Genomic DNA, 57,671 nt, shown 5'->3' with positions numbered 1-57,671 from the left:
ATCGATATTTGTCACCGAATGTCTGCTGTTCCCATTCAGCATCGGTCACAAGACAGTCCGAAAGGCGCGCGCGCAGTCGCTGTTCGAGACCCGATGTTTCGTGCTCGCAACTGTTGCCATCGGTGGAGGTGTGCTCAGTCTCCCTACCGCCGTCGTCGAACCCCGTCCCAATGAAGACGAGCTCTGTCTGCCGGTCACCAACCTCGTCGTCCCACTCGAGTGCCGGTCGGTTGGAACGGTAGAGGTCGCGCTCGAGATCGGGGAGGTCTGCGATCCAGGGGCCGGTTGCGGTGAGGCGACTCGAGGGGCCGGCCTGGGAGAGGGTGAGTTGCATCTCGCTGGGTGTGACCCAGGCAGTGCCCTTGGAGCGGACGACGGATTCTGGCAGTGTGTGGAGGAAGTCGGCGAATCGTTCGGGGTGGAAGGGACGGCGTGCGCGGTAGACGAAGGAGTCGACGCCGTAGACGTCGTCTGGGTGGCGGTGATGGTGGTTGTCGTGTTGGTGGTCCTGGTGCTGTCCGTCTTGCTGGTGGTCCTGGTGCTGTCTGTCTTGTTGGTGTTGGTGCTGTTCGTGCTGGTGGTCCCGGTGCTGTTCTTGTTCGTGCTGTTCGTGCTGGTGATGCTGGTCGTGACGTTGATCTTGGTGCTGATCGTGGCCATCATCGGCCGCCGCAGCCACACGGTCTAAACTCTCGCGTTCGTCAAGTTGGGCCGGATCGAATAGGTCCACGCCGAGTAACTGGTCCAGATCGACCGCGCTAAACTCGGTCTGAATCGTCCTCACGTCGGGCTGAAGCGCTTCGACGAGTGCCGTCGCCTCCGCGATCTCGGCCGGCACACAGCGGTCTACCTTGTTACAGAGCACGATATCGGCAACCTCCAGCTGTTCGATCAACAGATCCGAGAGCGGACGGTCTGCCTCTGCGGCAGGATCGGTTTCACGCTCCGGCACGTCCTCTCCGCCGAAGGTGTCGATGAACAGCCGTGTATCCAGCACCGTAACGATCGAATCGACCTCGTAGCGGGCGGCCACGCGCGATGTCGTCGTAAAGAGGCGAGCGACCGGTGCCGGCTCGGAGATGCCGGAGGATTCGACGATGAGGTGGTCAAACTCCCGGTTGCGAGCCAGCCGGACGACAGCAGTCTCGAGGTCGTCCTGCAGTTCACAGCAGAGACAGCCGTTCGAGAGTTCTGCAATGCCGTCGTCGACGTCGAGAGCGGAACCCTCGGCGACGAGTTCGGCGTCGACGTTCACCTCACCCATATCGTTGATGAGAACGGCGAGATCACGCTCACCGGCGTTCTGCAACAGGTGATTGAGTAGCGTCGTCTTTCCCGCACCCAGACTGCCGGCGAGAATCGTCACGGGAATCGTCGTGGACATATAGAGAGTCATTGTATTGCATGGATTAAGGCCCGTCGCCTCGTCAGTGAGTTCGACCACTGGCCGGCTATGAGAAGTGCTGATTCCATCGGTGACCTCGTTGTCCCATCGGGACGTATTGACAGGGTATAAAGTAATGATAATCTACTTGTGTCGTCAGAATTAAAGTAATGCTGTATGCAACAGTGTCCCCGCCGTTCGGTCCTCGGTGGCATCGGTGCGACCATGGCTGCTGCCCTCGCTGGCACGTCTGTCGCCGCGACGGACGAGCGCGCCGATACCACCTCCACGACGACCGACACGACGTTCGACGACCTGCTCGCGTATCTCCCCTCCAAGGTCGCACAGGACTCGATGGTCCTGACAGCGACGAACTACGACCGATTGCTCGAGGCCGACCAGCCCCGCGATCCGTTCCCCAACGTTGGCACACTCGACCTCGAAGCCGAGGCGATTTCGAAGAGCGTCCTCGTCACCTCTTACACCGAGGAGTTCACACATCCACTCAAGGTCCTCGCAGGGATCGAACTCGAGATAGACACGGAATCCCGTGAAACAGACAGTGGACTCGAGTACGAGTTTGCAGATCTTGATGATGATGACGCAGTCGCCGGCACCGACGGCGATGTTGTCATCATCGCCGCGGATGCCGAGACAATCGACGCGGCCATCGATGCCAATGCGGGTGAAAAAGACCGTCTCCTCGAGGACGAATCGACGCTCGAGGCGGGTCTCTCGGCCTTCGACGGCAGCGATATGCGCATGGTGCGAGTCAGTGATGAACAGCTGATGACGCCGGGCGAGACGGACGCCGTGCCGACGTATTTCACCCACGCTCAGACCGTCATCGACGCGGATACGATGGAACAGTCGATCGGATTCGAGTTCGAGGACGAGTCGGACATCACCGACGAACTGATCGAATCGCTCGAAGCGGAGTTTGCCTACAATGCGACGGCCGACGAGCCGACTGTCGATGTCGACGGAACGTTCATCAGCACGACCATCGAACGCGACCTTGCCGCCGAACGCGCCGTCCGTGAGCACGACAGTCCCGGCTTCCTCCGGGTCGATCGAGAAATAGATCTCGACGATGACTTCCTCGAGATCGAACTCGGCCGCGGTGATCCGACACCGATCGAGGACCTCACTTTCGAGGTCGGCGGCGAGGAGTACGACCGCGACATCTGGGCGGATGGCCACGGCAAACTCGAGGAGGGCGATACGATCGTAATGGACATGGACGACGTCGAGCCGAACCTGTCCGTCAGGCTGCGCCACGACCACGAGCTCGGTAGCTCAAGCAGCGGCACGACTGTGCTCTCGAACTTCGGGTTCAGCGGGGATTTCGACGTCGATACCGGCGAGTTTACCGTCAGATACGCAGACGACTTCCCACTCGACGGTGACCGGCTTCATCTCGCTGCCTACGACGAGCGTCCGTACTATCGACCGACCAAGGACGCACCCGAGCCGAAGGCGTCCGCACAGCCGTGGACGGGAGAAACCCTCTCGAAAGGGACAACGGCGACGCTCGAGGGCGTCGACCCTGGCGACCGGGTTCTGGTCGGCTGGGACGGCATCGAAAACAGCGACAGCATCAGATCACTTCAGGCCCAGCCGCCAGGCTCCGTGAGCTTCGAGTACGACTACGAGAGCGAGACAGCCGAGGCGACGATCGAGTTCGGTGACCGCCGGCGGTATGCGGCGGCAAATACGGCAGTGGCGGAAGAAACAGCTGCGGATACGGACGACGAAACCGACACCGACAACACCGAACGCTCGGCAGACGAATACGAGTTGCTCGTTGACGGCGACCGAGCGACGACCCAGTGGACCGACGAGTACGACACCGTCACCTCCGGGACGACGATCGACATCGACGGCGTCGACGTCGGCACCGAGATCGAAGTCGTCTGGGCTGGCACGGACGCCCGCATTGGTTGGACGCGAGCGCGGCCATCGGTCGAACTCGAGTACGACGACGGAACGGTCGAACACGTCGGTGGCGAGGCACTCCCGGCATCTGAACTCACTGCGGATGTGTGGACGGATGGAGACCGGTTCGAGATCGAACTGGCTGACGAGATCGATGGCGAGTTTGTGGAAGGCGAGACGTTCGCCGTCGATGCCGATGCGGTTAGCGAGGATGAGGCTGCGGACGAAGACGACCGCGAGTTCGGGACGGTCCGGGAAGTCTCGCTTCGGTACGATACCCACCGTATCGGGTTTGCGCTCCCCGACCGGTAAGCGACGGTCACTGTCGGGTTCGAACGTGCACTCAGCTTCAGGCGACTGTTTTTCGGCCCGGTTGGGATCGGTTTCAGGGGTCGTCTGTCGTAGTTGTACAACGGCACAATTTCGGACAGGTCACAGGTGTATGGGGTCGGACTTGTAGTCCGTGAGTCCGCGAGTCCGCGGGTTTGTGAGGGCGATACATTTTAGTCACCAGCACCGAGCATGACCGACGATGACACTTGCCGATCGCATCGAGTCATTCCGGACGACGCTCGAAGAGTGGCTTCGGGGACTCTACCACGGGCTGTTCACCCATCCAGCCTACGAGAAAATCGAGCAGGAAGCTGAGGATACCGAGGACGCGTTCATGCTCGCGTGCTTCCCCGACGCCTTCGGCATTCCGAGTCCGGTTTCGTACTACACCGCCGAACTGCTGCCCTACCTCGAAGACGAGTTCAGCGCCTGGGTACGGCGCATGTGGGATCGCCAATCGGTCGTCGAACGCAAGGGCCACCAGTACCACTTCTGACTGCTGATGACCGATTTTGTCTTCTTCGGCGGCAAGGGAGGTGTCGGCAAGACAACCGTCTCCAGCGCGTACGCACTCGAGTGCGCCGCGGCGAGCGAGGAGACGCTCATTGTGTCGACAGATCCGGCTCACAGCACGACGGACGTGTTCGGCCAGCAGTTTAGCGACGAGCCCCAGTCGGTCGAGGGGTACGAGGGGCTCTCTGCGATGGAAATTGACCCCGAGCAGGAAGTGCAGGACCACCTGTTGGACCTCAAGCGACAGTTGAACTCACAGCTGTCGGCAGCGATGGTCAACGAGGTGGACATCCAACTCGAGATGGCCCACCAGACGCCGGGGGCGTATGAGGCGGCGCTGTTTGATCGGTTCGTCGACGTGATGCAGAACACCGAGACGTACGACAGGGTGGTGTTCGACACGTCGCCGACCGGGTCGACGCTGCGATTGCTTGCGCTGCCGGAACTCCTAGAGCAGTGGATCGACCGGTTGATGGCGAAGCGCCGACGCAGTATCGACCTCTATGAGAAAGCTGCGATCGGCAATCAGGAGCCCCGTCGTGTGATGGACGGTGATCCGGTGCTCGCGCGATTACAGGGACGCAAGGAGCGCTTCGAGTACGCCGGTGACGTGCTTCGTCAGGACGCCGCCTTCTACCTCGTATTGAACCCGGACGAACTGTCGATCCGCGAAACCCGCCGCTCGGTCGAGACGCTCACGGGGGCCGAGTTACCCGTTCGCGGCCTCGTCGTCAATCGTTTGACTCCTGAACCCGACCCGGACGAGGAGGGACGTGGTGCACGCTACCTTCGTGACCGTGTTGCAACGGAACGCGACCGTCTAGAACACATCGATGACGAGTTCGACGTGCCGGTCGTGGCGACGATCGAAACGCGTGTCCAAGAAGTTCGCGGCAGTATCTTAGACGGTGTCGCGGCTGAACTCGAGATTGGTGGTCCGAGCTCGGGTTCGCCAACTGAGAAGTTATAGTCTGCTAGAGTGTGGCGTTCTCACTCCAAATACGGACCACATCTGTCGGTTCGTTGTTGAGCTATTGTAAATATCTCCAATTATCGCGAAGAAGAAGCGCTTCACTCGTTGGATTGGAGGACCCAAATGAATTATATTTATAGTGTTGCCGTTCAACAGTTGACGCGGGAGTCAATAACATGGCAGGTGTGATCTGGATCGTTGCGCTGATACTGACGACGTTTACCGTCGCGTACATCACGTACGGTCGGTATCTCTCGCAGTTCGTCAACTTAGACGACAGCCGTGAGACACCGGCGCACAAGTATCAGGACGGTCAGGAGTACGTACCGGCGAAAAAGCCGGTCCTACTGGGGCATCACTATTCGAGTATCGCGGGCGGCGCACCGGTCGTCGGACCGATTACGGCGGCGTTGATCTGGGGCTGGGTGCCTGCCGTACTGTGGGTTGCGATCGGGAACCCACTCATTGGTGCGGTTCATGACTTCGTTTCACTGTCGAGCAGTCTTCGACACGAGGGGAAGTCGATCGGGTACATCATCGGCGAGTACGTGGGTGAACGCGGCAAGAACATGCTGCTGTGGTTCGCGTTCTTGTTGACGATTCTGGTCGTGGCGGTGTTCGCACTCGTCATCGGGGTCGTCCTGGACGCGTATCCGCAGGCAGCAACGGCGAGCCTGATTTACATCACGCTTGCGCTCCTGTTCGGAGTCTGGCTCTACCAGCTTGGCCTGCCGTTTTCCGTCGGAACAATCGTCTTCGTGGGCGGTGTGTTCGGCTCGGTCTGGGCTGGTATCCAGTACCCACTCGCGCTCGTTCCTGGCGACTATCCGGAGGGAACGATCGTGTTGCTGGAGTCGACGCCGTTCTTTATTCCGGAGTTACTCCAGAGTGTCAACATCGGTGCATGGGTGCTCGTTATCCTCGTCTACGGGGCGCTGGCGAGCATTTTGCCGGTGTGGATGCTGTTGCAGCCGCGTGACTACCTCTCGTCATTCCTGCTGTACACGGGTGTCGGTGGGGGGCTGCTCGCAGTCATCGTCGGCACGTTCATCACTGGAATGGGAAGCGATGCGGTCCACCCAGAGACCGGGAGCCAATTGAGCTTCGAAATCGCGACTGGTGCCTGGTACGGCTTCTTCGGCCAAGGCGGGCCGCTCGCGGAACTCATTCCGCTGATGCCGTTGTTCCCGCTGTTGTTCGTCACCATCGCCTGCGGGACCGTCAGTGGGTTCCATTCCCTTGTCTCGTCGGGGACGACAGCGAAGCAACTGGACAAGGAGACTGATGCCAAGCTGATCGGCTACGGCGGCATGCTCGCAGAGGGACTGCTCGCTGCAGTCGCGCTGGTCACCGTGACGATTATCGCGATTCCCGCTGCTGACGGCGGCATCGGGCTTGCACTACCGAACTTCGCAACCGGTGGCGGTGCGATCCTCACAGCGTTCGGCATTCCGGTAGAGTACGGTGCGCCGTTCATGGCGCTCGTCCTCGCAAGCTTCCTGCTGACGAGTATGGACACGGCCGTCCGTCTCGGACGGTACATGCTTGAGGAACTCGTCGGCACGCCCGAGACCGAGGTCGAGGCGTACGCGGCCAACCGCTACGTCAACACGTCCGTGATCGCCATCATGGCGTTCTTCCTGCTCGGCAGCGGTCGCTGGGAGGATCTCTGGACGCTATTCGGCGGCGCAAACCAGCTGCTGGCGTCGCTTGCGCTCCTGTCGGCAACCGTCTGGCTGGCCAACTGGAGCAAGACGAAGCAGCTCATCTCGACCGGTGGGCCGATGATCCTGATGGCGATCATCACGACCTTCGGCCTGATATGGGTCGGTGGCTACCAGATCATTGGCGGTCGCCTCCTCGGGATTACCGCGGAGGCCGAGACCGGCATCATCGGCATCGGCTCGGCGATTGCCCAGGTCCTGATCATCGCGACGCTGCTGTACCTGGCACTGTCGTTGTTCAAGATCGGCTACGACAACATGCAGACAGTCCGCGACAGCGGAACGGGTGTTGCAGCCGACGTAAGTCAGGACGACGACTAACCGAAACCGCACTCACGGTTCGTCGTGCGAATTCATTTTTCGCGCTGGAGAACGAGCGAGACGCCAGTCTGGACCCGACTACAACTGGAGTCGGCGTGAGAGCATCCCGAGCAGCCCTGGCTCCTCGTGTTCGATCGGTTCCCAGAGCCGAAACGCCGTTGCAACGTCTGTGTTATCGCTTGCAACCAGCTCCGATTTGTCCGGTGCGACAACGACGAAGTTCGTCTCGTAGTGGCCGTGATAGCCGTACTTCAACAGCGTCCGTCCGTCGTAGGAGACGACGCGGCTCCGGACGGTGTCGGGAATACGCTCGGTGATGAGCACGAACGTAAACTCCGTACAGAAGTGTTCCTCTGTCGCCTCGATCCACTCCTCTGCGAGGTCGTCGCCCAGAGCGGCAAACCGATCGAGTGTGTCGTCGTCGACACGGTCAACGCGACTGACGAACAGGTGCTCGTTCGACTCGTGTTCAGCAAACGAGAGCGCAGGATGAAGGAAGTGTTTCTGACTCACCAACGAGAGTTCGCCGTAGAGCGTGAACGACTCATCCTCAACCTGATATTCTTTCTCCAGGTCGTAGTTGTGCATGAGCCGATCGCTCACTCTGTCGACGTACTCGTCGTCCCAGTCTGGGACATCCGCGAGGTCACCGTCGGCCGGCGAGCCGTCGTTTTGGGGACTCACACCCGTTTCGGTGTGGCCGTCCGCGGTTCGTTCCATGTGGGTGAATGCCACGAGGGCACCAAAAAGCCGTCGGGACGACCTGTGTGTTTACATACCATAGCGCCCAATGTCAAGTCGAACCGAGACCGTTCCATATGGCACGAAAACGAGAGGCGTGTGGCCGCTGCTCGATGTCCGTCGCGGTCGAAGCCGCACAGTGTGAGCAGTCTGACCGTGACCGGGCGGACCGAAACCCCTACGATGAAGCCCGAATCGAAGTTGAGGAATCAGCGATTCGCCGTCTCTCCCCGGACGGCTGGCTTTCAGGACTTACCACTCGAGTAAGTGAGCGCGTTCGTCGCCTTACGTGGGGAAACTGAGGTCCTGAGCACTGGGCGCTCGGCGCTGAACACTGAGAAAGAAGAGAACCAGCGAAACGAAAACCGCTCAGTTCGTCGTGATAATCTCGATAACGTCCCGCGGCTCGACCTCGTAGTTCTTCCCGAGCTGGCGGTTCGACCGACAGTCGATCGCGTGGAGGAAGCCGTCACCGATGTCCGAGTGGAGACTGTAGGCGAAGTCCTCCGCGGTCGAGTTTGGTGGAATCAGATAGCAGTCGGGCAACACCTCGCCGCGCTCGTTGCCGAGGCCGTTTGCGCCGCCGGGGAACACCGGTGTCACGCCGAGTACATCGAACAGTGCGGTTTCCAGGGCTGCCTGGACGCCGGTTGCGCCGTACTCATGGAGGAAGTCCCGGATCTGCTCCAGACCCTGCTCTTGGCCACCCGAGACGTCATCCGTGATCTCGAAGCCGTCGTCTCCCGGTCGGTAGTCGACGACGCCGGCCTTGTCCGCCGACTTGAGGGCCTTCTCGGCGTGTGCGCTGCAGGGAACGATCGTCAGGTGCTCGTACTCAGGATCGGACGTGATCTCCTCGTAGTTCGCCTGCGCTTCCGGCGTGTCCATCTTGTTCGCCGCGATGACCATCGGTTTGGTCTCCTTGCGGATTTCGCGGGCCAACTCGAGTCTGTCCTCGTCTTCCCACTCGTCGGGGTCGAAGCCGATGTCGGTGCGGCGGATCAGGCGTTTGATCTCGTCCTCGTTGGTTTTGAACGCGCTCATCTGCTCGGCGAGTTCTTCCTCGATAGCGTCGTCCTCGGTGGTGTAGCCCGATTCGTATCTGTTGATGCCCTTCTCGAGGATGTTGAGATACCACTGGTCGAGTTCTTCCTCCAGGAAGGCGATGTCCTCGCGGGGATCGTGGCCCTCCGTTGGCTCACCTTCCAGGTCGGTCTCGCCCGAGAAGTCGACGACGTGGACGAGCACGTCCGTCTCGTTCAGGTCGCTCAAGAACTGGTTGCCGAGGCCGTTGCCCTCGTGTGCGCCGGGAATGAGTCCCGCGACGTCGACGAGTTTCGTCGGCACGAAGCGGGTGCCGTGCTCGCAGTAGCCGACGTTTGGGGTACATTCCTCGTCGAACTCCGGGGCCGCACAGTCGACGCGGACGTAGGCCTCGCCGACGCTCGGGTCGATGGTCGTGAACGGGTACGCCCCCTCGGGAACGTCGTTCATCGTCGCAGCGTTGAAGAAAGAAGATTTTCCGACGGACGGTTTGCCAACCAGTCCGATTCGGTAACTCGTACTCATTATCAGTGCCTGGCGAACCAGCCCTAAACGGGTTTCTGTCTGCCGCCGACGTGCTATGGCTGCCCCTGGCATACGACTGGCACACACGGAACTGCGAAGAGAACGTAACGGACAATCGCTCAGTTCGGCGAATCGAGACGAGTTAGCGAGTTAGCGAGCTAGCGTCGTCCAGCTCCAGCCCGCAATCGCCAGCACGATCAGCGCAAGGACGGCAAAGGCACCCCACTGCTGGGTCTGGGTCTCTGCAATCGGTGCGAACACGTCAACCAACCCGGTCGCCTGCATCATGCCAATGACGAGCAACAGCAACACGAGAATCGAAACGACGGCGATCGCGATCCAGTTGCGAGCCATCTGCGCACCCTCCTGCTGGGCTTCCTCCGCGTCGTGCGTTGGTTTCTCGGTCGGATCCTGATCGGCTCCGGCATCAGGATCCAGATTGGAGTCGCGGTCGGACATATCAACCAGTAGAACGGGATCACGGGAAACGGTTCTACCTGCAGGTTCCGGCCCCCGTTGAAGTGCGCAGGCAGCGCCGTGCGCTCTGAGCGCTGGACCCAGCGCTACTCGAGTACCGTCGCCAGCGCGTCCATCGTCTCGTCGACCAGTTCGCGCCGCGCGTTGTGACCCATGTGGCCGACGCGGATGATATCGTCCTCGAGTTCGCCGAGGCCCGTCGCGAGTACGATATCGTGCTCCTCCCGGAGTGTCTCCTGTAGATCGGTTGCGCTGCCGTCGTACTCGAGTGCGGTCACCGTCGGCGAGCAGTCTTCGGTCGCGGTCGGGTAGGGTTCGAGGCCGAGGTCGGCGGCGCGGTCCCGACAGTGGGCGGCGACCTCGCGGTGGCGTTCGAAGACCTGTGCGGGGCCTTCCTCGAGGATCTGGTCGGCGGCGGCGTCGAGTGCGCGGATGTTCGCGGCCATGTGGGTGTAGGGGAACCACTCCTCGTCCTCGTCAGCAGCGGTGCGCCAGGGCGTGAGGTCGGTGTAGTGTGCGCGGTTTTCGACGGTCTCGATGCGGTCCCAGGCGCGCTCACTGATCGTTGCGGTCGAGAGGCCGGGTGGTGCGCTGAAGCACTTCTGGCTCGCGCCGAGGCAGACGTCGATCCGATCCGTTGGAACGGGGGTAGCACCGAGCGAGGAAACGGCGTCGACGACGCTGATAATCTCGTGTTCGTTGAGCACGTCCAGCACTGGACCGAGGTCGTTCAGCGTGCCGGTCGGCGTTTCACAGTGGACCATCGTCGCCACGTCGAACGGCTCGTCGGCGTCCTCGATGGCTGTCTCGACGGTGTCGGGGTCGAGCGTTTCGTCCCAGGGGACGGAACACGTGACTGGGTCGCCGTCGTACTGGGTGACGAAGTCAGCGAAGCCGTCGCCGTAGCGGCCGTTCGAGAGACACAGAACGCGATCCCCAGGTGAGACGAGCGAGTCGATGGCGGCCTCGAGTCCGAGGATACCCTCACCGGCGAGGATGGCGGTGTCGCGGCCGTCCGTGGCAGCGGAGCCGTCCGCGTCGGCCGTGTGAATTCGCGTGAGTTTGTCGGCCAGCGCGCGGTAGCACTCGAAGAACTCGGGTTCGAGGTCCGGGTTGGGAATCGGTTCGGCGAGGCGCTCTCGAACTGCGGGTGGGATCTCGGTCGGCCCTGGCGTCATGCGCAGGCGCTCGGGAACGTGACAGTTGGTGGGCATTGGTGTCTACTCGGTCTATCGGTGGTGTGGACTAAAGTCGTCGGTATCCGGCACCGTTGTCTGCCGCACGAGACGACAGTCAACCGCGAGTGACAGCCGGTCACCCCTCACGTCCAGCCCGAAGGGGCTACCCTTATCGGGCGGGCCGTCACACACTCGCGTATGCACGTCACGTTCCTCGGGACCGGGAGCGCGATGCCGACCGGTGAACGCTTCCAGACCGGCATTCTCGTCCAGAACGACGGCCGACAGCTACTGATCGACTGCGGCTCTGGGGTGCTCCACCGCCTCCAGCAGTCCGGTGTCGGCTACGAGAATATCTCGACGGTCTTGCTCACTCACCACCACCTAGACCACGTCGCTGACCTCCTCCCGTTGATGAAGGCTCGCTGGCTCGCTGGCGAGGAACACCTAGAGGTCGTCGGCCCGCAGGGAACCAAGGGGCTGCTCGACGACCTTCTCAACGTTCACGAGTACATGCAGGGGAAGATCGACCTGCAGGTTCGGGAGGTCGTCCCCGGCGAGTTCACCGTCGCAGGATTCGATGTCTCGGCCTACGAGACGCGCCACTCGCTGCCGTGTCTGGCCTATCGGTTCGACGATCGCTTCGTCTTCAGCGGCGACAGCGAGGCCTTCGCCGGACTGGCGAACTTCGCTGAAGGCGCTGCAATTCTGGCTCACGACTGCTCGTTCCCCGACGATGTCGACGTCTCGAACCACCCCACACCAGAGACCCTTGGCCGCGAACTCGCCGGACGTGAGATCGGCCGTGTCTACCTGACACACCTCTATCCCCACACCGACAGCCGCCACGAGGAGATGCTCGAGTCGATCGGCCGACAGTACGACGGCGACGTTCGATTCGCCGAAGACCTCAAAACAATTTCAATCGAGTAAGTGAGCCGAACACGCCCCGTGGTTCTTTTCTCGCCCGTTCAACGCATCTGATTTCGTGATAGTCATGAAATTGTAAATCTCCAAACACGTATAAACGAGCGCGTTTGTAGGATCATAACAACAGCATGGTCCCCAGCGATACATCACTGCTCTCGACCGCAACGGACCGACCAACGACACGCATACGAACAACCACAGACACGCGTAACACTCCTCTGAGCGGTCGAGGATACCGTATGGCACCGACTCTCTTCGGCACGGAGGCAACCAAATGAGCGCGCCGGAACGGGCCGCCGACCTCCTGACTTCCCATTCGCGACTCGTTCTCGTCGTCCTCCTCGTGCTGACCGCTCTCGTCGGCGCGGGCGTCCCCATGGTTGACGACGATTCCTCTCTCGATCAGTTCGAAACCGATTCCCCTGAGGCCGAGGCGCTTGAGGACATCGACGAGCGATTCGTCGCCGAGGATCACGAAGACACGACGAGCATACAGTTGATCCACCGAGGTGACAGTGGAGACGGTGACAGTGGCACTGACACCACCACAACCGAAGACAACGTCCTCTCGCAGGACTCGCTCGTCGAGTCACTCGAGTTCCAGCAGGAAATTCGGGCTAACGAGTCGATCAATTCGACGCTCGCCCACGACGCCGAGAGCGACGCGATCACCGGCGTTGAGAACATCGTCGCGCTCACGGCGATCACTACCGAACAGATTGCCGACCTCGAGGAGCGCGGCGCGGAACTCGAACAGCGCGAAGGTGAACTCGAGGAGACGAGCGCACAACTCGAAGCGGGGATCGACGACGCGCGCGAGATCCAGCGCGAGTACGAGCAACTGAACGCAGCGTACGACGAGAGCGACCCCGCGTACCAGGAGGGTGCAGCCGAACTCGAGAGCGAGTACGACGCCCTGCTGGACGAGGTGACAGCCGCGCTCGACGATGAGCAGGCCGACGAGTACGAGGAGTTCGCCGATCAGGCACGCCTTCTCGAATCGCAGTTGTTCCAGATTGAGCAGCAGGCCGAGAACCCCGAGGAGGTCCCCGACTATCAGGAGGCCACTGCGAATCTCGAAGATGTCTACGCCGGTGCGACGATGGGCGTCCTCGAAGACGAATACGAGCAACTCGAGGCAGATGGTGATGAGCTAGCGGAAGAGCAGGACGAACTCGAGACGGGCGAGCCTGATCCAACGCTTGACGAACAGATCGAGGCACTCGAGGAGCTTGACGACGATGAATATGCGGAGATTCTGACGGACACGCTCTCTGACGACGACGAGAACGACGGCGCAGCGCTCGCGTTCATGCCGTCGGACTACGAACCCGGCACTGCCGAGGCGGACGCACGGATGACGATACTCACCCAAGAGGCAACGGGTGACATAGAGATGGGTGCCGGGGACGACGCGGTGATCGACGCACAGCTCGATCTGCGCGAACTCGCTGGCGAGCACGAGCACGAGTACGTCGTCTTCGGCGTTGGCATCATCACCGACGAAATCGACCGCTCGATGGGCGACAGCCTCTCGCTCGTCGGGCCGATCGCGCTGACGTTCGTCGTCGCCGCGCTGATAATCGCGTACCGAGACCCACTCGACATCGTGCTCGGCGTCGTCGGTATCAGCACAGTCTTGCTCTGGACGTTCGGCTTCATGGGCTGGGCCGGGATCGCGTTCAACCAGATGATGATTGCCGTCCCGGTCCTGTTGATCGGGCTCTCGATCGACTACGCGATCCACGTCTTCATGCGCCACCGCGAGCAACGCGAGGCAGCCCGCTCTGACGGCACCGACCAGGAGGCGGGCGAGCCAGACACCGTCCGGGGCTCGATGTCCATCGCCCTTGCCGGCGTCGGCGTCGCGCTCGTCTGGGTGACCGCGACAACCGCCATCGGCTTCCTCGCGAACCTCGTCAGTCCCATCGGCCCGATTCAGGAGTTCGGGATCGTCAGCGCCGTCGGCATCGTCGCCACGCTGATCGTCTTCGGCGGGCTAATCCCGGCTGCCAAAGTCGAACTCGACTCGGCACTCGAGTCCCGCGGCTACGACCGCCACCGGCGCGCGTTCGGGACGGGTGGCGGACGCTTCAGTAGCGTGCTCACGATCGGTTCAACTGCTGCGCGGCGCGTGCCGCTTGTCGTCCTCGTCGCAGTCCTCCTGTTGACCGCTGGCGGCGTCTACGGCGCGAGCCAGGTCGACACGAGCTTCGACGAGGAGGAGTTCCTCGCGGAGAGTCCGCCGGCGTGGACCGAGAACTTACCCGGCGGGATGAGCCCCGGTGAGTACCAGGCGGGCGACGACCTCGACTTCGTCAACGAGAATTTCCAGCGCGAGGACACGCAGGCCCAGATACTCGTGGACGGTGATGTGACCGACACGGAGACGTTAGAGCGCCTTGATGCCGCCGAGGAGGAAGCCGCTGAGAGTCCAGTTACCTACACGCTTGCGACCGGCGAGGCCGACATTGAGGGGCCACTCTCGGTGATGGAGGACACCGCGGCACAGAACGAATCCTTCAACGAGACCTACACTGCGGCGGATACGACCGGTGACGGTATTCCTGACGAGGATATTCCGGCGCTGTACGACGAACTCTTCGAAGCGAACGACGCGGGCGCGAGCGAGGTCATCCACCAGACCGACGACGGTGAGTACGAGTCTGTCCGGCTGATCGTCTCTATCCAGGGTGACGCCGACTTCGGTGACGCGGCCGAAGAGATGCGCGCTATCGCAGCAGGGATCGACAGCGAGGGTGTCGGTGACGAGCGAACGGTCGAGACCGAGGTCGGCGACGGCTCCAACGTTGACACCGACGACGAACTTGCCGTCAGCGCCATCGCCACCGGCGATCCGATTGTCAACCACCTCATCGAACAAGACCTGCTCGATACCGTCTTGCAGAGCCTGTTGATCACGTTGGTGGCCGTCTTCACGTTCCTCTCGGTGGCCTACTGGCTGACCGGGAACAGCGCCAGTCTCGGGGCCGTTACCCTGCTACCGGTCGCGTTCGCCGTCAGCTGGATTCTCGGCACGATGTACCTCATCGGAATGCCCTTTAACGTCCTGACGGGGATGATCACCAGCCTCACGATCGGGCTCGGCGTGGCCTACAGCATCCACATCAGTTCGCGCTACATGCTCGAACTCGAGCGCCAGGGCAACGTCTGGGCGGCGATGCACACAACCGTCACCGGCACCGGCGGTGCGCTGCTTGGCAGCGCCGTGACCACCGTCGGTGGCTTCGGGACGCTCGTGTTTGCCATCTTGCCCGTGCTCCGTCAGTTCGGGATCATCACCGGGCTGACGATCACGTACGCGTTCCTCGCGAGCGTCGTCGTATTGCCAACCCTGCTCGCGCTGTGGACGCGGTACTTCGGACCGGACGTGTCGTTCGACATCGACCAGGCCCGGCGGCCAACGCCGACCGCGAGCGACGGCGGACGAGCGCTGGAAACGGAGTCGGATGCAGATGGAGATCCCTCGCCAAAAACAGACATCGCTGAGGCGACAGCAGAAACCGAAACAGACGACCGAACGCCACCCGCAGGTGAAGACCGATGACCAGAGACGAGAGTGCTGCTATCGACGCCTTCGAGCGACTCGGTCTCACCAGCTACGAGGCCAAGGTTTTCATCGCCCTCCAGCAAGTCGGCTCCGGCACGGCCCGGGATGTCGCCCGAACCACTGATGTCCCTCGCTCGCAGGTCTACAGCGTTGCCGAAAGCTTAGAAGAACGTGGCCTCCTCGCCGTCCAGCAGGCAAGCCCGATCCGCTACCGGCCGGTCAGCATCGAGGAAGCCCAGACGACCCTCCGAAACCGCTTCGAACGCGAACAGGAACGAGCGTTTGACTACGTCGAGCAGGTCAAACGCGACTCCGTCGAGGAAGAAACTCAGGAGGATATCTGGACAGTTCGTGGCCGCGAGCGGGTCGACGACCGCGTCGTCGACCTGGTCTCGAACGCTGACGACCGAATTCTGTTCGGTACCCGGCTCCCCGACCTCGTCACCCCTGCCCTCGGTGAGGCACTCGAGAACCGCGCCGCAGAGGGCGTCGCCATCACTGTCGTCAGCCGTGATGAGGGAGTCCGAGACAAGCTCGGCTCACTCGAAGGAGTCACCGCGAAACGACCGCCGACACATCGCGAGGGTGACAAGCGGTCGGGTCGCATCCTCATCGTCGACGACGATGGCATTCTGCTAAGCGTCGTCGACGACAGTGGCGGTGAAACCGCGATCTGGAGCGCGGGCTCGCTGTTCGCGTCGGTGTTGATTCAGCTGATCGAGGCAAGCGACGAGATCCGCTGACGCGCCGCGAACACCGACAGCCGCCATCAGTGATAGCGGCGACGAATCTGCCGAATCACCCGAACGTTGTTCCCCACCGCAGCCACGCCGACCACCGTGATCACCACCGGCACGAGCAGGTCGACTCGAGTACCCGGCGCGAACCGAGCCACCGCTACCGCGCCGAGATAGAACACCGTGAACAGTACGGCCTTGAACAGTCCGAAGCGAGCGACTCCCCACGCTGACGGCGGATCACCGAGCAGCCGACGTGCGACGGGCATGCCTTCCTCTATCTGGGCGCATCTGAGGCCGACCGCGGTCGTCACGAGGTCGCCAACGCCGTAGGTGAGTACGGCGACAAGCCAGAGCATCGAGCTGGGCGTCATTGTGGGAACGGGTGTGAGCGCAGGGCTACTCGAGTCGGTACCGCAACAGTGCCGCAATGCCACCGAGGTTCGAGAGCTGTTGGCCTGGCGGGAACTCACTCGAGAAGACGGTGACCTCGCCGCCCTTCTGTTCGGCCGTACGGACGACCTGGTCGACGTCGATGGCCCACTCGCCGTCGGGGCCGCGCTCCTTGCGTAGACGGTCGTCGAGGATCAGCAGCCGTTCGATCGCACCGAACTCGGCGGCCTGCTGGACTGCTTCGGGGCCGTAGGCCGCTTTTGCGCCCTGGGCGATGCGTTCGGTGAGTTGGTCGATGTACTCGGCCTCGCTCTCGATGCGTGTCTCCTGCTGTACGTCTGCGACCGCGCCGCGCTTCAGGACCTCGTGAACGCCCCGGTCGCCGACGCTTGCTGTATCGACCATCGTGATTTTCTCGGCGACCGCAGGCTCGTTGTTATCGAGGTACTTTCTGGCGTCCTGTTTCGTAAAGCCCGGTCCAGCGAGGATTATTGCGTCCGCGTCCTGGCGCTTGAGTACGTCACCGAGTTCGGCGAACAGTTCCGAGCGCTCGCGGGCGTACTCACCCTTGCCGGTGGGGCCGGTGATCGTCGCTCGCTCCTCGGTACCGTACTGGGCGACTGTGTGGACGTGGGCCTGTCCCTCCTCGACGGTGGCGATGGCGACATCCGGGTTCTCGGTCGCCTCCTCGGCCTCCTCAAGTCGGGCTTCCTGGTCGGGCTTGAAGCGCTTCTCGATCGAGAGCTCTTCGCGTTCCTCGACGTTGAGCGTGTGGTGAAAGCCCAGTTGGTCCTCGCGCGAACAGGCGACGATTTCGCCGCCGACGCGCAGTCGGTTCGCGAACTTGTGGAACTCGATGTCCTCGACGGCGATGGCGACCCACATGTGCTCGCGTTCGCCGCCGGTATCGCGCATCTGGTCGTCGTTGCGCTGGATGCGCCGGGTCGTATCGCCAGCGACGCGGTCGCCGGGCTCTAGCACGTACTGGAGATGCCAGAGGTCGTCGACGCTCTCGGGGACGACGGTAACCCGCTCGCGCCCGCCGTCGAGCGGTTCCCGGTCTTTAATTTGCATACGGTGCTGTTCTCGGGGTCACGGTAAGTGCGTGACGGATTGCCCAGTGGATCGATGGTCACACAGTGGGCTGGAGCGTGACCGCTGACAGATGTTGTCTCACCAGCGTAAGTCGGTTCGGTGTAATGGTGATAGCCGCCTGTGAGATTACGTCCAACAGGGTTAGGAAGCGCCGTTATCACTACTGTGTGCCTATCTCCTGCATGAGTTTCGAATTCACGGCTCGCCTCGAAGACTTTGGCACTCGATCGCTCCTGACACACGCAGTCATGGCCATCACGTTCTCTGGAGCAATCCTGAGTGGGCTGTTCGTCGATGGGGAACTGGGACTCGTCTCGTTCGTTGCATTCCTCAACTTCACCGCCGGTGCCTGGGTCGTCCAATCGATTCACTCGCTCGGCAACGCACGAACTGACGACGCCTATACTGGTATTCTATCGGTGTTGCTCGATACGACCGGTGAGCGGACGTACCGCGGTCTCGATACGGGAAGACTGGCCCGACTCCTGACGCTCATCGCCGCCGTTACAGCCGTCTCGCTGCTGACCGCCGGGCAGGTGCTGTCTGGTGTGTTGGTTTCGATCGGTATCGTCGCAATCGGCAGTGTTGCACTGATTACCGCAATGGTTGGGTTTCTGATTGCACTCGGGTCGTCCTACGACGCGTCCGAACGAAAGCTGGCCACCGAACTCGACCAAAACCGCGATGATGGTGCCACAGAATAAGGACGCACTCCTTCAGTGGGTGGACACCGGACCGCTTCGGTATCCACACCACTCCGCATGACGTACTCAAGCGTGAGCCAGATAGTTCTCCGAACACCAGACCCATTCGTTGTACGTGGGGACGTGTAGCCCCCACCAGGTGATACCGTCGCACTCCTCGGGACCGTTCATGACTTCTCCCTGGGTTCCCTCGGGTAAGGTCAGCACGACGTCGTCGTTGAGACACGGCTGCTCGCGCCCGTTCAAGTCCGTCGTCGTGACGACCTGGTCGCCGTCCTGGAACTGGTCGCCGCCACCGCCGCCATTGTCTCCGTTTTTCACCAGCGTCTCGAAGTGATCCATATCCCAGTCCGGATACGGACAGGTTCGGCCACCGTGGTGGAAACTGCTACAGTCGCCATCCGGCACGTGCGTGTGCCCGATGATCCCGCCCGACTCGTTCTGGATGCAGGTATTGCTCGTATAGAACTCGAGTGGGATGTCGTGCATGTCCGCAATACAGCGGACGAGTTCGGCGGAGGACTCGTAGCAGGCCTCAGAAATGCCGTTGTCGTCGAACCACTCGTGTTCGATACCGATCGAACGGTGGTTGGCGATGTAGCGGGCGTGCCAGGCCGCGCGGTTGTGGTGGACGAGTTGGTCAACGTGACCCGCCGACGGCCCGTCCGTCCAGTCGTAGTTCTTCACGAGGTAGTGTGAACTCACATCCGAGTTCGAACTGGTGAGCGTGTTGAGTGCGCCCTGATAGGCACCCGCCGTGACGTGGATGACGATCCAGTCGATGCCAAAGTCGCGTGCGCTGTGGTTCGCCGCTTCGACCCAGCGGTCCGCGGCGTCGCACTCGGTGTGTGAGGCTGCCGCGCGGTCTACCTGGGTACCCAGTATCGTCCCGGTCCCGGCAGCGACGCCGGTCGCCTGCAGGAACGATCGCCGCTTCCAGTTGCTATGGCTGGTCGTCTCTCGGTCGTCGGTACTCGAGTGTTGCTCTCGGTCTGAACCGTGGGTTGTGCAATCAAGACACATAGAATGACTCTCATGAGAATCAGATACTAATAATTATTGGATATTATGGTAGCGAATTTCGATAACAGACACCGACACGGGGTGAGGAACAGGAGGGAAGATGAGAGAGGCTGCCACTGCTCGCAGGCGCTCCACTACGGTTGGTCGAACAGGTCACTGACCGCTGCCTACAGGACGTGGTCGGACCCGGACTAGCTGACAACAACGCAATGAGACCACCAGAAACAACGTCGAACGACAGGTCAGGACTGTCTTGCCTGTCTCGAACGGACGACGAGACCGGTCTACTCCTCTGCGATCCGGCTTCCGCCCGGCGGCATGAAGTGCTGGATGCGGTCCGGGCTAGCGATCTTCCGCACGAAGGTTTCGTCCTCGAAGCGCTCGCGGAAGCGACGGTACAGTCGCTTGGCTGCGTCAGCCTGTGCGTACCGACCCGGCTCGAGTTCGATCGTCGTCTCCGCGGTGCCCTCGATGGCCGACGGCGGGCCGCCGATGACCCGGGTGTAGGGCTCACACTGGATACCAACCGCGGCACCGACGGGCGTATCGCGGTAGTAGGTTCGGTCGCCGCGGACGGCGAAGCCGCCTTTCTCCAGATACTCTCCGCTTTCCGGGGTCTTGGTCACCTGATCGGAGTCGACGGCGTAGACGTCACCCGCGTAGCGGCCGTCCTTCCAGACCGACGAGTACGAGACGGCGAACTGTGCGGCCTCCTCAATGCTCGATTCGGGCAGTTCGATATCCGAGGAGGAGGCCTCGCTCGGATCGGTCGCCTTCAGGACCGTGACCGGGCCGCCGTGGGCCTGGGTGTGAAGCACCTTGTCGCCGGGTTCGAGATACTTCTTCACCAGTTCCTCGTTCTGGTCGGCGTCCCGACCGCCGATCACGAGGTAGCCGTCGCTGGTGTGGAACCAACGGAACCGGTCGAACCAGGGTTCGTTCTCCCGAATCGGAATGGAGGACTCGGCGAGCCAGTCGCGGTCGTCGTCCTCGTCGTCTTCGTCTTCTTCGCCCGCACCCGGTTCGCCGTCCTGTTCTTCCCACTCGTCGCGGCGGCGCTTTGCATCTTCTAAGTCCTCGCGGGTGTCCTCGATGGCCACGAGCGCACCCTCTTTTTTCTCCGCGACACGCTTTGCCTCGGTGTAGAGGCGGTCCGCGTTCTGCTCGACGCCGTCGTGTGCGACGAGTTCGATGTACTCGCCATTGACATCGACGGTGACAATCCCCTCGCTACCGTCGACATCGATGACTGCCTCGGCGGCCTCGATCCCTTGTTCGGCACCTTCCTCGAATCGCGCCTCGATATCGTCCCAGGGACGGTCCTGCGCGCGAGCCTCTTGAATCGTCGAGAGAATGTCGTCGACGAGGCCATAGTTGGCGTACAGCAGTTCGGCGTTCTCGCGCAGGTTCTCAGCTTCCTGCTCGAAGCCCTCGATTGCACCCTGTTGTTGCTCGATGATCCGTTCGTGCTTGGCAATCTCCTCCCCGAAATCAGGGCGCTGGCTCGTCGGGTCCGGTTCCTCCTCATCCTCGAGTTCGAGGTGGAAGAAGTAGTCGTCGAGCGCGTTGAGGAAGGTATCGTACGGCTCGCCGTCGAGCCCGGATTCGTCGTGCTCCTCGAGTGGGAACGGCGTAGCGTCGACGACGCGGCCGGTATCGGCGTCGTCGTCGGCACGGTCCCCGTCGTTGTCGTCGTCTGCACCCTCGCTTTCGTCCGCCGACTCGCGATACAGTCGCGAATTGAAGTTCCCGTTCCGGATATCCAGCGCGAGCCGTTCGATCGCCTCGTAGAGCCTGTCGTAGGTCTCTTCGTCGGCATTGCCGATATCCATCGCTTTCTCGACGCCTGCGCGGGTACAGATCTCCTCGGCGTACAGTCCACCGAAGTTGAGCTGCGTCGCGAGCGTCCGCACCACGTCCGTATCCGACTCCTCCATCTCGTGGCCGAACACGTCTCGGGAAATCGTCAGCGGATTCGTCCGCGTGTCCGGGAACTCGTAGCGCGAGCCCGGCACGACCGTTCGTGACTTCAGGCGGACCGTCTCCAGACAGTCGATCACCTCGTACTCGCCATCTGTGACCGCAACGTTCCCTTGTCCGAACAGTTCGACGATGATACGGGTCGTCCCGTCATCGCGCTCGAAGGTGAACTCGAGTATCCGGTCGAACTCGTACTGTTCGACGCCGGCGAAGTCCGCCCCGGAGAGTCGGTTGCGCAGCATCATCGCGAACTGCGGCGGTCGGCCGGGGGCGTCCGGCACCCGCTCGGGGGCAACCGTGTGGGCGCGTTTGACCTCGCCGACCTCGAGCAGCAGTTCGATGCGGCCGCGGTCGAAGTCGCGCATTTTGAGGCGGACGAGGTCGTCGCCGTAGCGATAGGCTTTGTCGACCTTCGCGCCCTCGTAGGTGCCGAACTCGCGGACGAGGGCGGCGAGATCGACGCTCGTCAGCTCCCGCTTTGGATCCATACAACAGAGTGCCCCGCGCGGTCAAAAAGGCGTGTCGCTCCGTGGCGGTCGGCGTCCGCTGGTTTCGTCGCCACTCGTAGCCGCCGCAGCACACGCCCGAACCCAACAATCACGGCCCGCAGACGGTCCGTAGCAGACAGCACTCTGCTCGCCAGTCGGAAAGGCTAATCCCGCCCGACCCACTGCATACCGGTATGAACGCTGCGAGCGAGTCGACGACCCGCACCGACGCACACGGGGGCGACCGACAGCCATGAGCGCGCCACAAGACAACGCCTCCTGGCAAGCGCTCCTCGAGTTACCTCCCATCCTGGACCGACTCGAGGACTCCGGTGGCATCCCGGTGCTGGAACTGGTCGAACAGCTCTCGGAACGACACGACCTCGGAATCGAGGCCGAGGGTATCGCCTATCACGACCGCGGGATCCGTGTCCCCGGCTATGACGCAACCTTCGTCCATGAGCCGACGGGGTCGCGCGGCCGGCCCGCCTTCAGCGTCGAAGTGAACTCCGTCGGCCCGCGAAATACCTGGGGTGTCTTCGACAAAACCCACGACTGGGATGTCTACCTCGTGCAAGCGCCCGGCCTCGCGGCGCTCGCCTGGATCAGCGACGAGGAGTACCGCGTCGAGGAGGCCGAACAGTTCGAGACCAAGCAGGACGCCGTCGTTGCCGGCCGATTCTCGTTCGGCATCTTCCTCTACGGCGGCGACGCCTGGCAGGAGCAACTCGAGTACATGCGCCGGACAAACGCACCGGCGTACCTCCAGCGCGAGGACGGCTCGACGATGCATCCCTCGACGCAGTCGGAGTTCTTCCAACTCGTCGACTCGTCGCCGACGGAGTTCCGGACGAGCGGCAACGCGCCCTCGTATCTGGGGCTACTCGAGCTCGAAGTGACGATCGACTAGGGGTTGGAGCCCCTCACGACAGAGTCAACTGATTAGTTAATGATTGATATTTTGAACGAGCAACACAGCAATACTTGTTAGTGCGATCGACTCGGGTTGGGTGCGTTCATGGGGTTACGGACTCGAACACTGCGACCTCGAGGTCGACCGTCCGACGGAATAGCTGTTCGACGCGGGCTTGCCGCCGCGGCGAGAGCGTGGGACCGATGGCGTCGAGTTCGCTTCGCAACCAGTCCACGAACTCACGGAACGCGGGAATCGCGTGGAGGTCGATCCACTCGGCATAATAGAACGGGAGGTTGGTTCCGGCACTCGGCGGGGAGTCGGCTCCGGCGGCCTTCGCCGCTTCGGCGTCTGCGTACTCGTCGACAACCGCCGTCGCCCACGATTCGTAGATCCATTCGGCGGGAACGAGGACTGCCAGCGTCTCGGCGTAGCCACCTACGTGGGTCGCGCGACCGAGCAGGTCGATCAGCGCGGCGATCGGGTCACTGAGTTCGGGATCGTGTCGCCGGTCCTCGGACACGTCGAGTGCGTCGAATGAGCGCTCGAAGTAGTCGTTCTCTTCGTCGGTGAGCGTGTCGAGGAACTCGACCAGCGGTCGCTTCGCGTCCATCTCCGGAGCCTGTCCAACTGCGTGGCCGAACGCGCCCACGAGTTCGTCAACGAACGCGTAGTCCTGGACGAGGTACTCGGCGTACACGTCTTCGGGGAGTTCACCGGAGCCGAGGTCTCGCGTGAACGGATGGGTGACGGCATCGGTCCAGGTCGGTTCGGATCGTGCACGGAGCCAGTCGGTGAACCGCGCGTCGCCGCCATCGGCAGCATCGCCGCCATCGTCGACAGCTCTGGCGTACGCTTCGAACGTCGCGGGCACCCCGTCGCGTTCAGTTACTCCATCGCTGGCGCTGCTCACAGCCCCCACCCCTCCTGCGTGTAGGCCATCTCCCAGAACCGGTACTCGAGTTTCGCGCTCGTCAGGAACGCCTCGCGCATTGCATCGTGCTCACCCGGGTAGCGCTCGCCGCATTCGTCGACGAAGTCACGACACCACGCTGTGGCCTCGCGAAACTCGTCGCTCGTGTACATCTCGATGAACGGGGTGTACTGGTGCTCTTCGGTGGCGAGGTCGGCCATGTGCTCGCCGACGTCGAGGTAACCCTGCATGCACGGGTAGAGCGCACCCGCAATTTCGGCGAGCGAGCCCTCGTGGGCCGTTCGCACGAGGAAACTTGTGTAGGCGACACAGGTCGGCGCTTTCTCGGTGGACTCGAGTTCGGCCTGCGAAATACCGTAGTCGGCGGCGAACTCGCGGTGGAGATCCATCTCGTAGTCGAGCACTTCGTGGGCGACGCCGAGCAGGTGAGTCATCGTCGCCTCGTCGCGGGCCTTCGCCCCGGCGATGGAGAACAAGCGCGCGTAGTCGAGCAGGTACCGGTAGTCCTGTTTTACCCAGTGCTTGAACGCTGCCTCGTCGAGCGTACCGGCAGCGAGTTCGGTGACGAACGGGTGATTCTTTTGTGCGTCCCAGATGTGGGTGCCCTCCTCGAGAAGCTGGTCGCTGAATGCCATACGCTATCGACGGCGCTGCACGGTATTATAAGCTAGTGCTATAATCAGATTATAGCAGAGAATGCCAGGTACGCCTTTGCCGACCGTCGGTGAACGACTGCTATGGTCTCGCTCGCGGAGGTCGTCCTCGTCGCCGCCGTCGCAGGCGGAGTGACGGGACTCGGCGCGCTCCCGCTCTTTCTCACCGACCGCATTAGCCACCGTGTCTACGACGGGGCACTCGGACTCGCCGCCGGGATCATGGTCGGCGCAGCCGTCTTCGCGCTCATCGTTCCCGGACTCGAGTTGGGTTCGCCACTCGAGGTCGTCGCCGGCGTGCTCGCGGGCGGTGCGTTCTTGCTGATCGGGAACGCGGTGTTGCCCCATCTTCACCTCCGTTTTCGAGGGGATCGGGTCGAGGGAACGGCGATCGTCGAGCCGTCGGTCGATCCTCTTACTGAGGGTGGTTCGAATGGGGATCACGACACTGGAGCCGACACTACCAACGACAACAGCGACGGAACTGGTGACGACAACAGCGGCAGAACTGGCGAGGACGGCGGCACAACCGGCGACGACCTCCGCCGTGCCACTCTCGTCGGCAGCGCGGTCACGATCCACAACGTTCCCGAGGGACTCGCAGTCGGCATCGCGTTCGCCAGCGGCGAGTCTGCGATCGGGTTCGCCATCGCGACCGCGATCGCCGTCCAGAACGTCCCCGACGGGTTCGCGATGGCCGTTCCCGCCGTTCGGGCGGGTGTCTCTCGGAGACGAACGCTGTTCTATACGACCCTCTCCGGTGGTGTCCCGGAACCGCTCGCCGCAGCGGCCGGCTTCGCACTCGTTACGCTCGTCTCCGGACTCTTTCCGGTGGCTGCCGGCTTCGCCGCGGGCGCGATGATCGCGGTTGTCTTCCGCGAACTCGTCCCCTCGAGTCACGGCCACGGCTACGCCGACACCGCGACGGCCGCGTTCATCCTCGGCTTCGGGCTCATGTTGATTGTGGACACGGTGCTCTCGGTGTGATGAGAGCGGCTTGTAGCGAAATTAGGGCCGCTACGCCGGCCGTTGTCGTATTCAGGCAAATCCTTGTCCGAACCGCACTTCCTTCGTGCGATCGGGTGCCCACGCCCATTGACGTTCAGTGGCGACTATCATTGTCGCTCGTCTGGACACAGCGGCAACGGTGACTTTTTCTCACTCATCGCAGAACTCGACGCCATGACGTTCGCTCCCTCCCTTCGAAAGCGCGAGCCGCTCGTCGGCAACTGGCTCTCGCTCGGGGACCCGGCGGTTGCAGAGATCAGCGCGCAACTCGCATTCGACGCCGTCGTGATCGATATCGAACACACGCCACAGTCACTCGAGACGGTGACCGAGATGGTTCGGGCGGTCGAGGCAGCGAGTGGCGCTTCCGAGTCGTCGGCCACTGACACCGGCACGGTCGTCCGCGTCTCCGAGAACGACCCCACCGAAATCAAGCGCGTCCTCGACGCCGGTGCTGACGGCGTCATGGCACCGATGGTCGACACCGCGGCAGAGGCGCGCGACCTCGTCGAGGCGACCCGCTATCCGCCCGAGGGCGTGCGCGGAATCGGTCTCGGCCGCGCAACGAAGTACGGTGAGACGTTCCCCGAGGGCGTACGAAATCCAGAGACAGCGCCCGTGACGATCGCCCAGATCGAAACCGAGGCCGGCCTCGAAAACGTCGCCGACATCGCCGCCGTCGACGGTCTCGACGGCCTTTTCGTCGGCCCGGCGGATCTCTCGGCGGCGCTCGGCATCGTGGGGGAACTCGAGCACGACCGATTCCTCAACGCGGTCGACCGGGTACTCGAGGCGGGCCATGCGGAAGACAAGCCGGTGTCGACGCTCGCACTCGGTGGGGACGACGTGGAGCGCTGGCTGGATCGCGGGTTTGATTTCGTGGTGGCGGGTGTCGACGTGAGTTACGTGCGAGCAGGGAGTGAGCAGGCGCTGGCGGCGTTCGAGGATGCAGTGAACGACAGCAATTCCGACACCGCCTAACCTACCCTCTCCTACCGCCCCGCCCGATGAACAACAGCAACAGACAGCACGGCACAACAACCGGTCGGTGGTGACATCACCGGTCAGCAGAGCCGCGGCCTACTCGAGTTCGTGTCCGTACCCAGTATTGTAATACGGTTTTGTTCAGAGTGAGTCGTGAAACTCGCGGTCAGTGCAGACGAGAGAGATCCCGCTAACCGGTTTTGACATGCAAATATTTTAATTGGTATAAGTGTGATACAGATCATGGAATTTGGGTCAAGAGTGGTGTTTAATGAGCCAAATGGACGAACAGTAGGGTTTATTTTCTTGGCCTTATCGCTCATCTGTCTCATAAGCTGGGTTTATTTTGGAGCTGTGACCGATGGTCCCCATAATTTGCTCATCATGGGTTTTGCGTTCGCTTTCTCTGGGTTCGCTGAATCTCTACCTACGGAACGACGACGTTTAGCAGGAATACTACGAATACTTGCAATTGGTATCCTCGTCATTTTCTTAATTCTCTTAGCATCGGCTCCGGAAACGGTGATTGGCTAAGTAAGAGGGCGATTCTTCTACAGTGTTATCGTGATACGATGAAAAGCCAGGCGATCACTACGCACGTGTACTGACCGAACTGCCCGACTCAATTTCAGTCATTATTCTGGATCAGAAAGCGTACGACTATAGCAACAATTAAAACTATTTACACAGCAATCACGCAGCCTCCGTGCGATTGGGTGTGCACTGACTTTCAGTGGCTACTATAGCTACTGGTACGAGTATGGAGAAGTCCGCCTGATCGCACTCAGAGCCGCTTGCTCACGTACGGCCCGTCCTGATGATACCCGAGCTTGTTCCGGTAGTACTCCCGCGCGCCGATACCCGAGATGACGCTGACCTTGTCGTAGCCTGCGTCGGCCGCGAGTTCCTCTGCTCGCTCCATCAGACGGCGACCGTAGCCCTGATGCTGGTGCTGCCCTGATTCGCCGTCCTCACCCATCGTGACCTCAGACCCGTAGACGTGGAGTTCGCGAATGAGCGCGGTGTTCTCGAGTTCCGGTCGCACAGGGTCCTTCGGGAACCGGAGTCGGCAGAAGCCGATCAGGAGGTCCTGCTCGAAGTCCTCGAAGGAGATGAAGTGCTCCGTCCCGCCGCAAGCGTCGTAGGTCATGACGTCGAGTTCAACCTCGTTCGGCTCGGCGTCGTTCATCCCGACCTCGCGACAGCGGATGCACTCGCAGGTCCAGTCGTGTTCGTCCATGCGCTTGCGGGCGAGCTGGCGGAGGTTCGATTTCCAGACACCGGCGTCGATGAAGTCCGCCGGGATGTCGCGCTGGACCCGCTGGAGGCGGGTGTAGCGCGGAATCATATCCTTGATTTCGGCGACCAGATCGGCGGCTTCGTCGTTGTCGAGGGGATCGTACTCGCCTTTGTGCCACCAGTCGTAGGTCGCCGTCCCGCGGACGATGAGCGTCGGGTAAATCTTCAGGTAGTCGGGTTTCCACTGCTCTTCTTCGAAGATGCGCCGGAAGTCCTCGAGACACATCTCCTTGCTCATTCCCGGCTGGCCGGGCATCATGTGGAAGCCGACCTTGAACGCCGAGTCACGGAGTCGCTGGTTGGCGTCGATCGACGCCTGCGCGCCGTGGCCGCGGTGCATCTCCCGGTTGATCCGCTCGTAGGTCGTCTGGACGCCGACCTCGACTTTCGTCCCGCCAAGATCGAGCATACGGTCGATCTGCTCGGGGTCACACCAGTCTGGCTTCGTCTCGAACGTCGTCCCGATGTTGCGGACGGTGCCGGTCTCGTTCTCCGCGATCACGTCCTCGAGGTACTTCCACTCGTACTCCTCGGGGTCCTCTGCGAAACTGATGCCCTCTGCCGGCTCGGGCTCCTTGTCGACGTCGTAGTCGTTCATCGCCTCCAGGGCGCGCTTGACGAACCACTCCTGATAGTCGTGGCTTCGGGCGGTCATCGTCCCACCCATCAGGATGAGTTCGACCTTGTCGATCGGGTGACCGATCTCCCGGAGTTGCTCGAGTCGCAGCGTCACCTGGCCGTACGGGTCGTAGTCGTTCTGCACCCCGCGGGCGGCGGCGGGCTCGTTTCCGGTGTAGCTCTGGGAGGAGGAGAACTCCGAATCGGGGCCGCCGGGACAGTAGAGACACTTCCCGTGGGGACACCGCTCGGGCGAGGTCATAATCGCAACCGGTGAGACGCCCGAGGCGGTGCGAACGGGCTTGCGCTGGAGCACCGACTCTAAGTCCTCGCGGTGTTCCTGTGGCGCGTGATCAAGCAGCTCCGAGTTCTTCGGCACCTTCGGCGCGGAGTGTTCCGAACAGGCCTCGAGTTTGGCCTTCTCGACCTCGTCGCGTTCGATCTCGCCCGCGAGGATCCGCTCGACGAGCGTCTCACAGACCTGCCGGAAAGCCTCCGTCTCGGTGGGATCGTCGGAATCGGGCGTCTCGGTGCTCACTACACGTCTTTGGACGCGCGGCGCGAATAAGCGTGTCGGACTCGCGACCCCCCACTGGTAACTGCGGAAAAGCGAACGGGCACGATGTGCCCGTAAGTCGGCTGTGCGGTTAGTGTGTAAACAGTTCAGTTGTTACTACAGATCCAAGTCCTTGCCGTGTTACTGGTATTATTCCATGATAGTAGATGGAATACTGTTCGACTATTCTGCCTCGAGTGCACTGATCGCATCCCCGACACCGGCGTTGTACGTGAATACGACGGCATTTTCGAGAAGTGCGTATCCTTCAACGATACCGTCAAGTAAATCGATATGATCGGTCGTGTGAGTCGTCCACTGTTGGTCTCCAGTGTCTGGATCCAGCGCGTCTAAGTGTACATATCCAGGATCACGCCAGATGTAGAGCGAATCCTCTGAGACGAATGGCTGAAGCCCATTTGGGCCGTTCTCGATATCTCCAGACTCCCATTCATCGGGTTCTTCACCGGTATCTAACTCTGTGGCGTACACTGCAGGATAGTTGTATGTCCCTCCAGAATAGACAACCCCGTTTGCAATCGACGGTGGGGCAGTGTTCACTGGGTGTGTCTCTTCTGTTTTCTCGAACTCAGCCACTGTTTCTGAATTACCTGTTTCTGCATCGATTGCCGTAACACTGGTTGGATCGTGGATATATATCGTCTTGTCCTGTACCATCAGCGAAAATCCTGACCGAACATTTCCTGCTGGTGAATACGTCATCAGTGACTCATTTTCGAAGACATCGAAGGCCAAAGCCTCGTAATCGCTTTCGTTGTTCGTACGCCGGATTACAAAGAGTGTCCCATCCTCTCCAATCGCGATATCCTCTGTCCCACTGGCTTCGTCCTCCCAGATAATATCCTCGTCGTCACTATTGATCGCATACAGCTCTCCGTCGTTGTTGACGTAGACGATCCCATCGAAGACGCGAATATCGCCGGCGTACAACGACCCGAGTTCGATTGACCACAACTCCTCGCCTTCGTCTGGGTCAATCGCGTAGAGTTTGTCCGTAAGAAAATACACGGCATCGTCGGTTACCGCCGGCGTCGTCGGATCCCACTGGGGGTTCGATGGTGCTCGTGGTGGCAGTTCTGCTTCAAAGGTCCACTCGATTTCGCCGCTCGCTAGATCGACTGCGTGGAGCGTCGGTGTTTCGTCGGCAACGAAAATTAGTCCGTGATCAACGACGGGAGCCGACAGCGTCACGTCCTCTACTTCGACCGTCCAGCGTTCCTCGAGCGGACCATCGGGACCGCTCCGATCGTCGGCGACCATCTGATTGTCGGCGGTAAACCGGTCCATTGGCCACGAGCCGCTCGCGGTTTCAGTGGACTCGCCGTTGGCAGTTTCATCCGTTTCGTCGTCTTCGTCGCCATTGTCCGTTTCCGGGTCGTCATCACTACTCATACAGCCGGCGAGCCCTGCTAGACCTGCCGCTGTCCCGCCACAGACGGCGAGCCACTCGCGACGCGTTCGATTCGATCTATCTGTCATATTATACGAACTCTCTGAACCAATCAACTAAATAAGTTCTCACGTGGCGATATCGACTTCAGAACACGTGTGTGATCGAGAAAGATGGTCGCCACTGACTGTCAGTGACTACTCGAGGATATCCGGTTGAATCAGGTCTCGTACTCGGGTGTCCGATTGCGGTCTCGGTCCCGTACACTCGTTTCTCGAGTACGCTGGTGTCGCTGCTCGACATCCTCGAGTGACTCCGTCTCAAGTAGGCGCTCGAGTTTGCGTTCGAACTGGTCGTCAGTGATCTCGCCCGCGGCGTAGCGCTCGCGAAGCGTCTCGAGGGCGTCGCCGGGCGTCGACTCGTCTGCGGTGCTTGATTGTGTCTCGGTTGACGCGGTTTCGCGCTCGTTTGCGTCCTCGCTCTCACTGGTTCCCCACCAGTCGTCCCAGGATTCCTCGTCCCACCACTCCGCTCGATCCGTCTCGTCGCCGTACAGGAGTGCCACGAGCGGGATGATGACGATGTATCCGAACAGCAGGATCGGCAACCAAAGGTTGCTCCCGCCTATCAGCAGTGCGATCCAGAGTCCCGTGACGGCCATCGAGGCGTATCCCTGTGGCGTTCTCGCGGGCTCGGGTCGCTGGATCGTCACTCATACCGCCTCCAACGGTTTCGGCTGCGAAAACTGTTTGCACGTGTTCGTAACCACGAAAAACACCTGCAGACGGTGTCGCCACTGTGTGCAAACGGTCGGGAGGAACTGGACACGGGTTGCGTCCGAGGTGTCGTCTTACGCGAGTGTCTCGCCGAGTGCCTCGAGTGCGGCTTCCTTGACGGCGTCGCGCTCGCCAGGGAGGAACTCGATATGACCGTCCTGGCCGCCGACGACGTGGACGCCGGCATCAGGAACTGCCTCAGCGATCGCGTCGCCAAGATCGCAGACGTTCAGCGACTCGGTCGCGCGGACGTGCAGTTCGTCGTCACCGAGGCCGATGGTGACGAACGAGTCGTCCTCGCGTTCACGACGGTGCAGCGCGTCGAGCAGGAGCGTCGTCGTCGGGAAGTTGTAACGGTGAGTGAACGCCGCCGTGTCGAGCACGGCGACGGTGTTCCCATCGACGGATTCGGTCGTCAGGTTTTCCCGTGCCGTCTCGAGTCCGGTGTCGAGCTTCGAGCGGAACTGCTCGGAGACGTGGGCTGCGAGGTCGGCGTCGTGATCGAACAGCAGGTCGGCGATAAGCTCGCGCTTGTCCTTGTAGGACTGGTAGTAGGCCTCGAGTGCGACGGCTTCGCGGCGCTCCGAGAGCGCCGTCTCGTCGAAGCCGGCCTCGGTTGCGAGCTCGGTGTAGGCCTCGGGGGTGTCCTCCCAGTAGCTGACCGCCGGGAGGTGTTCGACGTCCTCGCGGACGTCGTCGTTGACCAGCGCGGCGATGTTCGCCGAAAGCGTGGTCGACGTGACATCCGAGACATCTTCGCCGGCGAGCGACGGCGCGACAGCAACCGAGACTGCGTCGGCAACCTCCTCGTCGGCGTTGCTGTCGTCGATGACGACTGACTCGGCGTCGTACAGCGAGAGCAGGTCGTAGCCGTCGACGGACTCGACGGTCGAACCGGCGTTGACGAGGACGACGAGCGGCAACTGCTCACCGTGGCGCTCGCGTGCTTCGAGCATCGAGGTGACGTCGTCGGTTGCAGCGTCCATGTCGTAAACGCGGCCGTCGAGCGGTCGGCGCTCGAAGTAGTGGTACTCGGCGTCGTCGCGGGTGTGCTTCTCGCGGACCAGCGGGAGCACGGCGCGCTCGATGGCGGCACCAGCGACGTAGCCGTCCGCGGTCGCGCCGTGACGGACGACGACCGGGCGCGCTTCCATGACCGCACGGCGGATCACGGTCGCGGCGTCGACGAGGCCATCCTCGACGGCGGCCACCGCGTCGTGCTCGGCGAGCAGCGAGACATCGTCTGGGCTCGCCTCTCGCTCGAGTGCGTTCTCGAGTCGGTCGACGACAGTCTGGCGCTCTTCGTCTTCGAGCTGATCGAGCGTTTCGGTCTCGACCTGCAGGTCGCCGTAGTGGCGTTCGACCTCGCCCTCGAGTGCGACGGCGTCGTCGACGTCGACGTCGGGATAGGCTCGGACGCCGGCTTCCTCGAATGCGGCGCACTCGACGGTGCCGGTCTCGTCGCGCAGTTCGAAGACGGTGGGGCCGCTAGTCTGGCGGACGCCGGTGATCTCGCCCTCGAGTCGGACGACGCTGCCGACCTGATTCTCGATGGCATCGATGGTGGTGCGCTTGAGTGCGGGTTCGTCGTCGCTTGCGGCCTCAGCAGCATCGGTTGAGGTGTCCGCGTCCGCACTGGTATCCGTCTCCGAAGCGCCGGTTGACGGTTGTGATGCGGCGGACTCGGCTGCGACAGAGCCGCTACCGTTTGCGACGGGCTCGGTTGTGCTCGATGCGTCGGGTGCCGGCTGGCTGCCGTTCGAATCGACTGATTCGTTGGCGGCGGAATCGGTGGTGTCTGCGCTGGTGTCGGCACTGGAACCAGCGTCGGCGTCGGAGCCGGAGCCGGAGCCGGTGCTGGTGCTGGAATCAGTGTCAGAACCAGCATCCGACGACGAATCGTCGTCAGAGCTGTCCTCACCGTAATCTTCGGGACGGAACTCGTCGTTTGCCGTCTCGATTAGCTTGCCGCGGAACTCGCGTTCGCGCTGGCGGATCGACCAGCCGAGGTCGACGTTGCCGTTGTCTCGAACGTCGAGCACCTGGACGTAGACATCGTCCCCGGTCTCCCAGTCGAGACTCTCGAGTCGTTGGTCGAGTTCGCTTCTGTGCAACAGGCCTGTAACGTGTGATCCGATGTCGATGAAGACACCGAAATCGGCGTAGCCGTCGACGGTGCCCCGGTAGTATCGGCCGGGGGAGAGCTGCGAGGCGGACGTGCCCTCGAATTCGAAGACTGCGTCCTCCTCGTGGCTCTCGCAGATTTCGCCGTCAACGGGTATGCCGCAGATGATACAATTACCCATCTACCCCTAGCAAGCAGTTTCGTCCTAAAACGGTTGTCGAAATACGTCCGGGTTGTCACAGTCCGAGACGGTCCAGGAAACGCGACGGTACGACCCGTTATGACCGGTTGTTGGTTGAAGACGCTCGCTATGGCAGTCGCTCCAAATGGTCGGTGGCGATGTGGATCGGAAATAGGGATCGAGGTCGCTACTCGAACACTGCGGAGTTTTCCTGTAACTCCTCGATATCTCCGACGAGTTTCTCTACGTCTTCCGGGAACAGCGAGACCTGTACCTCGTTACCGTCCTCGTCGTCGAAGACGAGTTTGACGCGCTTGTCCCCGAACTCGCGGGCCTCAGTGCCGTCGACGTCGAACAGTTTGACGGTGGCCTCCTTGTTGTTCGGACCGATGTTCTTGATTGCGCCGTCGTTCAACTCGAGCATGAACTCCTCGAGAGTCAGTGCGAGCATACACCTCGTACGAACGCCGGATAAAAAACGCCACGGCATTCGTCGCCGTAGCGTCGATCACATCGGACCCCGGGTCAACGGGGGTCAGACCGTTGCACGGTGTGTCAGCGTGCATACGGTAGCCGATAGTTCTGGCAGCACCTGAATAAATAATGAGGATTGTTTATTCGCAGGACGGAACGACAGTCCAGGGGGAATACAGGGTCTGGCTTACAGTCTACTGACCGGGGATGAAGTGTGTGTGTGTGTGTGGACATAGTTGTCACTCATAACATCCACTGTGGCGTTCAACCACACCAACATACGCAAATGGGTCGAACGTACCCACTTTTAAGTCATACACGACGAAGAGTTCGAGTGGTATGGCTATGGAACTCACCTGGCACGGCCACTCGACCTGGCACGTCACCGTCGGCGACACTGATTTGCTGATCGACCCGTTCTTCGACAACCCGAAGACGGACCTCGACCCGTCGGACGTTGAGACGCCCGACTACGTCCTGCTCACGCACGGGCACGCAGACCACATCGCCCACGCTGGCGAGTTTTCCGAGGCGACACTCGTCGCGACGCCCGAACTCGTCTCCTACTGTGAGGCTGAGTTCGACTTCGAGGACGCCGTCGGCGGGATGGGGATGAACCTCGGCGGCACCGTCGAGTGTGGGGATGCCTTCGTCACGATGGTTCGGGCAGACCACACGAACGGAATCATGACGGAAAACGACACGAGCGGCGGCATGCCAGCCGGCTTCGTTATCTCGGATACAAAGCCGACGCAAGTGGCTGATGAGGATTCTACCACCTTCTACCACACCGGCGACACCTCGCTCATGAGTGAGATGCGTGACGTTATTGGGCCACACCTCGAGCCGGACGCGGCCGCCGTCCCCATTGGTGACCACTTCACCATGGGACCCTGGCAGGCTGCTGTTGCTGTCGACTGGCTCAATATCGACCACGCCTTCCCACAGCACTACGACACGTTCCCGCCGATCGAACAGGACACCAACGACTTCGAGCGCGAAGTGCAGGCAACCGGCAGCGATGCCGAAGTACACGCGCTCGCTGCTGACGAGCCGTTTACGCTCGAACCCTGAGCAGTCTGTTCGTCCGATCCTGACTCCCAGAGACGGGGCTGGCCCCGTCTCCGACACTCGTATCACCATCCCGGACGCTTTTCTTTCCGAGAACAACGTTTACACCATCGGCTGTGGACGTCAGGACTGCCATGTCGAAACAGGCGACCACCATCTCCGAAGAGGGGTTCAGCGCGACCAACGAAATCCGTGACTTCGAGACGACGATCGACTCGAACGGCGAGGAAGGCCCAGACACACTCGAGACGCTGCTCGCAGCGTACGGCTCGTGCTATGTCCCCGCGCTACGCGTCGGCGGACAACAGCGCGGCGTCGACGACCTCGGGAAGATCCAGATCGACACCGACGGCGAACTCAACGACGACGACAAACTCGAGTCCATCTCGTTCGACATCCAGGTCGAAGCCGAAGTCGACGACGAGACGGGCGAGGAAATCCTCGAGCGTGCGTTTGAACTGTGTAAAGTGCACGACGCGCTGAAGGAGAGCCTTCACGCGGACGCGAGTATCGAGGGCGACGCGTTCTGAGCGGTGGCTCTCTGCGTGTGTTTTGAACCACGGTTGACCGTGTCGATTCCGTTTGATTTGGTTCGGTCTGGTTCGGTCTGGTTCGGTTTGGTCCGACCCGGTTCGATTTCGTGCAGGTTGACTCCGCCCCATCGCCAGCCAAATATGTTTCAAACAGAATCCGAAAATCCGGAAGGAGTCCAAACAATCATCGGCCCGCGGTCCCACGAGAGAGTCGTGAACCGAACGCTGCTACTCGTCGCTGTTGTCGGACTCGTCACGCTTGCGGGCTGTGGCGCTGGAATTGACACTGGCCAGAACGGCGACGAACCGCCAGACGGTGCGGACATCCCGACGGTTTCGGGCGAACTCGAGTTACACCACATCGACGTGGGGCAGGCGGACGCGACGCTGCTCGTCACACCAGACGGTGAAACGATTCTGATCGACACCGGCGACTGGCGACCCGACGGTGAGGAGGTCATCGACTATCTCGACTCGCAGGGGATCGACCGGATCGACCACCTAATCGCGACGCACGCCCACGCCGACCACATCGGCGGCCACGCGGCCGTCATCGAACACGTCGAGGAGAACGGCGAGGGTGTCGGCGCAGCCTACGATTCGGGTGTCGCACACATGAGCCAGACGTACGACAACTACCTCGACGCGATCGAGGAGTACGACGTGACGCTGTTCGAAGTCGCCGAGGGTGACGAACTTCCGCTCAGCGAGGCGGAGAACGAGACTGCAAACGGAACCGAGGGCCTCACCGCCACGTTCCTCAATCCGCCCGCAGGCGACTCCGGCAGTGACTTACACTACAACAGCGTCACGCTCGCCGTCGAGTTCGGCGAGTTCTCCTACCTGACCACCGGCGACGCCGAAGATGATGCCGAAGAGCGTCTCGTTGACGAACAGACAGACCACTTGCCGTCGACCGTTTACCAGGCCGGCCACCACGGCTCGACGACCTCCTCGACCTCGCCGTTCCTTGACGTCGTCGAGCCCGACATTGCGGTCATCTCGAGTGCACTCGAGTCCCAGTACGGCCATCCACACGACGAGGTACTCGAGTCGTTCGACGAGCGCGGGGTCGAGACGTACTGGACGGCAGCGCATGGCGATATCGTGCTGACGACCGACGGTGAGGACGTTTCGATATCGACCGCAGACGACGCACCGACCGATCCGGCGGCGCTACTCGAGTTGAAGCACGAGGCGACCGAGGACGAGGACGAGGATACTGCGCAGTCGTCGCTCGGTGCAGTGTCACCTGCATCGTCACTCCTCGGGCCAGAACTGAGTTCGGTCCACGGCGATGCACAACGGCTAGCAGGAGGACCAGGAGCAGGATACCTATGACAGGAGCTGAGACACCTACGACAGTGACCGCGGTTCTCGATCGCATCGTCGACGGAGAGACAGCAGTGTTGCTACTCGAAGGCGATGGTGAGACTGGGGGTGATAATGGTGAGGCTGATGATGAGGCTCCAACGAGGAGCGGTGCAGGGAGCCACGGCGAAAGTAGCGACGAGATACAACTCGATGCCGAGCGCGTGCCAGCCGATGGGCGACACGAGGGTGCCGTTTTTGAGGCGACTGTCGAGCGCGACGACGATGGGGGGGCAGTTGCACTCCAGGCTCTCGCGTACCGACCGGACGAGACTGAGGCGCGACGAGAACAGGCACAGGATCGATTTGATCAGCTGTCTGAGCGGCTTTCAGACAGAGAGTAGCGGCTTTCTGACCAGATAACTGGAGGCCGGCAATCGTCGTCGGTGGAGTTTGGACTCGTGAGCGATGGGTACTGAACGGCGGACTCCTGCTCACTCTGCTGTGAGCGGGGTCTGATGGGGTGGGGTGGAAGTGGGATGGGGTGAAAGTTGGGGGGAGCGGAAGTTGGGTGGAGGGGTGGGGTGCACTCTGACTTCGGTGGGTGGAATGGGTAGTGGTGTGGGGTGCACTCTGACTTCGGTGGGTGGAATGGGTAGTGGTGTGGGNGGGTGCACTCTGACTTCGGTGGGTGGAATGGGTAGTGGTGTGGGGTGCACTCTGACTTCGGTGGGTGGAATGGGTAGTGGTGTGGGGTGAAAGTTGGGTGAGAGAGTGGAAGTGGGTGTATGGTGGAGTCGAATGCTGTGGATGACACGTCAGCGGAACACTGGCCGGGGAAGCCAACTCGCCCGCTGTATTCACACATTCTGGCGCTTGTGCAGTAGCCGTAGTGCCAAATTGTGCTGGGCTCCATGAGAGTAAGACACATTCAATACGACTCGCGAGACAGCACGACCCATGTTACGGTCGTTTGACGGAACCGAACCCCAGGTCGCCGACTCCGCATACGTCGATGACGCCGCCGTCGTCATTGGCGACGTCCGAATCGAAGCCGAGGCAAGCATCTGGCCGAACACCACCCTCCGCGGCGATCACGGCACGATCGTCGTCGGCGAGCGAGCCAACGTCCAAGACAACGCCGTCCTCCACGAACACGCGACACTCGAGTCCGAGGCGACAGTCGGCCATAGCGCCATCGTCCACAACGCCACCGTCGCCGAGGGCGCGCTGGTTGGCATGAACGCAGTCGTCCTCGACGGTGCACACATCGGCGAGGGAGCCGTCGTCGCCGCCGGCAGCGTCGTCACCGAGGGAACGGAGGTTCCACCCTCGACGCTGGTCGTCGGCACGCCAGCAGAACCGAAGACCGAAATCGACGATGCACGCCTCGCGGGGACGGCCGACCGGTACGTCGAACTCTCGAAGCGACACGCCGAGACATCGACCCGTCTCGAGTAAGTATAGTAACAACTGCAACTAGTTACACACTGATCGCACAACTGCCGTGCGATCAGGTGTGCAGTGACTTGCAGTGGCTACTATAGCTGGCCGGAACTCGAATGCGCTTGGCGACGAGTGGGCCTGCGAGCGGAGCGGTTTCGAGTAGCAACGGGGGAAACGCTGATACAGCCACCAGCCAAAGCTACGCGTATGAGCAAGTCATCGTGGACGGACCGGATCGTGGGGGAGCGGATGACTGTTGATCAGGAGTTCTCTTCACGGGTTGCGAGTTCGCAGTTCTCGAATCAGCAGTGGAGTCTCATTATGACTGCGACGGAGTTCGAGATCGAGGACGCCGACGAGCCGGAACAGGCGCAACTGGTCGCCGACACGTCGAAACTCGAGCAGATCATTCCCGAACTCGAGAATGTCGATGCGGGAATGGGTGCGATGGGGGGTGCAGGCGGTGCAGGCGGCGGACGGTCAGGGTCCGGTGGCTCGGGTGGTCTCGTCGACTCTATCAAGGGGGCTCTCGGCATGGGTGGCAGCGGGAACGACCACGAGGAACAGCGCGAGGCGGCAGAACAGCTCACTCAGGAGTATGCAGACGAGTTACAGACGCATCTCGAGTCGAGCGGCCGCTGGGAGTCGGTTCGCGAGGCTGCTGCGGCCGAGACTGAGACTGAGACCGAGCCCGAAGTCGGAACCGAAGCCGAAACGGGCGGCGACGAGACTGACGCGACGAACTGACTAGCCGGCTACGGAGCCGAACCGCGGGCCACGGTCGTCGCTTTTCCTAACTGTCGAACGGTGAGGAACACCGCTAATCGCCCGCGTGAAACAGCGTCAACTCGCTGGCTTCGTAGATGTTGACCAGTTCCATCACGAGCTCGTCGTAGGACTCGTCCTCGACGCGAATGCCGTCGAGTCGCTTGATGGTTTCCTCGTCTAGCTCTATCTGTGGCATGTGTGTACACACGTCATCAAGAAGTAAAAGCTCGCGGGCGCAGTCGTCTCCGTTTCTGAACGATACCACTAGCATACCTGCGTCCGGTACCAGCACCGGAACCCACAGCATCTTTAGGCACGCTCCACGACCGTAGTGGTATGGCAGATTCCGACGACGTCGAAACGACGACTATCTCGATCAGCGCCGACGACACCACGGACGAGGTTACAGTCCCCACCGGTCTCCTCGACCTCGTCGCCGAAGGCGACCAGACCGCAGCCGAAACCGTCGGCGACGTGACGCTGCTCTCGCTCGCCAGCCGCGCTCACCACATCGTCCACCACGGCCACGAGGCCGACGAGGACCTCGAAGCACAGGAGGCACGCATCATGGACCTCTTCGAGGAGCGCTTCGGCGTGACCTTCGGCGAGGCAACCGGCCACCAGCACTAACACGCCTGCAGTAGCTGAACTGTGCGTAAATCGGCTGAAGACTTTGTCCGCTGACGCCTCGACGCGCCAACTCGACTAGCCATGTCTCTGATCTCGGTGCGTGGCGACCCTGGATCGAGATGTGAGACGGTACTCAAGTGGACCGCGTCGGCTCAGTTCCCCGATGCTCGACGGCGTCGGTGGAGTGGTCGATGCTGCTGGCGCTTATTCCGCTCGAGGATCGCTATGTCGACACCGCTGCGGCCGGTTCAGAGTCCGTGTCTGGGGTGTTGTCCGGTTCGGTGGCTTCGTCGGCTACGTCGGCTGCGTCACCGTCGTTAGCCCCGTCGTTCTCGTCTCCCTCGCCGTTTTCGCCATCGGCATCGACGGCTGCACCATCCTCACCAGTCTCATCAATCTCATCAATCTCCCCAGTCTCGCCGTCATCTCCATCCTCACCGACGATCCCATCATCTCCATCGGCCTCAGGCCCCTCCTGGTTCTGATCGCCGGTCTGGTCGCCGTTCGCTGGCGGTTCTTCGTCAGCAGTTTCGTCGTCTGTTTCTTCGCCTGGCAACACCGCAAGGCCCTCGATCACTACCGTCTGCTCCGCATCCTCGGTCGCGACCGTGTGGGCCGACTCGCCTTCCGGCAGCGTCGACATGAACTGCTCGACTGTCGTATCGCCCGGTTCGAGTGAGACGCTCCGCTCTTCGATCACCGAACCGTCCACGCTGTACGTAACCGTCTGCGTGTCGCCGTCGTCGCCAGTATTCGTGATCGTCGCGACGACAGTCGTCTGCTGGCCAGCCACGTCAGACGGCGGTGCCGAGAGGTCTATCAGCGAGAACTCCGCGGCAGCCGGCTCAGTCACCGTCACAATCGTCTCGTCCGTGTCGTTCTCACTCGCAACTGTCGCCGTGTACTCGCCGGGTGCGAGGTCGTCGGTCGGTATACTGAACGTAACCATCTCACTTGCGCCGGACTCGAGTACCACCTCCTCCGAGTCAACCACCGTTTCGCCGAGCGCGAACTCGAGTTCCTGCTCGCCGGCCTCGTCGCCAATGTTCTCGACGAGCGCCTCGAGCTGGAGTTCGTCACCCTGTTCGACGGGCGAGTTCGTGTCGGTGATTTCGACGCCGAAGGTGGCGGGATCGGCCGGCTCCTCGATAGTGACGGACGTCTCGTCGGTGTCGTTCTCGCTCGCAACTGTCGCCGTGTACTCACCGGGCTCGAAGGCGGTAGTATCCGCTTCGAGCGTGATCGTCTCGGTCGGGTTCGTGCCGAGTTCGAGCATCTCCGTGTCGACCTCGGTGCCGTTGAGTGCGAGCTGAATCTCCTGCTCGCCGGGCTCATCGCCGACGTTCTCGACGAAGGTCTCTATCTCGAGGGGCTCACCCTGTGTGACTGGCGAGTTGGTGTCAGTGATCTCGACCTCGAAGGTGGCGGGTTCATCCGGCTCGTCGGGTACATCGACGACTTCACCAGCAGGGTCGGTCTGGGCAACCAGCGGCTCCTCGTAGCCGAAGTGCCCGAGACCGAACTCCCAGATCAGCTGTTCGTCCTCGTCTACAGGCGTCCACTCGACGGTGAACGTCTGGTTGCCAGGCTCGAGTCCGCCGACTGGTTCGTCCTCTGTCGTCCCTGCGACGAACTCGCTCACGCCGGCCAGCGCCTCCTCGTTGGGGTTCTCGGTGGCGAATGTGACGGCGATCGTGTCCTCGCCCCATGCCCACTCGCCGTCGTCACCGGTCGGTTCACCCGGCTCCGTCTCCGCAACGGAGATCGACGGCACCTCGGGCCGCGCTTCTTCGTCACATGCCTGTCCCTCCGGGTTCGGATGGTCGATACTGGCGAACGGAATCGCTTCGTCCGAGCTGATGCCCGAGATGTAGGTCCCGAACGTACCGTAATCGGGCACACCGACCGTGATCGTCTCCTCGTCGTCGAAGTCGTCCTCCGCACCGATCTCGAAGACGATCGTCCCTGTGAACGGTGCCTCGACTTGATCACCGACCGTCACGAAGTCTTCGATGATCGTATTGCCGAAGCCGGCACCGTCGTAGAAGCCCGTGCTTGCGGCGACCGTTTCACCCTCCTCGAACGAGCCCGTCACCTCCGCGCGTGTACAATTTATGAACTCGACCTGGAACTCCTCGTCGACTGTGTACTCGAGTGACGCCGTCTCGAGCGTCTGGTTTTCCTCGATTGCGAGCAGCGAGACCTCGAGAAGTGCGTTCTCTGTGAGTGGCGTCTCGAGGTCGATCGACTCGTTTTCGATCCCCTCGCCGGCGGGGAAGGGTTCGGTTTCGGTGAGCGGGTCGCCGTCACCGTCGCCGTCGGTCACGGTGAGCGCGTACTCGACAGAAGCGTTGGCTTCGTCGATAGTGACGCTGGTGCCGTCGCCGGTCTGGTCGCTGACGCTGAGCGTCGCCTCGGGATCGAACGGGTCATCGAGCGTGTACTCGATAGTATCGCTCGTGAGTACCTCGTCGTCCGCTGCGGCGTGGACTGCGACTGAGACCGGTCCGTCCGATTCGATCGGCGGCTCGAGATCGAGTTCGAATCCGGAGACGGTCTCACCAGCATCGATCGTCTCGCTGTCGACCCGCTGGTCCTCGTAGACGGCACTCACGGCGTAGTCGACGGTGGCGGTGGCCTCATCAACGATGAGCGTCTCACCGTCACCGGTCTGGTCGTTCACCGAGAGGTCGGCCTCGGGCTCGACAGGCTCGTCGGGGTCGACCGTGACGAAAGCCATGTCGAGCACCGGTGCGCCGCCCTCCGTGACGTACGGCTCGTCGTCGCCGCCGCCGCGTTCGACGTACCGGAACGTCTCGTCGTCGGTCGTGTCGTGGTGGACTGCTGCGACGAGCGAACGGTCGTCTTCGAGGGGCTCTTCGAGTTCGATCGTCACGTCCCCGTGTTCGCCTGGTTCGAGGTAGCCGGAGACGCCGATCACATCCTCGGGATCGAGCGCCGCGGTCGTGTCGTCGTAGATCACGACGAAGCCGCCTTCAGAGAGGTCAACACTGGCCACCTCGACTGCCTCGCCGGTCGTGTTCTGATCGGGGAACGAGAGCGAGGCGGTGCCCTCGAGTTCGTCGATCAGTTCGATGCGCTGGACGAGTTCGATTTCGACGTACTGGACGAGCTGTGCGCCGTCGTCGATACCCTGGTCGACGGCGTACCCCGTCGCGTCGGCCGCGGTCTCTGCGGTCAGCAACTGGAGTTGCGTGACGCTGATCCGCTGTTCCTGGATTGCCCGCGCGGTCTCCTGGCTCGCGGTCGACGCTGCCACCTGAAGCTGCGTGACGGTCGCCTCTTGATGTTGTGTGAGCGCGCCCTCTGCACTGCCCATCGCGAGGTGCTGGACCTGCGTGATGTCGACGACCTGCTTCTGGATCACCGCCCCCTCGCCAGCACCGAACGCGACGGACTGAATCTGCTCAATTTCGACGACCTGATACTGGATCGCCGACGCGACTGCCCCCTTCGAGGCACCCGTCGCGGCCGACTGGATCTGCGTGACCGACACGTCCTGGCGCTGGACGAGCACACCCTGTGCGCCGCCATCAGCCGCCGCCTGAATCTGTTCGACGGTCGCCTCCTGGGACTGCGTGATCGCCCCCGTCGCCGCCCCCTTCGCGGCCTCCTCGATCTTCGGCGTCGTGATCTGCTGGACCTGCTCGACCTGGACCGACTGAACCTGCTTAAGCGCACCCGCGCTCGCGCCCCACGCCGCGGACTGGGTCTGCTCGACCGTCACCGTCTGCTTCTGGACCAGTGCACCCTTGGCCGCTCCCTTCGCGGCGGTCTGGATCTCCTTGATCGTCACCGCCTGGCGCTGCTCCATCTCGATGTCGATCTGCTGTTCCTGCTCGAGTGCCAGTTCCGTGCTGCCCTCGAGTGCACCCGAGGCGGCACCGATGGCTGCGTGCTGGACGTGCTCGATCGTGACCGTCTGGCGCTGTTCGGCAGTGAGTTTCTGGTACTGCGCCAGAACGCCGTAGGCCGCACCCTGGGCAGCTTCCTGAATCTTCGGCTGCTCGTCGACCTCGTACGCCGCGGCCTCACTCGCCGCACCCGCTGCGGCACCGTAGGTCGCGACCTGCAACTGTTCGACGGTCACGCGCTGTTCCTGCGCGATTGCACCGTGGGTCGCACCCCAGGTTGCACTCTGGAGTTGGCTGGCGGTTGCCATCTGATGCTGTGCGAGCGCGCCGTCCGTCGCGCCGCCAACGGCGTGCTGGATCTGGGTCACGTTCACGCGCTGCTCCTGAATGAGCGTCCCGTGAACTGCTCCCGCCGTCGCCTCCTGGACCTGTTCGACCTCAGCTTCCTGGTGCTGGGCGGCCGACTCGCTCGCCGCCTCGACCGCGGCCGCACGCTGTTCCTGACTCACTTCGACGCCTTGGGCTTGCACGAGTTCGATACCCTGGTCGACGCCCGCTTCGACCGCGTCTTCGTGTTCCTGAAGCGTCTGTGCCGGTGCTGGCGGCCCAGCGTCTGCAACTGCGTCTCCCATCGCCGCTCCGTCCACTCCCTCTCCACCGTCGGCCGCCGCATCGGCCTGGGCTTGAGCCTGTGCCGGAGCGGGGTACTCGAGTGGCGCAAGCGGTGCGGCGTGTGCACCTAGTCCGACGGGACCGGCAGTTGCCGTCTCGCCGGCGACCGGGGCCGGCGGAGATGCCTGTGCCTGCTCGCCGGGCTGGTCGGACTGTGCGGAGTTGTCACCGAGTCCCGAGAGGCCGCCGTCGAGCAACGGGAGTGCGATCACGCTCGTGACGAGCAAACCAGCGACGAGCGCGACGACGAGTGCGCCGCGTGTACGTGTTCCCAGTCGTTGGTGCCGACGAGTCATCGCCGACCACCGTCGCGGCGACTCTGGTTGTAGACACAGCCAGCGGTAGTGTTGGTGACACAGTCAGTGCTAGTGCTGGTACCAGTAGTACTGCTGTCAGTGTTCCCGGCAATGCAATCGCGAGAATCGGGCGCGCCACCAGCCACCGGTTTCCGTTCCCGCTTGTTACGTGCCAATGATTGCCATTTCGACTGACTCCGGATCCAATACCCTCTCCTCATCCCATCCGTGATACTCACTCCCATTCGTTTTCTTCACCCGTCCGAATCGGCGCATAAGCGCGCCGCCCGTTTCGCTGCTCGTGCTGACACAATATCCTGTTACAACGGGCACAGCGCGGAGCCCATTGATCGACAATGACCTGCCGACTGGGCTTTGGAATGGGTCGTCGCAGTCGGGTGCAAACAGTCTCCACTTCTGATAGGAAGCCATTCGTTTCGACTCGTGCCCGGTCGGTGATGATTGATTTCGCCATTGATTCACCCGCTTACCCGGTGAATCAGCCATGTTGTCGTCCAGACACACACCTCGGAAACCGAAGTTTTGATCATGGTTTACGAACGAGCGGGTGGCATGGAAACAGACCAGCAACAGGTCGACCTCGTCGACGACGCCATCGTGAGCCAGTTCGCTCGCGCGGCGCTGCTCACCGTCTTGCTCGGCGCAGCCGCACAGATTGTCATTCCGATCCCGGGTCCATCACCACCGATCACTCTCCAGGTGCTGTTCGTTTTCCTCGCCGGCCTCGTCCTCGGACCGGTCTGGGGGTCGTTTTCTATGATTCTCTACCTCACTGCTGGCGCAATCGGTATCTCGATCTTCGCCAACTTCGGGAGCGGAATCGGCGTGCTATTCGGCGAGACCGGCGGCTACCTCTGGTCGTACCCCCTCGCCGCAGCCCTAATCGGCCTCCTCGTCCACCGCGACTACCGCAGTCACGGGCTTCGTGACCCCGCCACCGTCTCGCTCCCGCTCGTCGTCGCCGCCCTCGTCGCCGGTACCATACTCATCTACGGAATGGGTGCCGCCTACATGGCGATGCTACTCGAGTTGACCGCGTGGCAAGCGATCACGGCTGCCGTCATCCCGTTCATCCCGGGTGAGATCATGAAGATGGCTGCGGCGATCGCGATCGTCAGGAGTGGCCGATTGCCGACCTCGGGGCGACAGTCGGGTCGGTGACCAAGCCGATGATCGAATTCGACAATGTCACCTACGGGTTCGACGAGGTGCCGGTCCTCGAGGATCTCTCGCTCACGATCGACGACGGTGAGTTCGTCGTCCTCGCGGGGGCCAACGGGAGTGGTAAAACGACGTTGCTGCGCCACTGCAACGGACTGCTCTCGCCCGACAACGGCACTGTTCGGGTTGATGGCATCCCCGTTTCGGAGAACTTGATCGCCGCTCGTTCGCGGGTCGGCATGGTCTTCCAACACCCACGAGATCAGTTCGTCGCCGCCACGGTCGGTGCCGACGTTGCCTTCGGCCCCGAAAACCTCGGGCTCGATCGCGACGAGATTGATCGTCGCGTGGTGAGTGCACTCGCAGCCGTCAACCTCGAGGGACGTACAGACGAGCGCATCGACACGCTCTCCGGTGGAGAACAGGCACGTGTCGCTATCGCGGGCGCGCTCGCGATGAACCCTGTACACCTCGTCCTCGACGAACCCTTCACCGGTCTCGACGCCCCCGCTCGACGTTCGGTACTCGACCGACTCGCGTCACTCTCCGCGTCGGGGACGGGTATCTGTCTCGCAACGCACGACCTGCGCGATGTCTGCGACCTCGCAGACCGGCTGATCGCGATGCAGGACGGACGGGTCGTGGTAGACGACACGCCCGCGCGTGCACTCGACGTGTTCTCGGAACTGCCAATCGCTATTCCGGATTCGGTCCGCCGGCAGCCCGCGGACTGACGCTGGCAGCCGGTCCACGCTACGAACTGAGCACACCCTCACCCCTATATGCTCACCTACGAACCAGACGACACGCTCGCCCACCGACTCGACCCTCGCTCGAAGCTCGCGATCCAGATTGGGTTCGCAGCAACGGCACTCTCGCACACCGCTCCGCGCGTGCTCGCCGTGCTCACGCTGGTCACGCTCGCGATTCTGGCAATTTCTCGTGTGCCGCTCCTGCAGACGCTCTATGCGTATCGCTTCGCGTTCGTGTTCCTCGGCGGTGCACCGCTGCTCGCGTCCATCACACTCGGGCCGCCGTGGGTCGACCTCTCCGCGGGTGTTGACTCGCTGCTCGCGAGCTATCGCGTGGTACTCATCCTACTCGTCAGCGCAGCCTATATTCGTTCGACGCGGGTCCGAGACTCTCGCGCAGCGATTCAGCGGACGATTCCCGGCAAGCCGGGGCAGTTGCTCGGTATCGGTGTCGCGCTGGTGTTCCGGTTCCTGCCGGTCCTTCGTGCAGATGTGAAGACGATCAGGGATGCGATGGCGGCCCGGCTAGGAACCGAGCGGGCGGCCCACGAGCGCGCCGGGACGATCGCACTGCTCGGACTCGAGCGCGCGTTCGACCGGGCTGATCGGCTGTCGCTCGCCCTCCAGGCGCGGTGTTTCGCCTGGAACCCAACGCTGCCGCCGCTATCGCTTTCGCGGCTCGACGCGCCCGCGCTTGGAATCGCGATCGTGCTGGCACTTTCGGCACTGCTCTGACGCCACTAGTCAATCGAGACGCCCGTTACGACTGTTGGCGTGTCGGGGCACAGCCCACGTACGACACTATACCCTCCAGTACGACACTATGCTACCCTCCAGTACGACACTATGGCTATGGGATGTGAACAGAAAGGGGGAGACGCGAGAGTGGGTTGTGCCTCTCGCGGATCGCGAACCCACCCGCGTGGTGTCTCACTGGATGGGGGATGGAGTGACAGCGGATGGGGGATGGAATGCCGCCAGACGAGCTCGTCTGGATGGGCAGTCGATAGTTATTGGTGATTACTAATAACTCTTTGGCAGACATTCGTCTGACTAGATCTGTGTTGGTACGGTCCAGTGGCTAGCTCCGAAAGACAGATCCACATACGACATTCAGGATATAAAATAGCGAGTGAGAGTTCAACGATAGCAACCGATTAGCTGCTGACAGCAATTGTCAGATACAGCCATAAAACGGTCTACGGCTAGCCTAACCCGTCAATGCACAGTTTCACGCTTGAAAGGACACCGTATCAGACGGGTCACTCCAGAGGATAGTCAACAAGAAAGCTTATTACAGATCCTCTAAAAGTCCTGTCTACCCCTACCCGGAGGCTGAGTGAAGGCAGCGTTCGACCGTGCCGGGCGGTCCGATGCTGTTGTACTTGCCCCGGCGAATTGCACGCTAAGCAACCTACAAGACAACTATGACAAACGAAACTACATTCCGCGAAAAGGGACGCGCACTGTTCCTTGCCGCGATGATGGTCCTGTCCGTTGTTGCCATGTCCGCTGCGGTTGCGGGCGCGGCAGCTGCGATCAATGACGAGCAAGAGCTCGATCAGGGACCAGTTGCGTACGATGACGAGGGAGACCAGACCATCGAGGTCGTCTTTGAAGGCGACGTCGGTGATGTAACGAGTGATGAGATTACTGTTGAGGACCGCAACGGAGATGAAGTCGACTGGGAAGTCGAAAGCTCCGATAACAACGTCCTCATCCTCGAACCAGAAGATAGCGACCAGGCAATTATCAGCTCTGGAACGCTCGAAATCGACTGGGACGACGACACTGTCGAATACGACATCGAAGTGACGTCGACCCTCGTTGAGGACCCTGGTGACACCGAAGAAGAAGAAGAAGAAGAAGAAAGCGTTGACGCCTACTACGGCGAGAACGTTGCAATCGTCGGTGACGAGGGAGACACCGTTGACATCTATAGCGACGACGAGTCCATCACGCGTGGTCTCGGAGACAACAGTGAGGTCCGCACCCTCGACACCGGCGACGACCGCTGGGACGGTGCTGACAACATTACTGTTGACTTCGAGAGTGGCGGTGAAGTGACGCTTGAACTGGACGACCTTGGTCTCGGCATCGAGACGGACGAGGACTCCTATTGGGACTCCAACACTGTCGAAGCTACCGCAGAGGCTGACGACATCGAGCGTCCTGTTGAGTTCACGCTCCTCGACGACGATGGCGACGACCTGAACACGACCGAAGGCCACATCGGAAGCGACGGTGAGGCTGTCGGCGAGTTCAACCTGAGCCAGATCGACGACGTCGATCACGAGAACTACACCATCGAGGTCGAGGATCTCGAGTCCGGTGTGACTGCTGAGTCCGACGAGTTCTCCGTCGAGGAAGAACCTGACGGTGACATTCTCTTCGACGACAGCTACAACGTTGCGCTCGGTAACAACGCAGAAGTCGTTGTTAACATCGACAACTACGACGGCCCAGTCTACGTTCAGGTTGGCGATGTTGAAGAATTCAATTACCAGACAGTTCTAGAGGTCGAAGACGACAGTGACAGCGGCAACGTCACGATTGTTGTCGACACGACGGAACTCGGAGACGGTGAGGACGCCTACAGTGTCCTTGACGACGATGATTCCTTCGATCACATCAATACGATGGGTGCGGCTGAGGCACCACTCGAGACAACTCACGGCTACAGCCTGACTGTTGGTGTGGATGAGGATGGCGAGAACGTCACGGCTGAGGAAGACGCATCCTCGCTCTACCTCGAAGACCGTGAGCCGATGACCGATGTCTACACCGAGACTGCACCAGACGGTGACGATCTCGACGATGACGACACGGTCGTGACCGCAACCGACGAAATCGCCTTCGAAGACAGCCTGCTGGCAACCATCGAGGCACAGGACATGTTCGCCATCGTTGAGGAAGACGATGATGCCTCTGAACTTGCAGATGCTGGCCTGAACGTCTCGATCACTGAGGCTGACCCAGGCGCAAACGTTGAAGCCACGACGTGGTCCAACGTTGACGGTAACGAGGACTTCAGTGACGGCGGAATCGAAGTCGTCGAGGCTGACGAAGACAACGGCACTATCACGCTCGCAATCGACTACGAGGACCTCCTCGAAGAGGACGAGTCCTACAAGCTCAACATCACCTACGAGGACGATGAGTTCCTCGATGATGATGAGGAAGAATATGTTACTACTGAGTTCGACCTCGTCGAACCTGAACTCGAACTTAGCGACGCTAACGAGGCGCTGCCAAACTCCGACAGCGCTGAAGTGACTGGAACGACCAACGTCGCACCAGGCACCACTGTCGAGATTCGAGCTGCCGCCCCGCAAAACTTCCACCTGGATCCTGACGAAACTCCAGAAGTCGACGCTGATGGCGACTTCGTCGGCATTATCGACTTCAGCGAGTACGAGGCAGGCATCGAGATGGAACTCACGGCTGACGTTGGTCTCGCAGACGACGAGATGGATGCTGAACTCGAAGACGCTGACGAAGCAATCATCAACCTCGAAGCTGACGCACCAAGCGAAGTTGACGTTGGCGACGAGGCAACCCTCGACGTGACCGTCTCCAACACCGGTGGCACTTCTGACGAAGTCGAAATCGGTATCGTTGTTAACGGTGAGAACGAGGTTAGCGAGAACGTCACGCTTGACCCAGACGAATCTTGGTCTGACAGCGTGACCTTCACGTCTGACTCTGAAGGCGACGTCGAATGGAGCGTTGTCGCTGGCGACAACGAGGACAGTGGAGCGACCACGTTCTCCGACGCTGACGATGACGAATCCGACACTGACGAATCCGACGAGTCCGACGCTGACGAGGACGAATCCGACACTGACGAATCCGACGATGACGGCGACGATGACGGCGACGATGACGACGGAACGCCTGGCTTCGGCGTTGCTGTCGCACTCGCCGCACTCCTCGGCGCTGCAATGCTGGCTCTGCGCAAGCAGAACTAAGCTGAGCAGCTACCCACACTAACCACCGGACTTCGTCCGGCTTTGCCGCACTTTGATTTTCTTTCGACCGCTACACCGAATAGCGACAGCTATTGTTCACGTTACGTTTCACGCTTGTAACCAGCCGAACTGGTGCTCTTGTTCCTGACGAGTGCCTATCGTAAGCAGCCCGTGATGAACATCCCTATATAATCACAAATCTAACACCGCAACACAGACACCGTTCCTCTGGATTTTCTCCCCCGAGTTACGAGTTCGGCCTGGGTGGGCTGTGTGTGAGTGAGTGAGTGCGTGGAGTGGCAGGTAGCGCGTCAGAGTGCTGATGGGGGTGAGAGCCGTCGGTCGGCGACTGACACTTGGTGGTTTCGATGACTCGATAGCTTCAGCGGTGGTCGCCGTGGTCGATGATGAGTCGTCACGGTCGGTTCGAGTTGTCAGTGGTGGCCGGCCTCGTCTTCCGAGGTGAATGGCTCCGGTCAGAAACGGGGTGGCCACCTACTTGTGTCCGGTACTGTCCTCAGGCACCGTCCCACGAGTAGTACGCCACCACGAGCACCGTTGAGGTGAGTGTCGCCGCGTTCCCCAAGACGACTAGAACGAGTTCGTCGAGTGCCGTCCCGGGCTGCAACAGTGATGCGCCGACGGCCGCGCTGACGAAGAACGGACCCACGACCGCCGACGAAATCAGGATCTGGTAGGTTCCAGTGAAGGTGACGACCGGTAGCCAATGTGGGACAAGCAGGTCTACGGCGAGGAACGCGAGAAACGTAGCCCCGAACCCGCCCACGAACAGCACGAGAAGGGTGTAGTCGGGCGCTCGCCCCGCGCCGACCTGTGTGAGGACCCCGCCATTGACGAGTGCGAGTAGTGATCCAATGTCCCACAGCCAGGACCGGTTCCACGCGGAACGAGCGTACAGCCAGCGAACGGAAAGATGCATACCGTCTCTATGGTCGTCCCGAGTGAAAAAATTCGAGATTGTCTGTCTCGTACAATAGTGGACACCGATATAGAAATTTCGCTCCGAACGTAGTGGTCGTCGCAGAAAGAGTCGGTGGGGGATTTTGAACCACGGTCGCAGCGAAGCTGCTCCCTGATTCAAATCATTCCAGAGCAGACATTCTGTTCACGAATTTACTCGTCGAAAAGGAAGCCGGTGGAGGGATCTCAGCCAAACCCTTAACATAGTCGGCTTGGATGAATAGTCATGGCACCTGATCCGAAACAGGGCGTCGAAACCNAGCCGGTGGAGGGATCTCAGCCAAACCCTTAACATAGTCGGCTTGGATGAATAGTCATGGCACCTGATCCGAAACAGGGCGTCGAAACCCTCCGCGAGAAGCTCACTACGGGTGATCGCGGTGGGTCCGACGTCGACCGAGAGCTCCTCCTCGAGTTCAGCGATGAGCTCCGACTCAGACGGGAGGACTACGGTCACTACCGACACGAGAAGCTGCTCCGGCACCTCGTCCGGATGAGCGAACACGCCGAGACTGAACTCCACGAATCGATCCTCGAGGACGTCGAGGATGTCGACGACGATACGTTCTACGAAGCGAAGGACGCTGCGAAGGTCGTCGTCCGCTGGATCCACGACACATACGACGTCGAGGACGGATCCCAGGAAACCAACCGCGACTACCGCGTCGCGTTTCGACTGCTCGCCAAGCACGTCACCCGTGGCGACGAGATCCCCGACACGCACGACTGGATCTCGACGAAGACCACCCGCGACTACGATCCCGAGCCCGACGAAGCAGACATGCTCGATCTCGAGCACGACATCAAGCCGATGATCGAGATGGCTCGCAACCCGCGGGACAAAGCAATCATCGCGCTGCAGTTCGAAGGCGGATTCCGTGGCGGTGAGCTCTACGACATGACCGTCGCCGACGTCACCGACGGTGAACACTCCACGAAGGTGCGTGCCGACGGTAAACGCGGTGAGCACGACGTCCACCTGATCTTCGCAACACCGTACGTGAACCGGTGGTTGAACGAACATCCTGGTGGTCGTGACGACTATCTCTGGTCGAAGCTCAACACGACCGGTCGACTCAGTTACCAGCGATTCCTCCAGTGCTTCAAGGAGTCCGCTGCTCGAGCCGATATCCAGAAGCCGGTCACGCCGACCAACCTGCGGAAGTCCAACGCTTACTGGCTCGCCACCCGTGGCAAGTCCCAGGCGTTCATCGAGGACCGCCAGGGTCGCGCTCGCGGCTCGCCCGTCATCTCCCGGTACGTCGCGAAGTTCTCCGGCGAGACGCAGGAGAAAGAGTACGCGGCCATGCACGGCCTTGAGGTCGATACCGAGGACACCACCGAAGAAGTCGCTCCCGTGACGTGTCCCCGCTGCAGCGAGAAGCCCCCCCACGACCGAGACTTTTGCATCCACTGCCGGTTCAGCCTCGATCTCGAAGCCAAGCAACTGGTCGACATGCTCAAAGACCGGATCGACGACGAGATCGTCGACGAAGAAGATCCCGATCGGCGCGGTGACCTCATCAGTGGCCGCCGAACGCTCGAGGAGAAGCCCCACGTCATGGACAGAGATCAGCTTCATGAGTTGGCCTCCTCGTTGTCCGTTGAGGACTGAAGCGCGATTTCGAAGATGCGCCCCACCTCGTTATCGTAGTGCTCTGCAAGCCGTTCGAACAGCTCGCGTTCGTCATCGGTCAACTCGTCGTTCGGTTCGCTGGAGGTCGGCGAAGTGCTCTGGCTCATTGGTCGGTCACCTGATTGCGGACGTAGATGCGCTCGGACCACGGGCGGTCCATCAGTTCGATGCACGTCACGAGCCCGCCTTGGCGGGCAATGAGGACGGTGTCGGTACGGCGGGGGTAGCGGGCGACAGCGCCGCGGTGGGCGCTCGGGTAGTGTACTGGGTGTGCTGCCTGCCATGCCTGCTCGACGTCGACGTCGTCCAGGAGTGCCCGGTCGACCCACTGGTCTTCGACGTGGCCTGTGATCTCCCCGACCGCGTGGTCGGCAGCACGCTGTCGCTCGTGTTCGGCGATGTCCTCTACAGCGCTCATGCTGAAACCACCCCGTTGGTGAGCGCGAGTGTCGCCCAGAAGATGAGCGCGACAGCGCCGAGCAGGATGAGCGTCTTCAGCGGGGTGAGACGCGCTCGCTCTTTGAGACGCTGTCCGAAGTACTCCTCAGGAGTGCCTGGAGAGACACGGCCGTCGCCGCCACAGAAACTGCAGGTCCGGTTGCCCTCGTGGAAGCACTCGCCGTTCATGTGACAAAGGTCGTCGAAACAGTCGATGAAATCGCCACGGCCGTCACAGCTCGGGCAGTGAACGCCTTCTGTGCGAGCACGGAACTCGAGTTCCGTGCCGCAGTCTTCACAGAGTGTCTCGCCTTGACGATCGTCCTCGAGGTCGTCGCCGCAGCGGGAGCAACGTGTTTCCCAACCCGGCATCACCGACCACCTCGTGGGAGGTCGCGGACGTCACCGTAGCATCCGAGGTACGAAGTGAACGTTCGCGCCCGCCCACGGGTAACGCCAAGCGCCTCGGCGACATCACCGAGCGTTTCGTGTTCGTCGACGGCTGCCTCGACATCGTCTCGAGTTACTCCCTCTGAAAATTCGACGTTTGTCTCGGCCTGATCGTCGACGGCGTCGACGGTGATCGGTTCGGCGGTGTGGTCGTGCTGGACGTCGTCGCCGGTGTCCTCCGGCGCGTCGTCCGCGGCGTCCTCCTCGAGGTCGACGGTTGGTGCCTCTGACTTTGACTCTGACGTTGGGGTGTCGTCCTCGGTGGAGGTGCCGCTCTCGTCACTGTCGTCTTCGTTGCTCTCGGTCTCGTGGACGCCGTGGTCGGTCATCCGACGATAGACCGCGCCGTAGCCGACCTCGAAGCGGTCACTCGCAGCGCTGATGTTGCCGTCCGCTTCGTCGTAGGCCTGCTGGAGGTCCTCGGTTGAGGTGTGATCGAGGAGATCGTCGGCCTCGAGGTCATCACGCTCTGTATCGTCAGTCGTCTCTGTTTGCTCGGTGTCTTCGGACTGGTCCGACACGGCTGTGATCTGGTGGAGGTCAGCGTCAGCGGGAACAGTCACCGTCAGCTGGCCACGGACTGCATCGTCGCCACCACTGAGCAACTGCGCGCCGTCGACGGAGATCGGTGTCTCCTCCTGGAGTGCATCGACGACGTCGGCGAACCGTCGGAGGTCGTCACCGGTCTCAGACATCACGAGTCCTCACCTCCATCGAGGTAGACCACCTTGACCGCTGGGTAGCCCTCGAACATCGCGTGGTTGCGGAGCCGAGCGTTCTGTCGCAGGACGTAGTAGTACCGGTGGAAGTAATCAGGTCGGGAGAGCAGCCCACCCTTCTGAGGGATCTGACGGTGGCGGTACTGGAACGTCCCTTTCGGAGGGTTGCGGAACTCTCGGTACCGGTCGAGAAGACGTCGGATCACGCCTGCTCACCCCCTCCAGTTCGACTCGAGTTCTCAGATTCTGGTTCCAACTCGTCACGATCGTCGGTATCCCACCCGTCGTTGAGTCGACGCTGTCCAACGACATCCTGTGGATTCTCGTCGGAGTAGGCGGGTCGCTCTGGGACGACTGTAATGGTGCAACTGTCCTCGGACTCGGTGGTGTAGACGCCTGGGTCGGCCTCTTCTGGGGATTCGTGAGCCTCCGCAACCCGATCAACACCGCCGTCGGTCATGATGTCGCGGTCGTCCTGGTCGTCGACAACGGACACGAACTCGACGTCGAGTGCTTCGGTGGGGTCGGCGTCGTCCCAACCATCGCCCTCGCTCGCGATCATCGAGTGTGCGGTGTCGATCGTGTCCTCGAGGGTCATTGCCTGCTCTGGAACGGACCCCGCAAGATCGGCTGCAGGGGCGAGAGTTCCACCTGAGAGCTGCTCCGATGCAACACTGAGAACCGCCAGTAGCGCCTGGACGTGCACACGGTCACCGCGGATTCGGAGCTCGACCTCTTCGGTCATGTACGCCGCGGCTTCCTGGCCACCGTCGGTCGCGACGGCTCGCTGGAGATCGACATCGTGCATCTCCTTACGGGCGTGGTCTTCGGCTTCGTCTGAGACCTCGAGGAGGTCCGGGTCGCTGTAGGTCCACGGACAGTCCTCGCAGGTGGCTCGGTGTTGTGGACGTCCACCGTCGGCGATCGCGATCTGCGTGTCATCACAGTCATGATGGATCAGTTCGGTCAGCGAATCGAACGGCTGGTCGCAGAGATCACACCAGTGCGCGTCGCCAGCGAGGAACGCCCGCCGTCCTCCGAGATCGTGGCCGCCGTCGGTCGCGATATCGAAGCCAGCCTCCTCGAGGACATCTGACGGCTTCCGTCCGCACTCAGTGTTTGATGGCGCGTTCGCCGTCCCAAAGCACTCCGAACAGCCGCGGTTCTCGAGTTGCCAATCGGGAGTTGCATCGAGATCCTGAACACGAAACGAGACGCCGTCTCGGTTGTTGTATCGACACTGCACGGTAGGATCTTCGCGGGTGGCATCCTCTGCCGGCAGGTGTAGCGCCGCTTTAGCCCCGCCGGAGTTCGATCGACGGACGAAAAACGGCACTTCTTCGCGAATCTCGCTGTAGTCGGGCTTCCCGCCGTCGGTCCGAATGTCGCGGCCAGTATCCGTGTGTAGTGAGTGACCACCGCCGTCTCGAACGAACCTACCAAACGTCCCACCACCCTCTGTATTTTTACTGACTTCTCCCGTACCCAATCCTATGTCAGTAATCTTGGCAGTCGTAGCGGTAGTGGCCTTAGCTATACTGATCCCCCTGTTTGTAGTTAGTTTCGCAGGCGCATTATTTTGCTCCGGAGGGGCTGGGCTCGTTTTCGTCCGTTGGCTTGGATCGGAGAAATTCAGTGGCCAGAGGCGAAGCGACGTGAACTGGTGACAGCGTAGGGAACGAACTGTTTCGTCCACAGACTGACCGCCGTCGGTCGCCACTGGTCTCTCCCGGACCTCGCCACAGAGCTGGCACTCGTCGCCAGCGGGGACGATGACGTGATCGGCATAGCTCTCCGGACAGCGATGAGCAGTGCGGTCGGGATCGATCTCGAGGCCGTCCTCACAGTACGGACAGCTGGTGGCCGGAACAGCACCGCGTCCGACGACAGTCTGGTAGTCACAGTCAGGACACTCGAGTACCACGAGGTCCTCGGGATCGTGACCACCGTCGGTCATCACGTGACGCCCGAGGCGATCTCGAACACGCCCGCAAAGGTCGTCGCGACGGTGCTCGACGCAATGAGCACTAGCAGCCGTTCCAATCGCGGCACGTTCGGAGTCGCCGGCGTCGATCAGTGTGGCGGCCTCACGAACAGCACGGTCGAGCCGTTCGGTCTCGGAGATACCGCCGTCGGCGCAGAGCTCTGACGCGCGCTCAAACTGTGCGTCGTCAGGAACCGTCTTGGCGCGTGATCCCTCAAGTGCGGCAGCGCACTCTCGGCAGACCGGGGCGTCGTACTTCTCGGGGACGTACCGGAGATCCTGGGTCACTCGGGTGACGGGGATGTCAGCGATGGCACCGCAGACACAGATGTGCTGTGAGCCGTCGCAGTCCGTCGACGCGTGCCAGAGTCCGTCCTCGAGAATCCAGTGGTCGGGATCGGTCGCCGTTTCGTACCGGTCCTCGAGTTCGTCCATCTTGCACTGCTGGCACAACCAGGACTGGTTCCCGCAGGTCGAGCAGTCGGTCATCGCATCTCACCCAATTTGAGTGCGTGAGTCGTCCGGAGCCACTCCCCGCGACTGTCGCCTTCAACGCGCAGCCGGTAGCCGTACACGAGCTCCGTTTGAAGTGTTTCAGGTCGGGGCTCAGCGCGCTCGGCGGCATCGAACGCGTTCGCGACGCGCAACTGCTCAAGCAGTTGTGGTTCTGCGCGCGGGTCACCAACTTCGGTATCCTCGAGAATCTCGACGCCCGCGTCGGCAGTGTTATCCGCGCCGCACCCGGACTGTGCAACTGGACGGGGCCGTGGGCCTGTACAACCACCCGTCCGTGCTGCCGCGTTACTGCGCGGCGGCTTTTCGCTAGTACGACTGTCCTGCTGAGTCGCATCTTGGTCGTGAGGACGACCGGCTGTACCGCGTTCTGTGGGGTAATGTTCATTTACCCCGAAGTTCTCGTCTTTCATGGATTCTGAAATCCCCTGCTAGGGTT

At 61.6% G+C, this 57,671-nt stretch carries 50 protein-coding genes (1 of these 50 running past the window's edge); 24 read left to right on the top strand and 26 right to left on the bottom strand.

All coding sequences use genetic code 11. The annotated features are described in order from the left end of the window. On the bottom strand, window positions 1–1,384 hold the 5' portion of the coding sequence (locus tag C482_RS15380; protein WP_049896832.1) for a CobW family GTP-binding protein. The gene continues 44 nt to the left of window position 1, outside the view; only the first 1,384 of its 1,428 coding nucleotides appear in the window; the start codon lies at window positions 1,382–1,384; its stop codon lies beyond the left edge, outside the window. A gap of 177 nt (window positions 1,385–1,561) precedes the next feature. Between C482_RS15380 and C482_RS15375 the strand changes: the two genes are divergently transcribed. The 4 genes from C482_RS15375 (at window position 1,562) to C482_RS15360 (ending at window position 7,186) form a co-directional block, all read left to right on the top strand. After that, entirely contained in the window at window positions 1,562–3,634 is a 2,073-nt protein-coding gene (locus tag C482_RS15375) for a hypothetical protein (protein ID WP_006168641.1), read from the top strand. Between the two features lie 220 nt (window positions 3,635–3,854). Beyond that, on the top strand, window positions 3,855–4,151 hold the full coding sequence (locus C482_RS15370) for a hypothetical protein (RefSeq protein ID WP_006168640.1): 297 nt from the start codon (window positions 3,855–3,857) through the stop codon (window positions 4,149–4,151). 6 nt (window positions 4,152–4,157) lie between these two features. After that, window positions 4,158–5,138 (top strand): ArsA family ATPase, encoded by a 981-nt coding sequence (locus tag C482_RS15365; RefSeq protein ID WP_006168639.1) that lies wholly within the window; start codon window positions 4,158–4,160, stop codon window positions 5,136–5,138. 179 nt (window positions 5,139–5,317) lie between these two features. After that, window positions 5,318–7,186 (top strand): carbon starvation CstA family protein, encoded by a 1,869-nt coding sequence (locus tag C482_RS15360; RefSeq protein WP_006168638.1) that lies wholly within the window; start codon window positions 5,318–5,320, stop codon window positions 7,184–7,186. A gap of 78 nt (window positions 7,187–7,264) precedes the next feature. Here the strand turns inward: C482_RS15360 and C482_RS15355 are convergent, their stop codons facing one another. Then, window positions 7,265–7,906, bottom strand: coding sequence for a hypothetical protein (locus C482_RS15355; protein WP_006168637.1), 642 nt, complete (start codon window positions 7,904–7,906; stop codon window positions 7,265–7,267). A 98-nt stretch (window positions 7,907–8,004) separates the two neighbouring features. Here C482_RS15355 and C482_RS15350 point away from each other — a divergent pair, with 98 nt between their 5' ends. After that, window positions 8,005–8,229 (top strand): hypothetical protein, encoded by a 225-nt coding sequence (locus C482_RS15350; protein ID WP_006168636.1) that lies wholly within the window; start codon window positions 8,005–8,007, stop codon window positions 8,227–8,229. A 67-nt stretch (window positions 8,230–8,296) separates the two neighbouring features. Here C482_RS15350 and C482_RS15345 read toward each other — a convergent pair whose 3' ends face one another. The 3 genes from C482_RS15345 to C482_RS15335 all read right to left on the bottom strand — a co-directional run bounded on the left by C482_RS15345 (window position 8,297) and on the right by C482_RS15335 (window position 11,187). After that, complete coding sequence (locus C482_RS15345) at window positions 8,297–9,496, bottom strand: redox-regulated ATPase YchF (protein WP_006168635.1); 1,200 nt, start codon at window positions 9,494–9,496, stop codon at window positions 8,297–8,299. Between the two features lie 150 nt (window positions 9,497–9,646). Next, window positions 9,647–9,955 carry a hypothetical protein gene (locus C482_RS15340; RefSeq protein WP_006168634.1) on the bottom strand — a complete coding sequence of 103 codons (309 nt, stop codon included), beginning with the start codon at window positions 9,953–9,955 and terminating at the stop codon, window positions 9,647–9,649. Between the two features lie 104 nt (window positions 9,956–10,059). Further along, on the bottom strand, window positions 10,060–11,187 hold the full coding sequence (locus C482_RS15335; protein ID WP_006168633.1) for a pyridoxal-phosphate-dependent aminotransferase family protein: 1,128 nt from the start codon (window positions 11,185–11,187) through the stop codon (window positions 10,060–10,062). 162 nt (window positions 11,188–11,349) lie between these two features. Between C482_RS15335 and C482_RS15330 the strand changes: the two genes are divergently transcribed. The 3 genes from C482_RS15330 (at window position 11,350) to C482_RS15320 (ending at window position 16,395) form a co-directional block, all read left to right on the top strand. Continuing rightward, window positions 11,350–12,084, top strand: a complete 735-nt coding sequence (locus C482_RS15330; RefSeq protein WP_006168632.1) for an MBL fold metallo-hydrolase — start codon at window positions 11,350–11,352, stop codon at window positions 12,082–12,084. A 271-nt stretch (window positions 12,085–12,355) separates the two neighbouring features. Then, complete coding sequence (locus C482_RS15325; protein ID WP_006168631.1) at window positions 12,356–15,649, top strand: efflux RND transporter permease subunit; 3,294 nt, start codon at window positions 12,356–12,358, stop codon at window positions 15,647–15,649. Continuing rightward, window positions 15,646–16,395: a TrmB family transcriptional regulator gene (locus tag C482_RS15320; protein ID WP_006168630.1), complete on the top strand. Its 750-nt coding sequence runs from the start codon at window positions 15,646–15,648 to the stop codon at window positions 16,393–16,395. The genes C482_RS15325 and C482_RS15320 overlap by 4 nt, the downstream gene beginning before the upstream one ends. Window positions 16,396–16,421: 26 nt before the next feature. Here the strand turns inward: C482_RS15320 and C482_RS15315 are convergent, their stop codons facing one another. Both C482_RS15315 and C482_RS15310 read right to left on the bottom strand, forming a co-directional pair. Beyond that, on the bottom strand, window positions 16,422–16,763 hold the full coding sequence (locus tag C482_RS15315; protein WP_006168629.1) for a hypothetical protein: 342 nt from the start codon (window positions 16,761–16,763) through the stop codon (window positions 16,422–16,424). 25 nt (window positions 16,764–16,788) lie between these two features. Next, complete coding sequence (locus C482_RS15310) at window positions 16,789–17,856, bottom strand: mRNA surveillance protein pelota (RefSeq protein WP_006168628.1); 1,068 nt, start codon at window positions 17,854–17,856, stop codon at window positions 16,789–16,791. A gap of 203 nt (window positions 17,857–18,059) precedes the next feature. On the opposite strand from C482_RS15310, the gene C482_RS15305 reads away from it, so the two are divergent. After that, the gene (locus C482_RS15305; RefSeq protein ID WP_006168627.1) at window positions 18,060–18,581 is read left to right on the top strand and encodes a hypothetical protein; all 522 of its coding nucleotides are present in this window, start codon (window positions 18,060–18,062) and stop codon (window positions 18,579–18,581) included. A 66-nt stretch (window positions 18,582–18,647) separates the two neighbouring features. On the opposite strand, the gene C482_RS15300 is transcribed toward C482_RS15305, so the two are convergent. Further along, window positions 18,648–19,604, bottom strand: a complete 957-nt coding sequence (locus C482_RS15300; protein WP_006168626.1) for an N-acetylmuramoyl-L-alanine amidase — start codon at window positions 19,602–19,604, stop codon at window positions 18,648–18,650. Between the two features lie 284 nt (window positions 19,605–19,888). Then, window positions 19,889–22,072 (bottom strand): ribosome rescue protein RqcH, encoded by a 2,184-nt coding sequence (gene rqcH, locus C482_RS15295; RefSeq protein WP_006168625.1) that lies wholly within the window; start codon window positions 22,070–22,072, stop codon window positions 19,889–19,891. A 253-nt stretch (window positions 22,073–22,325) separates the two neighbouring features. Between rqcH and C482_RS15290 the strand changes: the two genes are divergently transcribed. Then, on the top strand, window positions 22,326–22,982 hold the full coding sequence (locus C482_RS15290; RefSeq protein ID WP_006168624.1) for a hypothetical protein: 657 nt from the start codon (window positions 22,326–22,328) through the stop codon (window positions 22,980–22,982). A gap of 106 nt (window positions 22,983–23,088) precedes the next feature. On the opposite strand, the gene C482_RS15285 is transcribed toward C482_RS15290, so the two are convergent. Together C482_RS15285 and tenA are read right to left on the bottom strand one after the other, a co-directional pair. Then, window positions 23,089–23,898, bottom strand: a complete 810-nt coding sequence (locus tag C482_RS15285) for a TenA family protein (protein ID WP_006168623.1) — start codon at window positions 23,896–23,898, stop codon at window positions 23,089–23,091. Continuing rightward, window positions 23,895–24,554, bottom strand: coding sequence for a thiaminase II (gene tenA / locus C482_RS15280; RefSeq protein ID WP_006168622.1), 660 nt, complete (start codon window positions 24,552–24,554; stop codon window positions 23,895–23,897). Before tenA ends, C482_RS15285 begins: the two co-directional genes overlap by 4 nt. A gap of 102 nt (window positions 24,555–24,656) precedes the next feature. Here tenA and C482_RS15275 point away from each other — a divergent pair, with 102 nt between their 5' ends. Both C482_RS15275 and C482_RS15270 read left to right on the top strand, forming a co-directional pair. Next, on the top strand, window positions 24,657–25,559 hold the full coding sequence (locus C482_RS15275) for a ZIP family metal transporter (protein WP_006168621.1): 903 nt from the start codon (window positions 24,657–24,659) through the stop codon (window positions 25,557–25,559). Between the two features lie 195 nt (window positions 25,560–25,754). After that, window positions 25,755–26,561, top strand: a complete 807-nt coding sequence (locus C482_RS15270; RefSeq protein WP_049896825.1) for an HpcH/HpaI aldolase family protein — start codon at window positions 25,755–25,757, stop codon at window positions 26,559–26,561. Window positions 26,562–27,348: 787 nt separating this feature from the next. On the opposite strand, the gene C482_RS15265 is transcribed toward C482_RS15270, so the two are convergent. The 5 genes from C482_RS15265 to C482_RS15245 all read right to left on the bottom strand — a co-directional run bounded on the left by C482_RS15265 (window position 27,349) and on the right by C482_RS15245 (window position 33,981). Then, window positions 27,349–29,019 (bottom strand): tRNA uridine(34) 5-carboxymethylaminomethyl modification radical SAM/GNAT enzyme Elp3, encoded by a 1,671-nt coding sequence (locus C482_RS15265; protein ID WP_006168619.1) that lies wholly within the window; start codon window positions 29,017–29,019, stop codon window positions 27,349–27,351. Between the two features lie 201 nt (window positions 29,020–29,220). After that, complete coding sequence (locus C482_RS15260) at window positions 29,221–30,537, bottom strand: PQQ-binding-like beta-propeller repeat protein (RefSeq protein ID WP_006168618.1); 1,317 nt, start codon at window positions 30,535–30,537, stop codon at window positions 29,221–29,223. A 131-nt stretch (window positions 30,538–30,668) separates the two neighbouring features. Further along, on the bottom strand, window positions 30,669–31,160 hold the full coding sequence (locus tag C482_RS15255) for an SHOCT domain-containing protein (protein ID WP_006168617.1): 492 nt from the start codon (window positions 31,158–31,160) through the stop codon (window positions 30,669–30,671). A gap of 138 nt (window positions 31,161–31,298) precedes the next feature. Beyond that, window positions 31,299–33,530, bottom strand: a complete 2,232-nt coding sequence (locus C482_RS15250; RefSeq protein ID WP_006168616.1) for an OB-fold nucleic acid binding domain-containing protein — start codon at window positions 33,528–33,530, stop codon at window positions 31,299–31,301. A 187-nt stretch (window positions 33,531–33,717) separates the two neighbouring features. Further along, a complete protein-coding gene (locus C482_RS15245; RefSeq protein WP_006168615.1) occupies window positions 33,718–33,981 on the bottom strand; it encodes a hypothetical protein in 264 nt (87 codons plus the stop codon). Between the two features lie 368 nt (window positions 33,982–34,349). Here C482_RS15245 and C482_RS15240 point away from each other — a divergent pair, with 368 nt between their 5' ends. The 6 genes from C482_RS15240 to C482_RS15215 all read left to right on the top strand — a co-directional run bounded on the left by C482_RS15240 (window position 34,350) and on the right by C482_RS15215 (window position 39,112). Beyond that, window positions 34,350–35,078, top strand: a complete 729-nt coding sequence (locus C482_RS15240) for a metal-dependent hydrolase (RefSeq protein ID WP_006168614.1) — start codon at window positions 34,350–34,352, stop codon at window positions 35,076–35,078. A gap of 131 nt (window positions 35,079–35,209) precedes the next feature. Beyond that, on the top strand, window positions 35,210–35,605 hold the full coding sequence (locus tag C482_RS15235) for an OsmC family protein (RefSeq protein WP_006168613.1): 396 nt from the start codon (window positions 35,210–35,212) through the stop codon (window positions 35,603–35,605). Window positions 35,606–35,821: 216 nt separating this feature from the next. Further along, window positions 35,822–36,949, top strand: a complete 1,128-nt coding sequence (locus C482_RS15230; RefSeq protein WP_049896824.1) for a ComEC/Rec2 family competence protein — start codon at window positions 35,822–35,824, stop codon at window positions 36,947–36,949. Next, window positions 36,946–37,323, top strand: coding sequence for a DUF3006 family protein (locus C482_RS15225; RefSeq protein WP_006168611.1), 378 nt, complete (start codon window positions 36,946–36,948; stop codon window positions 37,321–37,323). Before C482_RS15230 ends, C482_RS15225 begins: the two co-directional genes overlap by 4 nt. A 556-nt stretch (window positions 37,324–37,879) precedes the next feature. Beyond that, window positions 37,880–38,380 carry a gamma carbonic anhydrase family protein gene (locus C482_RS15220; protein WP_006168610.1) on the top strand — a complete coding sequence of 167 codons (501 nt, stop codon included), beginning with the start codon at window positions 37,880–37,882 and terminating at the stop codon, window positions 38,378–38,380. Between the two features lie 192 nt (window positions 38,381–38,572). Next, the gene (locus tag C482_RS15215; RefSeq protein WP_049896823.1) at window positions 38,573–39,112 is read left to right on the top strand and encodes a DUF5799 family protein; all 540 of its coding nucleotides are present in this window, start codon (window positions 38,573–38,575) and stop codon (window positions 39,110–39,112) included. A 73-nt stretch (window positions 39,113–39,185) separates the two neighbouring features. Here C482_RS15215 and C482_RS21855 read toward each other — a convergent pair whose 3' ends face one another. Beyond that, window positions 39,186–39,329, bottom strand: a complete 144-nt coding sequence (locus tag C482_RS21855) for a DUF7557 family protein (RefSeq protein WP_006168608.1) — start codon at window positions 39,327–39,329, stop codon at window positions 39,186–39,188. A 140-nt stretch (window positions 39,330–39,469) separates the two neighbouring features. Between C482_RS21855 and C482_RS15210 the strand changes: the two genes are divergently transcribed. After that, window positions 39,470–39,763 carry a DUF7545 family protein gene (locus tag C482_RS15210; RefSeq protein WP_006168607.1) on the top strand — a complete coding sequence of 98 codons (294 nt, stop codon included), beginning with the start codon at window positions 39,470–39,472 and terminating at the stop codon, window positions 39,761–39,763. 223 nt (window positions 39,764–39,986) lie between these two features. Here C482_RS15210 and C482_RS15205 read toward each other — a convergent pair whose 3' ends face one another. Then, window positions 39,987–44,606, bottom strand: a complete 4,620-nt coding sequence (locus C482_RS15205; protein WP_006168606.1) for a DUF7282 domain-containing protein — start codon at window positions 44,604–44,606, stop codon at window positions 39,987–39,989. Window positions 44,607–45,179: 573 nt separating this feature from the next. Between C482_RS15205 and C482_RS15195 the strand changes: the two genes are divergently transcribed. The 4 genes from C482_RS15195 to C482_RS15180 all read left to right on the top strand — a co-directional run bounded on the left by C482_RS15195 (window position 45,180) and on the right by C482_RS15180 (window position 50,511). Further along, on the top strand, window positions 45,180–45,788 hold the full coding sequence (locus C482_RS15195) for a biotin transporter BioY (RefSeq protein ID WP_006168604.1): 609 nt from the start codon (window positions 45,180–45,182) through the stop codon (window positions 45,786–45,788). An 8-nt stretch (window positions 45,789–45,796) separates the two neighbouring features. Next, complete coding sequence (locus C482_RS15190; RefSeq protein WP_006168603.1) at window positions 45,797–46,522, top strand: energy-coupling factor ABC transporter ATP-binding protein; 726 nt, start codon at window positions 45,797–45,799, stop codon at window positions 46,520–46,522. Window positions 46,523–46,570: 48 nt separating this feature from the next. Then, a complete protein-coding gene (locus tag C482_RS15185; RefSeq protein WP_006168602.1) occupies window positions 46,571–47,275 on the top strand; it encodes an energy-coupling factor transporter transmembrane component T family protein in 705 nt (234 codons plus the stop codon). 692 nt (window positions 47,276–47,967) lie between these two features. Then, complete coding sequence (locus C482_RS15180) at window positions 47,968–50,511, top strand: BGTF surface domain-containing protein (protein WP_006168601.1); 2,544 nt, start codon at window positions 47,968–47,970, stop codon at window positions 50,509–50,511. A 517-nt stretch (window positions 50,512–51,028) separates the two neighbouring features. Here the strand turns inward: C482_RS15180 and C482_RS15175 are convergent. Then, window positions 51,029–51,451, bottom strand: coding sequence for a hypothetical protein (locus C482_RS15175; RefSeq protein ID WP_006168600.1), 423 nt, complete (start codon window positions 51,449–51,451; stop codon window positions 51,029–51,031). Window positions 51,452–51,808: 357 nt separating this feature from the next. Between C482_RS15175 and C482_RS15170 the strand changes: the two genes are divergently transcribed. Beyond that, the gene (locus C482_RS15170) at window positions 51,809–53,107 is read left to right on the top strand and encodes a tyrosine-type recombinase/integrase (RefSeq protein ID WP_006168599.1); all 1,299 of its coding nucleotides are present in this window, start codon (window positions 51,809–51,811) and stop codon (window positions 53,105–53,107) included. On the opposite strand, the gene C482_RS15165 is transcribed toward C482_RS15170, so the two are convergent. The 7 genes from C482_RS15165 to C482_RS15135 are packed head-to-tail and all read right to left on the bottom strand — an operon-like array spanning window position 53,071 to window position 57,645. Next, on the bottom strand, window positions 53,071–53,235 hold the full coding sequence (locus C482_RS15165) for a hypothetical protein (protein WP_006168598.1): 165 nt from the start codon (window positions 53,233–53,235) through the stop codon (window positions 53,071–53,073). The two genes, C482_RS15170 and C482_RS15165, sit on opposite strands and share 37 nt — an antisense overlap. Next, entirely contained in the window at window positions 53,232–53,546 is a 315-nt protein-coding gene (locus C482_RS15160; protein ID WP_006168597.1) for a hypothetical protein, read from the bottom strand. The genes C482_RS15165 and C482_RS15160 overlap by 4 nt, the downstream gene beginning before the upstream one ends. Next, window positions 53,543–53,938 (bottom strand): hypothetical protein, encoded by a 396-nt coding sequence (locus C482_RS15155; RefSeq protein WP_006168596.1) that lies wholly within the window; start codon window positions 53,936–53,938, stop codon window positions 53,543–53,545. Before C482_RS15155 ends, C482_RS15160 begins: the two co-directional genes overlap by 4 nt. Next, window positions 53,938–54,711, bottom strand: a complete 774-nt coding sequence (locus C482_RS15150; protein ID WP_006168595.1) for a hypothetical protein — start codon at window positions 54,709–54,711, stop codon at window positions 53,938–53,940. The genes C482_RS15155 and C482_RS15150 overlap by 1 nt, the downstream gene beginning before the upstream one ends. Then, window positions 54,711–54,941 carry a hypothetical protein gene (locus C482_RS15145; protein WP_006168594.1) on the bottom strand — a complete coding sequence of 77 codons (231 nt, stop codon included), beginning with the start codon at window positions 54,939–54,941 and terminating at the stop codon, window positions 54,711–54,713. Before C482_RS15145 ends, C482_RS15150 begins: the two co-directional genes overlap by 1 nt. After that, window positions 54,938–57,208 carry a hypothetical protein gene (locus C482_RS22445; protein ID WP_241431940.1) on the bottom strand — a complete coding sequence of 757 codons (2,271 nt, stop codon included), beginning with the start codon at window positions 57,206–57,208 and terminating at the stop codon, window positions 54,938–54,940. The genes C482_RS15145 and C482_RS22445 overlap by 4 nt, the downstream gene beginning before the upstream one ends. After that, entirely contained in the window at window positions 57,205–57,645 is a 441-nt protein-coding gene (locus C482_RS15135; RefSeq protein ID WP_006168592.1) for a hypothetical protein, read from the bottom strand. Before C482_RS15135 ends, C482_RS22445 begins: the two co-directional genes overlap by 4 nt. Window positions 57,646–57,671: the final 26 nt, after the last annotated feature.

Source organism: Natrialba chahannaoensis JCM 10990, from assembly GCF_000337135.1.
GTDB classification, from domain to species: Archaea; Halobacteriota; Halobacteria; order Halobacteriales; family Natrialbaceae; genus Natrialba; species Natrialba chahannaoensis.
This window is presented reverse-complemented; position numbering and strand designations above follow the sequence as displayed.

Coding starts and splice junctions, on each gene's coding strand:
- C482_RS15375 (WP_006168641.1), top strand. CDS start 1,562: ATGCAACAGTGTCCCCGCCGTTCGGTCCTCGGTGGCATCGGTGCGACC.
- C482_RS15370 (WP_006168640.1), top strand. CDS start 3,855: ATGACACTTGCCGATCGCATCGAGTCATTCCGGACGACGCTCGAAGAG.
- C482_RS15365 (WP_006168639.1), top strand. CDS start 4,158: ATGACCGATTTTGTCTTCTTCGGCGGCAAGGGAGGTGTCGGCAAGACA.
- C482_RS15360 (WP_006168638.1), top strand. CDS start 5,318: ATGGCAGGTGTGATCTGGATCGTTGCGCTGATACTGACGACGTTTACC.
- C482_RS15355 (WP_006168637.1), bottom strand. CDS start 7,906: ATGGAACGAACCGCGGACGGCCACACCGAAACGGGTGTGAGTCCCCAA.
- C482_RS15350 (WP_006168636.1), top strand. CDS start 8,005: ATGGCACGAAAACGAGAGGCGTGTGGCCGCTGCTCGATGTCCGTCGCG.
- C482_RS15345 (WP_006168635.1), bottom strand. CDS start 9,496: ATGAGTACGAGTTACCGAATCGGACTGGTTGGCAAACCGTCCGTCGGA.
- C482_RS15340 (WP_006168634.1), bottom strand. CDS start 9,955: ATGTCCGACCGCGACTCCAATCTGGATCCTGATGCCGGAGCCGATCAG.
- C482_RS15335 (WP_006168633.1), bottom strand. CDS start 11,187: ATGCCCACCAACTGTCACGTTCCCGAGCGCCTGCGCATGACGCCAGGG.
- C482_RS15330 (WP_006168632.1), top strand. CDS start 11,350: ATGCACGTCACGTTCCTCGGGACCGGGAGCGCGATGCCGACCGGTGAA.
- C482_RS15325 (WP_006168631.1), top strand. CDS start 12,356: ATGAGCGCGCCGGAACGGGCCGCCGACCTCCTGACTTCCCATTCGCGA.
- C482_RS15320 (WP_006168630.1), top strand. CDS start 15,646: ATGACCAGAGACGAGAGTGCTGCTATCGACGCCTTCGAGCGACTCGGT.
- C482_RS15315 (WP_006168629.1), bottom strand. CDS start 16,763: ATGACGCCCAGCTCGATGCTCTGGCTTGTCGCCGTACTCACCTACGGC.
- C482_RS15310 (WP_006168628.1), bottom strand. CDS start 17,856: ATGCAAATTAAAGACCGGGAACCGCTCGACGGCGGGCGCGAGCGGGTT.
- C482_RS15305 (WP_006168627.1), top strand. CDS start 18,060: ATGAGTTTCGAATTCACGGCTCGCCTCGAAGACTTTGGCACTCGATCG.
- C482_RS15300 (WP_006168626.1), bottom strand. CDS start 19,604: ATGTGTCTTGATTGCACAACCCACGGTTCAGACCGAGAGCAACACTCG.
- rqcH (WP_006168625.1), bottom strand. CDS start 22,072: ATGGATCCAAAGCGGGAGCTGACGAGCGTCGATCTCGCCGCCCTCGTC.
- C482_RS15290 (WP_006168624.1), top strand. CDS start 22,326: ATGAGCGCGCCACAAGACAACGCCTCCTGGCAAGCGCTCCTCGAGTTA.
- tenA (WP_006168622.1), bottom strand. CDS start 24,554: ATGGCATTCAGCGACCAGCTTCTCGAGGAGGGCACCCACATCTGGGAC.
- C482_RS15275 (WP_006168621.1), top strand. CDS start 24,657: ATGGTCTCGCTCGCGGAGGTCGTCCTCGTCGCCGCCGTCGCAGGCGGA.
- C482_RS15270 (WP_049896825.1), top strand. CDS start 25,755: ATGACGTTCGCTCCCTCCCTTCGAAAGCGCGAGCCGCTCGTCGGCAAC.
- C482_RS15260 (WP_006168618.1), bottom strand. CDS start 30,537: ATGACAGATAGATCGAATCGAACGCGTCGCGAGTGGCTCGCCGTCTGT.
- C482_RS15250 (WP_006168616.1), bottom strand. CDS start 33,530: ATGGGTAATTGTATCATCTGCGGCATACCCGTTGACGGCGAAATCTGC.
- C482_RS15245 (WP_006168615.1), bottom strand. CDS start 33,981: ATGCTCGCACTGACTCTCGAGGAGTTCATGCTCGAGTTGAACGACGGC.
- C482_RS15240 (WP_006168614.1), top strand. CDS start 34,350: ATGGAACTCACCTGGCACGGCCACTCGACCTGGCACGTCACCGTCGGC.
- C482_RS15235 (WP_006168613.1), top strand. CDS start 35,210: ATGTCGAAACAGGCGACCACCATCTCCGAAGAGGGGTTCAGCGCGACC.
- C482_RS15225 (WP_006168611.1), top strand. CDS start 36,946: ATGACAGGAGCTGAGACACCTACGACAGTGACCGCGGTTCTCGATCGC.
- C482_RS15220 (WP_006168610.1), top strand. CDS start 37,880: ATGTTACGGTCGTTTGACGGAACCGAACCCCAGGTCGCCGACTCCGCA.
- C482_RS15215 (WP_049896823.1), top strand. CDS start 38,573: ATGAGCAAGTCATCGTGGACGGACCGGATCGTGGGGGAGCGGATGACT.
- C482_RS21855 (WP_006168608.1), bottom strand. CDS start 39,329: ATGCCACAGATAGAGCTAGACGAGGAAACCATCAAGCGACTCGACGGC.
- C482_RS15210 (WP_006168607.1), top strand. CDS start 39,470: ATGGCAGATTCCGACGACGTCGAAACGACGACTATCTCGATCAGCGCC.
- C482_RS15205 (WP_006168606.1), bottom strand. CDS start 44,606: ATGACTCGTCGGCACCAACGACTGGGAACACGTACACGCGGCGCACTC.
- C482_RS15195 (WP_006168604.1), top strand. CDS start 45,180: ATGGAAACAGACCAGCAACAGGTCGACCTCGTCGACGACGCCATCGTG.
- C482_RS15190 (WP_006168603.1), top strand. CDS start 45,797: ATGATCGAATTCGACAATGTCACCTACGGGTTCGACGAGGTGCCGGTC.
- C482_RS15185 (WP_006168602.1), top strand. CDS start 46,571: ATGCTCACCTACGAACCAGACGACACGCTCGCCCACCGACTCGACCCT.
- C482_RS15180 (WP_006168601.1), top strand. CDS start 47,968: ATGACAAACGAAACTACATTCCGCGAAAAGGGACGCGCACTGTTCCTT.
- C482_RS15175 (WP_006168600.1), bottom strand. CDS start 51,451: ATGCATCTTTCCGTTCGCTGGCTGTACGCTCGTTCCGCGTGGAACCGG.
- C482_RS15170 (WP_006168599.1), top strand. CDS start 51,809: ATGGCACCTGATCCGAAACAGGGCGTCGAAACCCTCCGCGAGAAGCTC.
- C482_RS15165 (WP_006168598.1), bottom strand. CDS start 53,235: ATGAGCCAGAGCACTTCGCCGACCTCCAGCGAACCGAACGACGAGTTG.
- C482_RS15160 (WP_006168597.1), bottom strand. CDS start 53,546: ATGAGCGCTGTAGAGGACATCGCCGAACACGAGCGACAGCGTGCTGCC.
- C482_RS15155 (WP_006168596.1), bottom strand. CDS start 53,938: ATGCCGGGTTGGGAAACACGTTGCTCCCGCTGCGGCGACGACCTCGAG.
- C482_RS15150 (WP_006168595.1), bottom strand. CDS start 54,711: ATGTCTGAGACCGGTGACGACCTCCGACGGTTCGCCGACGTCGTCGAT.
- C482_RS22445 (WP_241431940.1), bottom strand. CDS start 57,208: ATGACCGACTGCTCGACCTGCGGGAACCAGTCCTGGTTGTGCCAGCAG.
- C482_RS15135 (WP_006168592.1), bottom strand. CDS start 57,645: ATGAAAGACGAGAACTTCGGGGTAAATGAACATTACCCCACAGAACGC.